General features: G+C 64.3%; 50 protein-coding genes, 1 tRNA gene and 3 rRNA genes (2 of these 54 cut by a window edge). 40 read left to right on the forward strand and 14 right to left on the reverse strand.

Annotation, left to right across the window (positions count from 1 at the left end; genetic code table 11):
• The 7 genes in view from JYG32_RS14325 to JYG32_RS14355 are tightly spaced (at most 35 nt apart) and all read left to right on the forward strand, a layout consistent with a single transcriptional unit that may run on beyond the window.
• Positions 1-421: the 3' portion of a GspH/FimT family pseudopilin gene (locus JYG32_RS14325; protein ID WP_174380311.1), read on the forward strand. 149 nt of this gene lie to the left of the window's left edge; only the last 421 of its 570 coding nucleotides appear in the window; its start codon lies beyond the left edge, outside the window; the stop codon is at positions 419-421.
• Positions 418-858, forward strand: coding sequence for a type II secretion system minor pseudopilin GspI (gene gspI / locus JYG32_RS14330; RefSeq protein WP_433960827.1), 441 nt, complete (start codon positions 418-420; stop codon positions 856-858). The genes JYG32_RS14325 and gspI overlap by 4 nt, the downstream gene beginning before the upstream one ends.
• A 7-nt stretch (positions 859-865) precedes the next feature.
• Positions 866-1,525, forward strand: coding sequence for a PulJ/GspJ family protein (locus tag JYG32_RS14335; RefSeq protein WP_407062098.1), 660 nt, complete (start codon positions 866-868; stop codon positions 1,523-1,525).
• A 2-nt stretch (positions 1,526-1,527) separates the two neighbouring features.
• A complete protein-coding gene (gene gspK / locus JYG32_RS14340) occupies positions 1,528-2,646 on the forward strand; it encodes a type II secretion system minor pseudopilin GspK (protein ID WP_213263888.1) in 1,119 nt (372 codons plus the stop codon).
• A gap of 26 nt (positions 2,647-2,672) precedes the next feature.
• Entirely contained in the window at positions 2,673-4,052 is a 1,380-nt protein-coding gene (gene gspL, locus JYG32_RS14345) for a type II secretion system protein GspL (protein WP_213263889.1), read from the forward strand.
• Positions 4,049-4,555: a type II secretion system protein GspM gene (gene gspM, locus JYG32_RS14350; RefSeq protein ID WP_213263890.1), complete on the forward strand. Its 507-nt coding sequence runs from the start codon at positions 4,049-4,051 to the stop codon at positions 4,553-4,555. Before gspL ends, gspM begins: the two co-directional genes overlap by 4 nt.
• A 35-nt stretch (positions 4,556-4,590) precedes the next feature.
• Entirely contained in the window at positions 4,591-5,379 is a 789-nt protein-coding gene (locus JYG32_RS14355; RefSeq protein WP_213263891.1) for a type II secretion system protein N, read from the forward strand.
• A 24-nt stretch (positions 5,380-5,403) separates the two neighbouring features.
• Here the strand turns inward: JYG32_RS14355 and JYG32_RS14360 are convergent, their stop codons facing one another.
• Both JYG32_RS14360 and JYG32_RS14365 read right to left on the reverse strand, forming a co-directional pair.
• Positions 5,404-6,960, reverse strand: coding sequence for an efflux transporter outer membrane subunit (locus JYG32_RS14360; protein ID WP_213263892.1), 1,557 nt, complete (start codon positions 6,958-6,960; stop codon positions 5,404-5,406).
• A gap of 264 nt (positions 6,961-7,224) precedes the next feature.
• The gene (locus JYG32_RS14365) at positions 7,225-7,509 is read right to left on the reverse strand and encodes a multidrug ABC transporter ATPase (protein ID WP_213263893.1); all 285 of its coding nucleotides are present in this window, start codon (positions 7,507-7,509) and stop codon (positions 7,225-7,227) included.
• A 174-nt stretch (positions 7,510-7,683) separates the two neighbouring features.
• Between JYG32_RS14365 and JYG32_RS14370 the strand changes: the two genes are divergently transcribed.
• Both JYG32_RS14370 and JYG32_RS14375 read left to right on the forward strand, forming a co-directional pair.
• A complete protein-coding gene (locus tag JYG32_RS14370; RefSeq protein ID WP_213263894.1) occupies positions 7,684-8,172 on the forward strand; it encodes a MarR family winged helix-turn-helix transcriptional regulator in 489 nt (162 codons plus the stop codon).
• 177 nt (positions 8,173-8,349) lie between these two features.
• The gene (locus JYG32_RS14375) at positions 8,350-9,909 is read left to right on the forward strand and encodes a DHA2 family efflux MFS transporter permease subunit (protein ID WP_174381633.1); all 1,560 of its coding nucleotides are present in this window, start codon (positions 8,350-8,352) and stop codon (positions 9,907-9,909) included.
• A 60-nt stretch (positions 9,910-9,969) separates the two neighbouring features.
• On the opposite strand, the gene JYG32_RS14380 is transcribed toward JYG32_RS14375, so the two are convergent.
• Positions 9,970-10,896, reverse strand: coding sequence for a LysR family transcriptional regulator (locus JYG32_RS14380; RefSeq protein WP_174381632.1), 927 nt, complete (start codon positions 10,894-10,896; stop codon positions 9,970-9,972).
• Positions 10,897-11,035: 139 nt separating this feature from the next.
• Here JYG32_RS14380 and JYG32_RS14385 point away from each other — a divergent pair, with 139 nt between their 5' ends.
• The 17 genes from JYG32_RS14385 (at position 11,036) to JYG32_RS14465 (ending at position 28,852) form a co-directional block, all read left to right on the forward strand.
• The gene (locus tag JYG32_RS14385; RefSeq protein WP_174381631.1) at positions 11,036-11,512 is read left to right on the forward strand and encodes a CidA/LrgA family protein; all 477 of its coding nucleotides are present in this window, start codon (positions 11,036-11,038) and stop codon (positions 11,510-11,512) included.
• 13 nt (positions 11,513-11,525) lie between these two features.
• Positions 11,526-12,248: an LrgB family protein gene (locus JYG32_RS14390; RefSeq protein WP_213263895.1), complete on the forward strand. Its 723-nt coding sequence runs from the start codon at positions 11,526-11,528 to the stop codon at positions 12,246-12,248.
• Positions 12,249-12,419: 171 nt separating this feature from the next.
• A complete protein-coding gene (gene fliL / locus JYG32_RS14395; protein ID WP_213263896.1) occupies positions 12,420-12,956 on the forward strand; it encodes a flagellar basal body-associated protein FliL in 537 nt (178 codons plus the stop codon).
• A 22-nt stretch (positions 12,957-12,978) separates the two neighbouring features.
• Positions 12,979-13,977, forward strand: coding sequence for a flagellar motor switch protein FliM (gene fliM, locus JYG32_RS14400; RefSeq protein WP_213263897.1), 999 nt, complete (start codon positions 12,979-12,981; stop codon positions 13,975-13,977).
• Positions 13,970-14,461, forward strand: a complete 492-nt coding sequence (fliN, locus tag JYG32_RS14405) for a flagellar motor switch protein FliN (RefSeq protein WP_174381628.1) — start codon at positions 13,970-13,972, stop codon at positions 14,459-14,461. The genes fliM and fliN overlap by 8 nt, the downstream gene beginning before the upstream one ends.
• Positions 14,458-15,042, forward strand: coding sequence for a flagellar biosynthetic protein FliO (fliO, locus tag JYG32_RS14410; RefSeq protein ID WP_213263898.1), 585 nt, complete (start codon positions 14,458-14,460; stop codon positions 15,040-15,042). Before fliN ends, fliO begins: the two co-directional genes overlap by 4 nt.
• Positions 15,043-15,078: 36 nt before the next feature.
• On the forward strand, positions 15,079-15,840 hold the full coding sequence (gene fliP / locus JYG32_RS14415; RefSeq protein ID WP_047899410.1) for a flagellar type III secretion system pore protein FliP: 762 nt from the start codon (positions 15,079-15,081) through the stop codon (positions 15,838-15,840).
• A gap of 20 nt (positions 15,841-15,860) precedes the next feature.
• A complete protein-coding gene (fliQ, locus tag JYG32_RS14420; RefSeq protein ID WP_047899409.1) occupies positions 15,861-16,133 on the forward strand; it encodes a flagellar biosynthesis protein FliQ in 273 nt (90 codons plus the stop codon).
• Between the two features lie 23 nt (positions 16,134-16,156).
• Positions 16,157-16,939, forward strand: coding sequence for a flagellar biosynthetic protein FliR (gene fliR / locus JYG32_RS14425; protein WP_213263899.1), 783 nt, complete (start codon positions 16,157-16,159; stop codon positions 16,937-16,939).
• A 162-nt stretch (positions 16,940-17,101) separates the two neighbouring features.
• Positions 17,102-18,106 (forward strand): ABC transporter substrate-binding protein, encoded by a 1,005-nt coding sequence (locus JYG32_RS14430; RefSeq protein WP_174381625.1) that lies wholly within the window; start codon positions 17,102-17,104, stop codon positions 18,104-18,106.
• 114 nt (positions 18,107-18,220) lie between these two features.
• Positions 18,221-19,018, forward strand: coding sequence for an ABC transporter ATP-binding protein (locus JYG32_RS14435; RefSeq protein ID WP_174381624.1), 798 nt, complete (start codon positions 18,221-18,223; stop codon positions 19,016-19,018).
• Between the two features lie 39 nt (positions 19,019-19,057).
• Positions 19,058-19,915: an ABC transporter permease gene (locus JYG32_RS14440; protein WP_152860449.1), complete on the forward strand. Its 858-nt coding sequence runs from the start codon at positions 19,058-19,060 to the stop codon at positions 19,913-19,915.
• Between the two features lie 88 nt (positions 19,916-20,003).
• A complete protein-coding gene (locus tag JYG32_RS14445) occupies positions 20,004-21,371 on the forward strand; it encodes a sensor histidine kinase (protein ID WP_213265437.1) in 1,368 nt (455 codons plus the stop codon).
• Between the two features lie 12 nt (positions 21,372-21,383).
• Positions 21,384-22,061: a response regulator gene (locus tag JYG32_RS14450; RefSeq protein WP_174381623.1), complete on the forward strand. Its 678-nt coding sequence runs from the start codon at positions 21,384-21,386 to the stop codon at positions 22,059-22,061.
• A 280-nt stretch (positions 22,062-22,341) separates the two neighbouring features.
• A complete protein-coding gene (locus tag JYG32_RS14455) occupies positions 22,342-23,472 on the forward strand; it encodes a porin (RefSeq protein WP_213263900.1) in 1,131 nt (376 codons plus the stop codon).
• Positions 23,473-23,819: 347 nt separating this feature from the next.
• Entirely contained in the window at positions 23,820-25,826 is a 2,007-nt protein-coding gene (locus tag JYG32_RS14460; protein WP_249744550.1) for a site-specific DNA-methyltransferase, read from the forward strand.
• A complete protein-coding gene (locus JYG32_RS14465) occupies positions 25,826-28,852 on the forward strand; it encodes a type III restriction-modification system endonuclease (RefSeq protein WP_213263902.1) in 3,027 nt (1,008 codons plus the stop codon). Before JYG32_RS14460 ends, JYG32_RS14465 begins: the two co-directional genes overlap by 1 nt.
• A gap of 253 nt (positions 28,853-29,105) precedes the next feature.
• On the opposite strand, the gene JYG32_RS14470 is transcribed toward JYG32_RS14465, so the two are convergent.
• From JYG32_RS14470 to egtB, 5 genes are all read right to left on the reverse strand, one after another.
• Complete coding sequence (locus JYG32_RS14470; RefSeq protein ID WP_213263903.1) at positions 29,106-29,480, reverse strand: hypothetical protein; 375 nt, start codon at positions 29,478-29,480, stop codon at positions 29,106-29,108.
• A gap of 182 nt (positions 29,481-29,662) precedes the next feature.
• Positions 29,663-29,917 carry a hypothetical protein gene (locus JYG32_RS14475; protein ID WP_174381617.1) on the reverse strand — a complete coding sequence of 85 codons (255 nt, stop codon included), beginning with the start codon at positions 29,915-29,917 and terminating at the stop codon, positions 29,663-29,665.
• Between the two features lie 41 nt (positions 29,918-29,958).
• Entirely contained in the window at positions 29,959-30,273 is a 315-nt protein-coding gene (locus JYG32_RS14480; RefSeq protein WP_213263904.1) for a hypothetical protein, read from the reverse strand.
• Between the two features lie 295 nt (positions 30,274-30,568).
• Positions 30,569-31,582: an L-histidine N(alpha)-methyltransferase gene (gene egtD / locus JYG32_RS14485; protein WP_213263905.1), complete on the reverse strand. Its 1,014-nt coding sequence runs from the start codon at positions 31,580-31,582 to the stop codon at positions 30,569-30,571.
• A complete protein-coding gene (egtB, locus tag JYG32_RS14490; RefSeq protein WP_213263906.1) occupies positions 31,566-32,789 on the reverse strand; it encodes an ergothioneine biosynthesis protein EgtB in 1,224 nt (407 codons plus the stop codon). Before egtB ends, egtD begins: the two co-directional genes overlap by 17 nt.
• Positions 32,790-33,360: 571 nt before the next feature.
• On the opposite strand from egtB, the gene JYG32_RS14495 reads away from it, so the two are divergent.
• Both JYG32_RS14495 and JYG32_RS14500 read left to right on the forward strand, forming a co-directional pair.
• Positions 33,361-33,837, forward strand: a complete 477-nt coding sequence (locus JYG32_RS14495) for a carboxymuconolactone decarboxylase family protein (RefSeq protein ID WP_047899397.1) — start codon at positions 33,361-33,363, stop codon at positions 33,835-33,837.
• Positions 33,837-34,718, forward strand: a complete 882-nt coding sequence (locus tag JYG32_RS14500; protein ID WP_213263907.1) for a sigma-70 family RNA polymerase sigma factor — start codon at positions 33,837-33,839, stop codon at positions 34,716-34,718. The genes JYG32_RS14495 and JYG32_RS14500 overlap by 1 nt, the downstream gene beginning before the upstream one ends.
• A gap of 97 nt (positions 34,719-34,815) precedes the next feature.
• On the opposite strand, the gene JYG32_RS14505 is transcribed toward JYG32_RS14500, so the two are convergent.
• Complete coding sequence (locus JYG32_RS14505) at positions 34,816-35,331, reverse strand: DUF2628 domain-containing protein (RefSeq protein ID WP_213263908.1); 516 nt, start codon at positions 35,329-35,331, stop codon at positions 34,816-34,818.
• Positions 35,332-35,657: 326 nt separating this feature from the next.
• Positions 35,658-35,734, reverse strand: a tRNA-Val gene (locus JYG32_RS14510).
• A 569-nt stretch (positions 35,735-36,303) separates the two neighbouring features.
• On the opposite strand from JYG32_RS14510, the gene JYG32_RS14515 reads away from it, so the two are divergent.
• From JYG32_RS14515 to JYG32_RS14525, 3 genes are all read left to right on the forward strand, one after another.
• A complete protein-coding gene (locus tag JYG32_RS14515; protein ID WP_213263909.1) occupies positions 36,304-36,744 on the forward strand; it encodes a hypothetical protein in 441 nt (146 codons plus the stop codon).
• 54 nt (positions 36,745-36,798) lie between these two features.
• Complete coding sequence (locus JYG32_RS14520) at positions 36,799-37,020, forward strand: Imm74 family immunity protein (RefSeq protein WP_249744551.1); 222 nt, start codon at positions 36,799-36,801, stop codon at positions 37,018-37,020.
• Positions 37,021-37,143: 123 nt separating this feature from the next.
• Entirely contained in the window at positions 37,144-37,818 is a 675-nt protein-coding gene (locus JYG32_RS14525) for a hypothetical protein (RefSeq protein ID WP_213263911.1), read from the forward strand.
• 930 nt (positions 37,819-38,748) lie between these two features.
• Here JYG32_RS14525 and JYG32_RS14530 read toward each other — a convergent pair.
• Together JYG32_RS14530 and JYG32_RS14535 are read right to left on the reverse strand one after the other, a co-directional pair.
• Positions 38,749-39,507 (reverse strand): anti-sigma factor family protein, encoded by a 759-nt coding sequence (locus JYG32_RS14530; RefSeq protein ID WP_213263912.1) that lies wholly within the window; start codon positions 39,505-39,507, stop codon positions 38,749-38,751.
• A complete protein-coding gene (locus tag JYG32_RS14535) occupies positions 39,504-40,025 on the reverse strand; it encodes a sigma-70 family RNA polymerase sigma factor (RefSeq protein ID WP_213263913.1) in 522 nt (173 codons plus the stop codon). Before JYG32_RS14535 ends, JYG32_RS14530 begins: the two co-directional genes overlap by 4 nt.
• 157 nt (positions 40,026-40,182) lie before the next feature.
• Between JYG32_RS14535 and JYG32_RS14540 the strand changes: the two genes are divergently transcribed.
• The 5 genes from JYG32_RS14540 to rrf all read left to right on the forward strand — a co-directional run bounded on the left by JYG32_RS14540 (position 40,183) and on the right by rrf (position 47,277).
• Positions 40,183-41,271 carry a catalase family peroxidase gene (locus JYG32_RS14540; protein ID WP_213263914.1) on the forward strand — a complete coding sequence of 363 codons (1,089 nt, stop codon included), beginning with the start codon at positions 40,183-40,185 and terminating at the stop codon, positions 41,269-41,271.
• Positions 41,271-41,801: a cytochrome b gene (locus JYG32_RS14545; RefSeq protein ID WP_213263915.1), complete on the forward strand. Its 531-nt coding sequence runs from the start codon at positions 41,271-41,273 to the stop codon at positions 41,799-41,801. The genes JYG32_RS14540 and JYG32_RS14545 overlap by 1 nt, the downstream gene beginning before the upstream one ends.
• A 412-nt stretch (positions 41,802-42,213) precedes the next feature.
• Positions 42,214-43,746 (forward strand): 16S ribosomal RNA (locus tag JYG32_RS14550).
• Between the two features lie 381 nt (positions 43,747-44,127).
• Positions 44,128-47,009 (forward strand): 23S ribosomal RNA (locus tag JYG32_RS14555).
• A 155-nt stretch (positions 47,010-47,164) separates the two neighbouring features.
• Positions 47,165-47,277: ribosomal RNA gene (gene rrf, locus JYG32_RS14560) — 5S ribosomal RNA — on the forward strand.
• Together the 16S, 23S and 5S rRNA genes form the textbook arrangement of a ribosomal RNA operon.
• Positions 47,278-47,527: 250 nt before the next feature.
• On the opposite strand, the gene JYG32_RS14565 is transcribed toward rrf, so the two are convergent.
• Positions 47,528-47,773 carry a SymE family type I addiction module toxin gene (locus JYG32_RS14565; protein ID WP_077189471.1) on the reverse strand — a complete coding sequence of 82 codons (246 nt, stop codon included), beginning with the start codon at positions 47,771-47,773 and terminating at the stop codon, positions 47,528-47,530.
• A gap of 929 nt (positions 47,774-48,702) precedes the next feature.
• On the opposite strand from JYG32_RS14565, the gene JYG32_RS14570 reads away from it, so the two are divergent.
• The 4 genes from JYG32_RS14570 to JYG32_RS14585 are packed head-to-tail and all read left to right on the forward strand — an operon-like array spanning position 48,703 to position 55,897.
• On the forward strand, positions 48,703-50,214 hold the full coding sequence (locus JYG32_RS14570; RefSeq protein ID WP_213263916.1) for an ATP-binding protein: 1,512 nt from the start codon (positions 48,703-48,705) through the stop codon (positions 50,212-50,214).
• Complete coding sequence (locus JYG32_RS14575) at positions 50,211-52,916, forward strand: Z1 domain-containing protein (RefSeq protein ID WP_213263917.1); 2,706 nt, start codon at positions 50,211-50,213, stop codon at positions 52,914-52,916. Before JYG32_RS14570 ends, JYG32_RS14575 begins: the two co-directional genes overlap by 4 nt.
• On the forward strand, positions 52,900-53,865 hold the full coding sequence (locus JYG32_RS14580; RefSeq protein WP_213263918.1) for a PD-(D/E)XK motif protein: 966 nt from the start codon (positions 52,900-52,902) through the stop codon (positions 53,863-53,865). The genes JYG32_RS14575 and JYG32_RS14580 overlap by 17 nt, the downstream gene beginning before the upstream one ends.
• The gene (locus tag JYG32_RS14585; protein WP_213263919.1) at positions 53,855-55,897 is read left to right on the forward strand and encodes an AIPR family protein; all 2,043 of its coding nucleotides are present in this window, start codon (positions 53,855-53,857) and stop codon (positions 55,895-55,897) included. Before JYG32_RS14580 ends, JYG32_RS14585 begins: the two co-directional genes overlap by 11 nt.
• Before the next feature lie 51 nt (positions 55,898-55,948).
• Here JYG32_RS14585 and JYG32_RS14590 read toward each other — a convergent pair whose 3' ends face one another.
• Positions 55,949-57,287: the 3' portion of a DNA cytosine methyltransferase gene (locus tag JYG32_RS14590; RefSeq protein WP_213263920.1), read on the reverse strand. 218 nt of this gene lie beyond the right edge of the window; the window shows 1,339 of its 1,557 coding nt (coding positions 219-1,557); the start codon falls outside the window, past its right edge — the gene reads right to left on this strand; its stop codon occupies positions 55,949-55,951.

Genomic DNA, 57,287 nt, shown 5'->3' on the forward strand with positions numbered 1-57,287 from the left:
GCTGGTCGTGCTCGTGATCGCGGGGCTGCTCGTGTCGCTTGCGTCGCTGTCGCTGACGCGCAATCCACGCACCGACCTGCGCGAGGAAGCGCAGCGCATCGCGCTGCTGTTCGAGACCGCCGGCGACGAAGCACAGGTGCGCGCGCGCCCGATCGCGTGGCAGCCGACCGCGCACGGCTTCCGTTTCGACGTGAGTTCGCCCGACGGCTGGCGCACGCTGCGCGACGACCTGCTGCGCCCGCGCGACTGGGACGGCGGTGTGACGGGTGCCGACATCGACTACCCGGGCTCCGATACGCATGCGAACCGCGTCGTGTTCGGCACCGAGAGCATCGACACGCCAGTGCGCGTGACGCTGCATTCGACCGTCGGCAGCGCGACGATCGTCGGCACCGGCAACGGCCGCTACGAGGTGCAATGACGATGCGTCGTCGCCTGCCCTTCCCCGTTGCTGCGTCGCACCCCAATCCCCCAAGTGGACTGCCTTCGGGGCGGGGCTTCACGATGATCGAGGTGCTGGTCGCGCTCGCGATCATCGCGGTTGCGCTCGCCGCGTCGATCCGCGCGGTCGGCACGATGGCGACCAACGCGTCCGAGCTCCATCGCCGGCTGCTGGCCGGCTGGAGCGCCGACAACGCGCTCGCGCAGTTGCGGCTCACGCATGCGTGGCCGCAGATCGGCGAGCAGAGTTTCGACTGTTCGCAAGGCAACGTGCAGCTCGTCTGCACGCAGAGCGTGAGCGCCACGCCGAACCCCGTGTTCCGGCGCGTCCGGGTTTCGGTGAGCACGCCCGGGCGCGCCGGCGTGCTCGCGCAGATGGTGACGGTGGTCGCGAATGAAACCAGCCGTCCGCTCTGACGCGCCGATGCGACGCCCGCACGCGCGCCCCGCCCGGGGCTTCACGCTGATCGAGCTGATGATCGCGATCGCGATCCTCGCGGTGGTCGCGATTCTTGCGTGGCGCGGGCTCGACCAGATCATGCGCGGCCGCGACAAGGTCGCTTCCGCGATGGAAGACGAGCGCGTCTTCGCGCAGATGTTCGACCAGATGCGCATCGACGCGCGGCTGGCCGCGACCGACGACGAGGCCGGCCAGCCGGCGATCGGCGTCGCCGGCAATACGCTGCAGATCGTCCGCGAATTCGAGGTGCCGGGCGCCGCGCCGCGGCTGCAGGTGGTCCGCTACCGGATCGCCGGCGGGCGTGTCGTGCGCTATGCGTCGCCGCCGATCGACGACGCGAACCGGCTGCAAGGCGTGCTGAAGGACAGCAGCGTCGAAGGCTGGAGCTGGGTTGCGCTGATGGGCGGCGTCGGCGCGATCGACGCGAAGCTGTACGTGCCGCGCGTGGGCTGGACCACCAACCTGCAGACGGCCGACGACGCGCTCGCGCAGAACAACGATGCGCTCAAGGTGCCGCAGATCGGCAACGCGCCGCCGCAGCGCGCGGTGACGGGGCTGCAGGTCAGCATCGGCGCGACGTCGCTGCGGGTGCCGGTCACGCGCGTGTTCCTCGTCGGGGAATGACGATGCGCGCGCGCCCTCACCGTCCGCTCTCCCCCCACCGCGTTGCCGCGCGCGGCCGCCAGCGCGGCGCGGCGATCATCACCGCGCTGCTCGTCGTCGCACTGTCGGCGATCCTCGTCTCGGGGATGCTGTGGCGCCAGCAGGTGCAGATCCGCCGCATCGAGAACCAGCGCGTGATCGCGCAGGCGCAGTGGGTCGCGCGCGGCGCGCTCGACTGGACGCGGATGATCCTGCGCTCCGAAGGCGACACGGCGCCCGGCATCACGTATCTCGGCGGAATCTGGGGCGTGCCGATCGCGAAGACGAAGCTGTCGGACTTCCTCGGCCGGATCGGCGCGCCCAACGACAACGGCGGCGAAGACACCTATATCTCCGGCTCGATCGAGGACGCGCAGGCGAAGTTCAACCTGCGCAACCTCGTGGCGGCGCCGGCGCCCGGCGTGCTGCAACTGAACGTCACGCAGCTCCAGGCGTTCCAGCGCCTGCTGACGACGCTCGGCTACGACGGCGCGTTCGCGAAACGGATCGCGCTGCAGGTGCGCGCGGGCCTCATGCATTCGGCGACGCGCTTCCAGATGCCGACGCTGCCGGGCGGCGGCGGCACGGCGCCGGCCACCGCGCCGGTGACCACCGACCAGCAGGGCGGCGGCGGCTTCACCGACGATCCCGGCATGTCCGGCGGCGACCGCGGGCCCGCGCCGCTGATGATGACGAGCGTCGACAGCCTGCTCGACGTCGACGGCGTGACGCCCGAGATGGTTGCGCGGCTGCGCCCGTTCGTCACCGTGCTGCCGACCACGACGCCCGTGAACATGAACACCGCGCCGGCCGAGGTGATCGCGGCGCTGGTGCCGGGGATGAGCGTGTCGTCCGCGCAGGCGCTCGTGTCGCGCCGCGAGACCGTGTTTTTCCGCAACGTCGGCGACGTGCAGCTCGCGCTGCGCGGCGCCGGTGCGCCGAACGTGACGATCGACTCGAGCCTCGTCGACGTCAATTCGAGCTATTTCATCGTGCATGGCCGGATCCAGCACGAACGCGCGGAGGTTGATCGCACCTCGCTCGTGTATCGTGATCCGACCACGCACTCGACGCGGGTCGTGCGTATCCGCGACCAGCTATAACGACGCCAATCGGGAGAGGAGCTCTTGTGAGCACGTTGATTGTTTCTTTGCCGCCGCGCGAGCCTGCCGTGCCGTTGCAGGAATGGCAGTGGCCCGAGCTGCCGTTCACGCTCGTCGACAAGGCCGGCCAGGTGCAGCGCGCGGGCCGCGCCGCGCTCGCGCTGCTGCCGCGCGCGAATGCGACGGTGCTGATCGTCGCCGCGCGCGACGTGCTGCTGCTGGCCGCGACGGTGCCGCCGCTCAAGGGGCCGAAGCTGCGCCAGGCGCTGCCCAACATCGTCGAGGATCAGTTGATCCAGGATCCGCTCGGCTGCCACATCGCGCTCGATCCGGCCGCGCTGCCCGACGGGCGACGCGTGCTGGCCGTCGTCGATCGCGCGTGGTTCCGCACGATCTGCGACGCGTTCGCGGCGGCCGGCCACCGGCACCTGAGCGCGGTGCCCGCGACCCGCTGCCTGCCGGTGCCGCGCGCGCCGGCCGAAACGGCATCGGCCACGCCGGCCGAAGCTGAAGCAGTCAATGCCGCTGCTGCCGCACTTGCCGCGCACGCGGTCGAGCCGCCCGCCCGCCCGACGACGGTCGCCGCGGTGCTCGGGCTCGCGGCGTCGGTCGAACCGGCGCTCGTCGAAGCCGGTGCGCAGCCGGTCGCGGCTGGCGCGCCGCGCCTCGAACTCGCGGTCGCACGCGGCGCGCTCGGCGAAGGTTTCGCGGCGCCCGCGTCGCGCGCGGCCGGCACGCTGGCCGCGCTCGCGGGCGGCGGCGACGTCGAACTGTACGAACTCGGCGAACCGGGCGCGGAGCCGCGGCTCGCATCGGTCGGTCGCACGGACGGCCCGCTGCTGCCGGGCGCCGCGCCGCTGTCATTCGACGCGTTCGCGCGGCGCGCGCTGGCCGAGCGTTTCGACCTGTGTCAATTCGAATTCGAGTCGCAGCCGTGGCGCTTCGACCGCGCGACGGTGAAGCGCCTGCGCGTGCCGCTCGCACTCGTCGCGGCGACGCTCGGCGTCGCGGTGATCGGGATGAACCTGCACTGGTGGAAGCTGTCGCGCGAACGCGATGCGCTGTCCGCGCAGATCACCGAAACGCTGCTGTCCGCGTTCCCGAAGACGACGACGGTGCTCGATCCGCCCGCACAGATGCAGCGCCAGCTCGATCAGTTGCGCCTGGCGGCCGGCGAGCTGTCGCCGAACGATTTCCTCGCGCTGTCGAGCGGGCTGACGCGCTCGATGGGCGCGTTGCCGCTGAACGGCATCGCGTCGCTCGATTATCACGACCGGCGGCTCGACGTCGGCTTCAAGCCGCAGGTCAAGGTCGATCCCGATTTCACGCAGCGCCTCGCGCGCAACGGACTGTCCGGCGAAGTCGACAGCAACACGGGCAAATGGACGATCCGGAGCCGATCATGAAAACGGAACAACTGAACCAGACGCTGACCCAGTTCTGGGGTGAGCGCTCGCAGCGCGAGAAGATGCTGCTCGGCTGGGGCAGCGCCGTGCTGGCGGTCGTGATCGCGTATTCGGTGCTGTGGTCGCCCGCGCAGGAAGGCCGCGCACGGATCCAGCGCGAGCTGCCGACGATGCGCCGCGAACTCGCGCAGATGACCGCGCAGGCGAACGAGGCGAAGTCGCTGACGGCCGCCGCGCAGGGTGTTGCGCCGACTGGCCTGGCGTTGAAGGACGCGCTGACCGCGTCGCTGTCCGATCACGGGCTGCAGGGTGCGCAGGTGCAGATCGTCGGCAACGGCGTGCAGGTCCAGATGAAGAACGTGTCGTTCCCGGCGTGGACGCAGTGGCTCGACGACGCGCGCCGGCAGTTCAAGGTGCAGGTCGGCGAGGCGCACGCGACCGCGCTGAAGGACGACGGCCAGGTCGACCTGACGGCCTTGATGCAACCTTCCGTACAGAAATAGATGACGCAGTGGATGATGCAAGCGGCGGTCGGTCGATGAGGCCATGGACGAAGCGGCTCGCCACCGCATTGCCGTGGGTACTGGCAGGCGGGCTCGCAACGGCGGTGACGCTCGTCGCGCTCGCGCCGGCCGCGTGGATCGCGCCGCAGTTCGCGCGCGCGACCGGCGGGCACGTGAATCTCGTCGATCCGGACGGGTCGCTGTGGCATGGCTCGGGCACGCTGATGCTCGCGCCGGGCGCCGACCAGAGCGCGGCGACGCTGCTGCCGGGCCGGGTCGAATGGACCACGCGCTTCTGGCCGCTGCTGACCGGGCGCGTGCAGATGCGTATGCGCCAGACCGAGGCGATGCCCGATGCCGTCACGCTCGATGCGACGTGGCGCGGCGCGGTGCTGTCGGCGGGCACGATGGCCGTGCCCGCGTCGCTGCTCGCGGGGCTCGGCACGCCGTTCAACACGCTCGACCTGCAGGGCGACGTGCGGGTCGGCTGGACCGACTGGCGCCTGTTCGGCAACAACGCGTTCGGCCAGTTGACGGTGACGATCGACTCGATGAGTTCGCGCGTGTCGCGCGTGAAGCCGCTCGGTTCGTACCGCGCGGTGCTGCAGGCGAAGGGAGCGGGCGCCGATCTCGACCTGTCGACGACGCAGGGCCCGCTGTTCCTGGACGGGCACGGCAGCTTCGGTGCCGGCCAGGGATCGTTCCGCGGCACCGCGCATGCGGCGCCCGAGCAGCAGGCGAATCTCGCGGGGCTGCTGAACCTGCTCGGCCACCCGACCGGGAACAACGAGGTGTCGCTGATCTTCGGCGACGCGATGCGCTGACGCGCGCGTCGCCCTCTTCTCTTCTTACTGCTGCGCGAGCGGTGCGGTTGCCGCGGGCGCGGCTGCACCGGACGCCGGCACGGGCGCCGGCGCAGCCATGTCGCCGGTCTCGCGCGCCATGTTCGACGCATCCCAGCCGCCGCCGAGCGCCTTCACGAGCCCGACCGACGACACCATCCGCTGCCCGGCGATCGTCGAGAGCTTCTGCTGCGCGGTGAATGCGGTGGTCTGCGCGGTCAGCACGTTCAGGTACGCGACCGTGCCGGCCTTGTACTGGTTCGTGACGATCGCGAGCGCGTGCTCGGCGCTGTCGACGGCCTGCCGCTGCACGTCGATTTCCTGCGCGAGGATGCGTTGCGACGCGAGGTTGTCCTCGACGTCCTGGAACGCGGTGAGCACCGCGAGGCGATACGCGGCGACGTCCTGGTCGTAGGTCGCGCGCGCGGCGTCGGTCTGCGCGGCGCGCAGACCCGCATCGAACAGCGTCGCCGCAAGCTGCGGACCGACCGTCCAGAAACGCGCCGGCAGCGTGAACAACTGCGACCACACCGAACTCTGGACGCCGCCGGTGGCCGACAGCGTGAGCGTCGGGAAGAACGCGGCGATCGCGACGCCGATCTGCTCGTTCGCGGCTGCGGCGCGGCGCTCGGCCGCGGCGATGTCGGGCCGGCGCTCGAGCAGCGCGGACGGCACGTCGACGGGGGTGATCGGCGGCTCGGCCGCGAGCGGGTTCGGCGGCAGCGAGAAGGTCGACGCCGGTTCGCCGATCAGCGTCGCGATCGCATGCTCGAACTGCGCGCGCGTGACGCCGTTGTCGATCGACGCCGCCTGCGCGCTCTGCAGTTGCGTCTGCGCCTGGATCACGTCCGCGCGCGCGGCGACGCCCTGCGCATACTGGTTCTGCGTGAGTTTCAGCGACTGCGCGTACGACTTCACGGTGTCGTCGAGCAGCTTCTGCAGCCCATCGGACGTGCGCAACTGGAAATAGGTTTGCGCGAGCAGCGCCTGCTGCGACAGCCGCGCATTCGCGAGATCGGCCGCGGCGGCGGCTTCGCCGGCGCGCTGCGCGCTGACGGAGCGGCTCACCTTGCCCCACAGGTCGGGTTCCCAGCTCGCGTCGAGGCCGACGCTGTAGCTGTTGTTGATCGATCCGGACGAACCGCTGCCGAAACTCGACGACGAGCCCGACGACAGCGACGTGCGCGGCGTGCGGGCGCGCGAGCCCGACGCGGTCAGCCCGACGGTCGGGAAATACGCGGCGCGTGCCTCGGTGACAAGCGCGCGCGCCTGCCGGTAGGCGGCCGCCGATTGCGCGATGGTCTGGTTCGACGCGTTGAGCTTGCCGATCAGCGCGTCGAGCTGCGGATCGTTGTAGACCGCCCACCACGGGCCGCGGTCGGCGCGGTCGGCGGGTTGCGCGACTTTCCAGCCGGCCGGCGCTTCCTTGAATGCGGCGGGGATCGACGTGTCGGGCCGGTGATAGTCGGGCCCGACGGCGCAGCCGGCGAGCAGCACGGCCGTCGCAACGGCGACGGCGGCGCTCAGCGGGCGAAGGGCGCGCGGGAGGGAGGCGTACGGCATCGTGGTTTTCCTGTCTGGGCGCGACGGCCGGCGAGCGGCGTCGCGCGATGCGGTCGTCATGCCGCTGGCGGACAAATGGTAACTGACGGCGGGAAAGCTGCGCAGCCCTAAGGGTACGGTGCGCGGCGGCGGGAATGTGTTACCGGCGCGAGCGGCCGGTTTACCGGCCATTACGGATCGCTTGCGGCGAGACAGGCGCGCGACGGCGGCCGCGGGAGGCGCGGCCGGCGATCGGTCGGGACAGTCGGGAGGACGGGAGCGGCGTCAGTGGCAGCGCACGGGCAGCGGGACGGGTTCGGCGGCGGGCCGCCATGACGACGGCTCCGTCGCGGCCGGCTGGCTCGTGCCGCGTGCGCCGCCCTTCGCGTTGCGTTGCCGGCGATGATCGAACCATGCGAACCCGAGCGCCGCGAGCGAGCCGCCCGGCACGACCAGCATCGTCACGTACAGCGCGATCTTCCAGCCGCGGTGCGGCCCGGAAAACACATGATGAGCGGTATCGGTCAGGTTGCGGCGCAGCGCGCCGGCGGCATTTTTCAGGGACAGCATCGCGAACATCCTCGGGTGCCCGACAGCGCGGGCGAATCGGTCAGAACATCGTCTCCGGCAGTGCAACATGCACGTCGTAACTGGTTGCCTAAAATAATATTGACTAAGCAATCATTTTTCAAGATACTGGGCGCGTTTTAACCTGAAACGCACTGTTGCTGTGTGCGCAATCGCATGACCGGCGGCCTCTACGATCCCGAGAACATCGCGCTGGAAACGAGCCTCGGCTATTACCTGTCGAAGGCGAAGCAGGCGCTCGTCGAGCGGATGGACCGCGCGCTCGAGCCGCTCGACCTCACCGCGCAGCAGATCGGCGTGATCCTGCTGCTGTCGCGCGGCTACGCGCGCACGCCGTTCGAGCTGTCTCGCAAGATGTCGTACGACAGCGGTTCGATGACGCGCATGCTCGATCGGCTCGAACGCAAGGGGCTGGTCGCACGCTCGCGCAGCGAGCAGGACCGCCGGATGATCGAGCTGACGCTGACCGAACGCGGCGCCGACGCGGCCCGCGCGCTGCCGTCGCTGATCGCGACCGCGCTCAACGCGCAGCTCGACGGTTTCTCGGCCGACGAACTCGCGACGCTCACCGGCCTGCTGCAGCGCTTCATCGCCAACGGGCCCGGCACGACCGGTTGCCCGAAGCCGGACGAAGCGGACTGCTGATGTGCGCGGAGGCCTCATGTCTAGGTTAAGCATTCGCTTATTTCTCTGTCTGGGCAGAAGATGACAGGACACGTGCTCCACTCTTTCCTTTATCCGTTCCACCTGGCCGGGTCGTGCTGCGTCGCGCACCCGTGCGTTGCGCCGGCGCGTCGCGCGCGCCGCGTCTAGGAGATTCCGATGTCCGCCACCACGGCATCCGCGGCCCCGGCCGCCGCACCCGCGCCGCTGACCGGCGGTGCGCTCGCGCTGCTCACCGTCGGGCTCGCGCTCGGCACCTTCATGGAAGTGCTCGACACGTCGATCGCGAACGTCGCGGTGCCGACCATCTCGGGCAGCCTCGGCGTCGCGACGAGCGAAGGCACGTGGGTGATCTCGTCGTACTCGGTCGCGTCCGCGATCGCGGTGCCGCTGACCGGCTGGCTCGCGCGGCGGGTCGGCGAGGTGCGGCTGTTCACGCTGTCGGTGCTCGCGTTCACGGTCGCGTCCGCGCTGTGCGGCCTCGCGACCAACTTCGAGACGCTGATCGCGTTCCGGCTGCTGCAGGGGCTCGTGTCGGGGCCGATGGTGCCGCTGTCGCAGACGATCCTGATGCGCAGCTACCCGCCCGCGAAGCGCGGGCTCGCGCTCGGGCTATGGGCGATGACGGTGATCGTAGCGCCTATCTTCGGCCCGCTGCTGGGCGGCTGGATCAGCGACAACTACACGTGGCCGTGGATCTTCTACATCAACCTGCCGATCGGCATCTTTTCGGCGGCCTGCGCGTACCTGCTGCTGCGCGGCCGCGAAACGAAGACGTCGAAGCAGCGGATCGACGCGATCGGCCTGGCGCTGCTCGTGATCGGCGTGTCGTGCCTGCAGATGATGCTCGACCTCGGCAAGGACCGCGACTGGTTCAACTCGTCGTTCATCGTCGCGCTCGCCATGATCGCGGTCGTGTCGCTCGCGTTCATGCTGGTGTGGGAGGCGACCGAGAAGGAGCCGGTGGTCGACCTGTCGCTGTTCAAGGACCGCAACTTCGCGCTCGGCGCGCTGATCATCTCGTTCGGCTTCATGGCGTTCTTCGGCTCGGTCGTGATCTTCCCGCTGTGGCTGCAGACGGTGATGGGCTACACGGCCGGCAAGGCCGGCCTCGCGACCGCGCCGGTCGGGCTGCTCGCGCTCGTGCTGTCGCCGCTGATCGGCCGCAACATGCACCGGCTCGACCTGCGGATGGTCGCGAGCTTCGCGTTCATCGTGTTCGCGGGCGTGTCGCTGTGGAACGCGACGTTTACGCTCGACGTGCCGTTCAACCACGTGATCCTGCCGCGGCTCGTGCAGGGGATCGGTGTCGCGTGCTTCTTCGTGCCGATGACGACGATCACGCTGTCGAGCATCTCCGACGAGCGGCTCGCGAGCGCGTCTGGGCTGTCGAACTTCCTGCGCACGCTGTCGGGCGCGATCGGCACCGCGGCCAGCTCGACGTTCTGGGAGAACGACGCGATCTACCACCATGCGCGGCTCTCGGAATCGGTGAGCGTCTACGCGCAGAACACGACCGACTACCAGGGCGCGCTCGCGCAGCTCGGCATCGTCGGGCAGACGGCCAATGCGCAGCTCAACCAGCTCGTCACGCAGCAGGGCTTCATGATGGCGACCAACGACTTCTTCCACCTGTCGGCGATGATGTTCATCGCGCTCGCGGCGCTCGTGTGGATCACGAAGCCGAAGAAGGGCGCGGGGCCGGCGATGGGGCACTGAACGCGCGGCGGGCGGTCATTGCGCCTGCCGTTTTCGCCTCACCCCCCGGCGTCGAGGCCGTTACTCCCTCGCCCGCAACCCGCCGAACGCGAGATCGTCGACCGGCGCGACCGGCAGCGTCGCCCGTGCCACTTCCAGCCACGCGCGCGCCGCGTGCGACAGATACCCCTTCTTCAGCCAGCCCAGCGCGATCGCCCACGTGATCTCCGGCTCGACGATCGGCCGGCAGGTGAACTGCCCGACGTCGAGCCGCCGGCAATACGGTTCGGGCAGCAGCGCGATGCCGACGCCCGCATGCACGAGCGCGGCCATGAAATCCCAGTGGCCGCTGCGGCTCACGATCGACGGCGTGAAGCCGACCTGCCGGCACGCATCGAGCACCGCGTCGTGCAGCGCGAGGCTTTCCGCATAGAACACGAACGATTCGCGCGCGAGATCCGCGAGCGGCACGGCTGCGTGATCCTCCCAGCGCGACTCGCGCGGCGCGACCAGCCACAGCGGCGCGCGCACCATCGGCAGCCGCTCGAACACGGCCGGGTCGACCGGCTCCAGCAGGCCGCCGAGTTCGAGTTCGCCCGACATCAGCGCGGCCTCGATCATCCGCGCGCCCTGCTCGAACAGCTTCAGCTCGATGTTCGGATAGCGCTGCTTGTACGCGGCGATGATCGGCGTGAACAGCGAGCCGCCGAGCGGCGGGACCCCGATCGTCAGCTCGCCGCGCCCGAGCGTGCCGAGATCGTTCAGCTCCGACTGCAACTGCGCCTGAGCGGCAAGTACGTCCTGGCCGCGCTGGAACACGATCCGCCCCGCGTCGGTCAGCACCATCTGCCGGCCGTCGCGCAGCAGCAACGGCGAACCGATCTCGTCCTCGAGCGCCTTCACCATCTTGCTGATGGTCGGCTGGGTCACGAACAGCTTGTCGGCCGCCGCGGTGAAGCTCTGCTGGCGGACCACCTCGACGAAGTACCGCAGCGCGCGCAATTCCATCGATGTCTCCCCAAGTTGGTGCGGCAATCAAAAACGAATTCCGAATTGGAATGATAAGGATAGAGACAAGTCATTTTATTTATGGTTAGGGGAAACCCTATACTCGCACCATCAACGGAATATCTGGATGGAGCCCGCCATGAACAAGCCGATCGCTGTTGCCGCCACCCGCCCTGCCGCTTCGGGCAGCATGACGCGCACGGGCCGGATCGCGCTGCAGGCCGCCGCGCTCGGCGCACTGTGGCTGGCCGTCGACTGGGCCGTGCGGGCGGTCGGCCTGCCGATTCCGTCCGGCGTGATCGGCCTCGCGGTGCTCCTCGTGCTGCTGTTCTCGGGCCGCGTCGCGCCCGCGTGGGTGAAGGACGGCGCGAACTGGCTGCTGTCCGACATGCTGCTGTTCTTCGTGCCGGCCGCCGTCGCGGCCGTCCAGTACGGCGGGCTGTTCCGCGAGGACGGCTGGCGCATCGCGCTGGTCATGCTCGCGGGCACCGCGTTCGTGATGGTCGCGGTGGCCGTCGCGGTCGACCTCGCCGCGAAGCTCGAACGCCGGCTGGCCGCGCAGCGCGTGTTCGCCGAACGCCGCCGCGCGCGCCTGAGCGCCGTGTCCGCCCACTGAGCCGGAGCCGCGCATGCCTGCCTTGCTGTCGAACCTGTCCGCCGACCACGTGAATACCGCGATCTCGTTCGGCTGCTTCGTGCTGACGGTCGTGCTGTATTTCGCGTCGAAGCGGCTCTACGCGTACAGGAAGTCGCTGCTGTTCTCGCCGCTCGTGTTCGTGCCGGGCGTGCTGGTGCTGCTCGTCCTGCTGACCGGCATCCCGTATTCGGTCTACTTCCGCGACACGCGCTGGCTGATGTGGCTGCTCGGCCCGGCGACGATCGCGTTCGCGGTGCCGATCTATGAATATCGCGACCTGATCCGCCGGCACTGGCTGTCGCTGTCGGTCGGCGTCGCGGTCGGGATCGGCGCGGGCGTGTGCGGGTCGCTGCTGCTCGCGAAGCTGCTGCACCTGTCGCCGGAGCTGCAGCGCTCGCTGATGACGCGCTCGGTGTCGACGCCGTTCGCGCTCGCCGTGTCGGACAAGATCCACGCGCCGAAGGATCTCACGGCCCTCTTCGTGATCGCGACCGGCATCTGCGGGATGCTGCTCGGCGAGATCGTGCTCGCGCTCGTGCCGATGCGCACGCGGCTCGCGCGCGGCGCGCTGTTCGGCGCGGCCGCCCATGGCGTGGGCACCGCGAAGGCGCGCGAGATCGGCAGCGAGGAAGGCGTCGTGTCGAGCCTGACGATGATGATCGCCGGCGTCGCGATGGTGCTGATCGCGCCGCTGCTGACGCTGCTGCCGATCTGACGGCCCGCGCCGGGCGGGCCGCCGCCCGCCGGGCATGCCGGGCCGCGCCCGGAATGACCGCCTTGCGCCGCTGCCCCACCCTGCAGCGAGCCGCGCCGGCCGACAATCGGCTGAGATAGCCGCAAATCCCCCCTCTTTTCCGCCCATCGGGCTCGGCCCGGATGCCGAACAATGCATGCTACGAGACATCACGCACGCATTCACATGGCCTCCACGACCGCAAACCCGACCGCCGACAAGCCGGCTTCGTCCGGCAAGTTCAAGCGCATCGCGCTTATAGCCGTCATCGCGCTGGGCGCGGCCGCCGCCGCAGCCGGCGGCATGTACGTGTTCCTGAGCAAGGAAGGCGTCGGCCATGCGAGCGCGCCCGCCGAGCCGGCGCCGCTTGCCGCGCCGGTGTTCTTCCCGCTCGACCCGCTGACCGTGAACCTGCAGTCGGACGACGGCGCGCAGCATTACCTGCGCGTCGGCCTGTCGCTGAAGCTCACCGACCCGAAGACGCAGGAGCAACTGACCGCGCGGATGCCGGAGATCCGCAGCCGGATCCTGCTCGCGCTGTCGAACAAGCATCCCGAGGATCTCGCGACGCCGGACGGCAAACGTTCGCTCGCGAAGGAGCTGCGGGAACTGATCGAGCAGCCGACGCAGCCGGGCAACCAGCGTGCGAAGGTCGACGACGTGTTGTTTACCGAATTCGTCGTCCAGTAACGCGGCCGCAAAAGGAGCGCGCATGGGCCACCAGGAGTTCATGTCCCAGGAGGAGGTCGATGCCCTCCTCAAGGGCGTCACGGGCGAAACCGATGCAGTCGACGAGCAGCGCGACACATCGGGCGTCCGCCCCTACAACATCGCGACGCAGGAGCGGATCGTCCGCGGCCGGATGCCCGGCCTCGAGATCATCAACGACCGCTTCGCGCGCCTGCTGCGGATCGGCATCTTCAACTTCATGCGGCGCACGGCGGAAATCTCCGTCAGCCAGGTGAAGGTGCAGAAGTACAGCGAGTTCACCCGCAACCTGCCGATCCCGACGAACCTGAACCTCGTGCACGTGAAGCCGCTGCGCGGCACGTCGCTGTTCGTGTTCGACCCGAACCTCGTGTTCTTCGTCGTCGACAACCTGTTCGGCGGCGACGGGCGCTTTCACACGCGCGTCGAAGGCCGCGATTTCACGGCCACCGAGCAGCGCATCATCGGCAAGCTGCTGAACCTCGTGTTCGAGCACTACATGACCGCATGGAAGAGCGTGCGGCCGCTGCAGTTCGAATTCGTGCGCTCGGAGATGCACACGCAGTTCGCGAACGTCGCGACGCCGAACGAGATCGTGATCGTCACGCAGTTCTCGATCGAGTTCGGGCCGACGGGCGGCACGCTGCACATCTGCATGCCGTACTCGATGATCGAGCCGATCCGCGACGTGCTCAGTTCGCCGATCCAGGGCGAGGCGCTCGAAGTCGACCGCCGCTGGGTGCGCGTGCTGTCGCAGCAGGTACAGGCCGCCGAGGTCGAGTTGAGCGCGAATCTCGCCGAGATCCCGTCGACGTTCGAGAAGATCCTGAACCTGCGCGCGGGCGACGTGCTGCCGCTGGAGATCGCCGACACGATCACCGCGAAGGTCGACGGCGTGCCGGTGATGGAATGCGGCTACGGAATTTTCAATGGTCAATATGCATTGCGCGTGCAGAAGATGATCAGCGCGGGCGATACGATGAAGGAAGGTGGATATGAGTGAGCTGAACCAGACGCCCGAGGACGACGTGCAAGCGATGGCCGATGCGGCCCTCGCGGCATCGGCCGCCGCTGCTCAGGCGGCGCCGGCCGCGGCGGAAGAAGATCCGGGCATGGACGACTGGGCCGCCGCGCTCGCCGAGCAGAACCATCAGCCGGTGCAGCCGGGCGCGACGGGCGCCGGCGTGTTCCAGCCGCTGTCGAAGGCCGCGGCGAACTCGACGCACAACGACATCGAGATGATCCTCGACATCCCGGTCAAGATGACCGTGGAGCTCGGCCGCACGAAGATCGCGATCCGCAACCTGCTGCAGCTCGCGCAGGGCTCGGTGGTCGAGCTGGACGGCATGGCCGGCGAGCCGATGGACGTGCTCGTGAACGGCTGCCTGATCGCGCAGGGCGAGGTCGTGGTCGTCAACGACAAGTTCGGCATCCGTCTCACCGACATCATCACCCCGGCCGAACGCATCCGGAAGCTGAATCGATGAACGTCGCGAAGCCCGGCCGCCGCGCACGCATCGCGATCGCGGCGGCGCTTGCCGTTGCCGTTTCGCTTTCCGTTTCGCTCGCCTGCGCGCCGGCCGGCGCCGCCGACATGAACGCGGTGAACCACGCCGGTTCGATCGCGTCGAGCGTGATGGTCGGCTCGGCCGCGCCGTCGCTCGGCATCGGCGCGGTGCTGCAGACGCTCGTCGGGCTCGCGGTCGTGATCGGTCTCGTGTTCGCGTGCGCGTGGCTCGCGCGCCGCTTCGGCTTCCAGCCCGCGCGGCGCGGCGGCCCGCTGAAGGTCGTGTCGAGCGTCGGGCTCGGCGCGAAGGAAAGCGCGACGATCGTCGAGATCGGCGACACCTGGCTCGTGCTCGGCGTCGCGCCGGGCAACGTGCGGCTGCTGCATACGCTGCCGGCTGGCCAGGCTGCGGCAACCATCACCGCGGCCTCGGATTCGGCCGACGCGCCAGCCGGCGCCGCCCCGTCCGACGGCGGCCTGCCCGGCACGTTCGGCTCGCGGTTTCGCGACGCGCTCGCGGGCGAAGCCGCGAAGCGGCTCGGTCGCGGCAAGGACCGCTGACATGGCGCCGCGCCCTCTTTCCGTTCCCGCATTTCGATGAAACACGAATTCCTGCGTCGCGCGGCGCGCTTCGCGCCCGTGCTGATCCTCTGCCTCGCCCCCGCGCTCGCGTGCGCGCAGGCGAACGGCCTGCCCGCGTTCAACGCGAGCCCGGGCCCGCACGGCGGCACCACCTATTCGCTGAGCGTGCAGACGATGCTGCTGCTCACGATGCTGTCGTTCCTGCCGGCAATGGTGTTGATGATGACGAGCTTCACGCGCATCATCATCGTGCTGTCGCTGCTGCGCCAGGCGCTCGGCACCGCGACGACGCCGCCGAACCAGGTGCTCGTCGGCCTCGCGATGTTCCTCACCTTCTTCGTGATGTCGCCGGTGCTCGACCGCGCGTACAACGACGGCTACAAGCCGTTCTCCGACGGCACGATGCCGATGGAGCAGGCCGTGCAGCGCGGCATCGCGCCCTTCAAGACCTTCATGCTGAAGCAGACCCGCGAGACCGATCTCGCGCTGTTCGCGAAGATCTCGAAGGCCGCGCCGATGCAGGGGCCCGAGGACGTGCCGCTGTCGCTGCTGGTGCCCGCGTTCGTCACGAGCGAGCTGAAGACGGGTTTCCAGATCGGCTTCACGGTCTTCATCCCGTTCCTGATCATCGACATGGTCGTCGCGAGCGTGCTGATGTCGATGGGGATGATGATGGTGTCGCCGTCCACCGTGTCGCTGCCGTTCAAGCTGATGCTGTTCGTGCTGGTCGACGGCTGGCAATTGCTGATCGGCTCGCTCGCGCAGAGCTTCACGTAAGCAGCGGAGGAACACGTGCGATGACGCCCGAACAAGTGATGACCCTCGCGCACCACGCGATGATGGTCGGCCTGCTGCTCGCCGCCCCGCTGCTGCTGGTCGCGCTCGCGGTCGGCCTGGTCGTGAGCCTGTTCCAGGCCGCGACGCAGATCAACGAGGCGACGCTGTCGTTCATCCCGAAACTGCTCGCGGTTGCCGCGACGCTCGTGATCGCCGGCCCGTGGATGCTGACGACGATGCTCGACTACCTGCGGCAGACGCTGCTGCACGTCGCGACGCTCGGCGTCGGCTGAGCCGCTTTCAACCGCCGGCGGCGATGTTCTCGGTTACCTACGCGCAGCTCAACGGCTGGCTCACCGCCTTCCTGTGGCCGTTCGTGCGGATGCTCGCGCTTGTCGCGACGGCGCCCGTCGTGGGCCACGCGGCGGTGCCCGTGCGCGTGAAGATCGGCGTCGCCGCGTTCATGGCGCTGGTCGTCGCGCCGACGCTCGGCGCGATGCCGGACGTCACCGTGTTTTCCGCGCAGGGCATCTGGATCGTCGTCACGCAGTTCCTGATCGGCGTCGCGATGGGCTTCACGATGCAGCTCGTGTTCGCGGCCGTCGAGGCGGCCGGCGACTTCATCGGGCTGTCGATGGGCCTCGGTTTCGCCACCTTCTTCGATCCGCACACGAGCGGCGCGACGCCCGTGATGGGCCGCTTCCTGAACGCGGTCGCGATGCTCGCGTTCCTCGCGGTGGACGGCCACCTGCAGGTGTTCGCCGCGCTCGCCGCGTCGTTCCAGTCGCTGCCGGTGTCGGCCGACCTGCTGCACGCGCCCGGCTGGCGCACGCTCGTCGCGTTCGGCGCGACCGTGTTCGAGATGGGGCTGCTGCTCGCGCTGCCGGTGGTCGCGGCGCTGCTGATCGCGAACCTCGCGCTCGGCATCCTGAACCGCGCGGCGCCGCAGATCGGCGTGTTCCAGGTCGGCTTTCCCGTGACGATGCTGGTCGGGCTGCTGCTCGTGCAACTGATGGTGCCGAACCTCGTGCCGTTCGTGTCGCACCTGTTCGACATGGGGCTCGACGCGACGGGGCGGGTGCTGATCGGGTGGCGTTGACGCCCCCGGCCCCGTTTCCCGCCTGTTCCGGCCCCCCGTTGCTGGAAAACCCCTAAACGAACCGCCACCCCGCGAAAGGTTGCAGAAGGTTTCGCATCCCTATACTCGTCGTGACGATGCAGCAAGCATCGCGCCACGAATACAACGAACGGAGACGACTCGATGCGACCCACCCTGCGCACCCTCGCCGTTGCAGCCAGCCTGAGCTGCGCGCTTGCCGCTGCCCCCGCTTTTGCCGACGATGGCGGCAAGATCACGATCATGGTCGGCGGGATCGCGAAGCTGATCTACCTGCCCGCGCGGCTCACGCAGGAGCTCGGCTACTTCAAGGCCGAAGGGCTCGACGTCGAGCTGCTGTCGCAGCCGGCCGGCGTCGACGCCGAGAACGAGCTGCTGGCGGGCGCCGTGCAGGGCGTCGTCGGCTTCTACGACCACACGATCGACCTGCAGAGCAAGGGCAAGGACGTGAAGGCGATCGCCGTGTTCGGCCAGGTGCCGGGCGAAGTCGAGCTGGTGTCGACCAAGGCCGCGCCGACCTTCAAGTCGATGGCCGACGCGAAGGGCAAGACGCTCGGCGTGACGGGCCTCGGCTCGTCGACGAGCTTCCTCACGCAATACCTCGCGCTCGCGCACGGCGTGCCGTCGACGCAGTACACGATGCTGCCGGTCGGCGCCGACGCGAGCTTCATCGCCGCGATCAAGCAGGGCCGCATCGACGCCGGGATGACGACCGAGCCGACGGTGTCCGCGCTCGAGAAGATGGGCGACGCGAAGGTGCTGGTCGACCTGCGCACGCTGGAAGGCACGCGCGCGGCGCTCGGCGGCACCTACCCGGCCGCGAGCCTGTACGTGCAGTCGGCGTGGGCCGATTCGCACAAGGAGCAGGCGACCAAGCTCGCGCACGCGTTCGCGAAGACGATGCAGTTCATCCACACGCACAGCGCCGAGGACATCGCCGCGAAGATGCCGGCCGACTACCAGAAGGACAAGGCGCTGTACGTGAGCGCGCTGAAGGCGTCGCTGCCGATGTACACCGCCGACGCGAAGATGCCGGCCGATGGCCCGGCGACCGTGCTGAAGGTGCTGTCGGCGTTCAACCCGTCGGTGAAGGGCAAGCACATCGACCTGACGCGTACCTACACCAACGATTTCGTGAACGCGAAGTAGGCAGCGGCGCCGACGGCGGCGATCCCGCCGCCGTGCGTTCCCCGTTCCGGCCCGGTTGACCGGCCCGGCGTTGCGTCACGATGCGACGCCCTCTTCACCCGCAGGACGAATGCGATGACCCAGGCAGTCTCCCCGAGCACACCGGCGATCGAGTTTCGCAATGTGTCGTGCCGCTTCATTTCGCCGGAAGGCAAGGCCACCGTCGCGCTGCGCGACTTCAGCATGAGCGTCGCGCGCGGCGAGTTCATCGCGATCGTCGGGCCGACCGGCTGCGGCAAGTCGACGACGCTCAACCTGATCACCGGGCTGCTCAAGCCCGTGTCGGGCGAAGTGCGCGTGATGGGCCGCCCGGTCGACGGGATCGATCCGCGCATCGGCTTCGTGTTCCAGGCCGACGCCGTGTTCCCGTGGCGCAACGTGATCGACAACGTCGCGGCGGGCCCGCTGTTCCGCGGCCGCTCGAAGGACGTCGCGTACACGCAGGCCGAGGAATGGATCCGCAAGGTCGGCCTCGACAAGTTCACGAAGCACTACCCGCACCAGCTCTCCGGCGGGATGAGGAAGCGCGTCGCGCTCGCGCAGACCTTCATCAACCAGCCGGAAATCCTGCTGATGGACGAGCCGTTCTCCGCGCTCGACATGCAGACGCGCACGCTGATGCAGGACGAGCTGCTGCAGCTCTGGTCAGCGAACAAGGGCTCGGTCGTGTTCGTCACGCACGACCTCGAAGAAGCGATCGCGCTCGCCGACCGCGTGTTCGTGCTGACCGCGCGCCCGGCGACGCTCAAGCGCGTGTACGAGATCGACCTGCCGCGCCCGCGCGTCACGTCGGAGATTCGCTACGACGCGCGCTTCATCGAAATTTCCAAGGACATCTGGCACGACCTGCGCGAAGAAGTGCAGATCGGCTGACGCATACGCAGCCCAGCAAAAGACAGCAAGGACAGGAGCATGACCGACATGACGCTTCCCCCCACCGCCCTTCCGGCGACGACGCTCGAGGACGACGAGCGCGCCGCGCAACGCCGGCTGCGCCGCCGGCGCAACCTGATCGTCACGCTGCGGATCGCCGTGCTCGTGCTCGTGCTCGGCGGCTGGGAGCTCGCCGCACGGCTCAAGTGGATCGATCCGTTCTTCTTCTCGATGCCGTCGCTGATCTTCGCGCAGCTTCAGGACTGGTTCGCGAACGGCACGTCGCAGGGCCCGCTGCTCACGCAGGTGTGGGTCACGCTGGAAGAGACCGGGATCGGCTTCGTGATCGGCTCGGTCGCCGGCGTGATCTGCGGGATCGTGCTCGGCCGCAACAAGCTGATGGCCGACGTGTTCGGCCTCTACATCCAGATCGCGAACTCGATTCCGCGCGTCGTGCTCGGCTCGATCTTCGTGATCGCGCTCGGCCTCGGGATGGCGTCGAAGATCGCGCTGGCCGTCGTGATGGTGTTCTTCGTCGTGTTCGGCAACGCGTTCCAGGGCGTGCGCGAAGCCGACCGCTACCTGATCGCGAACGCGCAGATCCTCGGCGCGTCGCGCCGGCAGATCACCACGGCGGTCGTGATCCCGTCCGCGCTGAGCTGGATTCTCGCGAGCCTGCATGTGAGCTTCGGTTTCGCGCTGGTCGGTGCGGTCGTCGGCGAATTCCTGGGTTCCAAGCAAGGCATCGGCCTGCTAATCTCCACCGCCCAGGGCGCGTTCAACGCGAGCGGCGTGTTCGCGGCGATGATCGTGCTGGCCGTGGTCGCGCTGGCCGCCGACTACCTGCTGACCTGGCTCGAGAAGCGGCTGCTGAAGTGGCGCCCCGCCGCGTTCTGAACGCAGCGTCAGGACGCCTGACATGACACTCCCGACCGCGCCGGCAACCCCGGCGCGGTTCGGCATTTCGGAGAAGGAGCGCAACGGGATGGCGCACAGCCTGCGCGGGCGGCTGCTGTGGTGGCTGCTGCTGCCGCTCGCGGTGTTCGTGCTGATCGCGGGCGCGATGTCGTACGACACCGCGCGGACCACGGCCGGGCTCGTGCAGGACAGCGCGCTCGTCGCGTCCGCGCGCACGATCGGCGAGGACATCGAATGGCGCAACGGGCTGCCGGTCGCCGACGTGCCGCCGGCCGCGCTGGAGATCTTCGAATCGCCGTCGCGCGATTCGGTGTTCTACAAGGTGATCGACGGCCACGACCGCCTGCTCGCCGGCACTCCGGCGCTCGACATGCCCGCGCGGCACGGCGTCGAGCCGACGCTGTACGACACGGCGCTCGACGGCGTGCCGCTGCGCGCGGCGGCCTACGATCGCCAGCTTTACAACGAGGGGCAGATCGAGACGGTCACGGTCGTCGTCGCGAAGACGGTGCGTTCGCGCAACGCGATGATCGACACGATCTGGCGCCCGCAGCTCGTGCGCCTGTCGCTGATGCTGATGCTCGCGGTCGTGCTCGTCTACCTCGGCCTCACGCTGGAGCTGCGCCCGCTGATGAAGCTGAAGGACGATGTCGCCGACCGCGGGCCGATGGAGCTGGAGCCGATCCGCCCCGAGCGGCTGCAGCACGAACTGCGGCCGATCGTCGACGCGATCAACCAGTGCATCGCGCGGCTCAACACGCATACGGCCACGCAGCGCCGCTTCATCGCGGATGCCGCGCACCAGCTGCGCACGCCGATCGCGGTGCTCGACACGCAGATCCAGTACGCGCAGCGGCGCGGGCACGGCGATGCGGAACTCACGTCGGTGCTCGACAGCATGCAGCGCAGCAGCCGCAAGATGGCCGACGTGACGGACAAGCTGCTGCTGCTCGCGCATGCGGAAGCGACGCCGTCGACGCTGCTGACCCATCGCGTCGATCTCGCGGCCGTGGTGTCGAGCGTGCTGGAGGAGACGATCGTACTCGCGCAGCGGCGCGACATCGACCTCGGCGCCGATCTCGGCGAGCGGCTCGACGTCGCGGGCAGCGACAGCCTGCTGACCGCGCTGGTGATGAACCTCGTCGACAACGCGGTACGCTACACGCAGCCGGGCGGCTGCGTGACGGTCGCCGCGCGGCGCGACGGCGACGCGATCGTGCTCGACGTGGTCGACAACGGCCCCGGCATTCCGGCCGAAGCGCGGCCGCACGTGTTCAAGCGGTTCTACCGCGTGTCGGCCGACACCGAGGGTTCGGGCCTCGGGCTGGCGATCGTCCGCGAGATCGCGCAGGCGCACGGCGGCAGCGTGTCGCTCGCGCCGGGGCCCGGCAATCGCGGTATTGTCGTAACCGTGCGGCTGCCCGCGTACGATTGAAGAGATGTCCCCATGAAACTCCTGCTGGTCGAAGACAACGCCGAACTCGCGCACTGGGTCGTGAACCTGTTGCGCGGCGAGGATTTCGCGGTCGACTGCGTCGGCGACGGCGAACGCGCCGACACGGTGCTGAAGACCGAACGCTACGACGCGGTGCTGCTCGACATGCGGCTGCCCGGCATCAGCGGCAAGGAAGTGCTCGCGCGGCTGCGGCGCCGTAACGACAACGTGCCGGTGCTGATGCTGACCGCGCACGGCTCGGTCGACGACAAGGTCGACTGCTTCGGCGCGGGCGCCGACGATTACGTCGTGAAGCCGTTCGAATCGCGCGAGCTGGTCGCGCGGATTCGTGCGCTGATCCGCCGCCAGGCCGGCGTCGGCACGACCCAGCTCGTGTGCGGCGATCTCGTCTATGCGTTCGGCACGCGCGAATTCCGCTGCGGCGAAGCGGTGCTCGCGCTGCGCCGCCGCGAGCATGCGATCCTCGAAACGCTGATGCTGCAACAAAACAAGACGGTGTCGAAGGCGCGGCTGATGGACAGCGTATTCGCGCTCGACGACGAGCCGAGCGCCGACGCGATCGACATCTACATCCATCGGCTGCGCAAGCATCTCGCGGGCAGCACGGCCGAGATCATCACGCTGCGCGGGCTCGGTTACATCCTGCGCATGAAGAGCGCGCAGGACTGACGGGCGTCCTTCCGTCACCCGAGCCTCGATTCGTAGCACGAAACGTCGTTCCAGCCTGCCGGCCGCCCGGCGGGCGCGCACCCGCGCGCCTGCCCGATTCGCGATTGTTGCGCGTTCGGTGTTTTCACCGATCCGATTCTTGCGTCCGGGAAAGCGTCGTGAAGGATTGCACCCTCTACGATGCTACGCGTCGGTCCTCTCGCTGAGGCCGGCAAGAGTCGGCATACATTGCGTACTGCCAACGACCAGATTTCAATGCGGCAGCTCGGAGGAGACGATCTTGAAACGAAAAACCCTTGCCCTTTCCATCGCGGCGGCAGGCCTGTGCGCCGGCACCCAGGCGCATGCGCAGTCGAGCGTGCAGCTCTATGGCCTGATGGACCTGAGCTTTCCGACCTACCGGACCCACGCCGACGCGAACGGCAATCACGTGATCGGCATGGGCAACGAAGGCGAGCCGTGGTTCAGCGGCAGCCGCTGGGGCCTGCGAGGCGCCGAAGACATCGGCGGCGGCACGAAGATCATCTTCCGCCTCGAAAGCGAATTCGTGGTCGCGAACGGCCAGATGGAAGACAGCGGCCAGATCTTCGACCGCGATGCATGGGTCGGCGTCGAGGACGAGCGCTTCGGCAAGCTGACGGCCGGCTTCCAGAACACCATCGCGCGCGACGCGTCGGCGATCTACGGCGATGCGTACGGCTCCGCGAAGCTCACGACCGAGGAAGGCGGCTGGACCAACTCGAACAACTTCAAGCAGATGATCTTCTACGCGGCCGGCCCGACCGGCACGCGCTACAACAACGGCATCGCGTGGAAGAAGCTGTTCAGCAACGGCATCTTCGCGAGCGCCGGCTACCAGTTCAGCAACTCGACGCAGTTCGCGACCGGCTCCGCGTACCAGGTCGCGCTCGGCTACAACGGCGGGCCGTTCAACGTGTCGGGCTTCTACAACCACGTGAACCACGACGGCTTCAGGAACCAGACGTTCTCGGTCGGCGGCAACTACACGTTCAGCATCGTGCGCCTGAATGCCGGCTACTTCCGCTACAACGGCGACCAGGGCTCGCTCGGCCAGCGCCACGACGATTCGTGGACGGTGTCGATGAAGATCGCGCCGAAGGGCGCGCTCGACTACGAGCTCGGCTACCAGCAGATGCGCGTCAAGAACGCCGCGAACAACGCGGACGGCTTCACGCCGAACGCGAACCTCGGCGCGTTCAGCCTGACCAACGGCGTCGCCAACGGCTTCAAGGAGACGATCTACGGGTCGGTGTTCTATCACCTGAGCAAGCGCACCGAGGTGTACCTGGCCGGCGACTACATGAAGCTGCATGGCGGCTACACGGCGGCGTCGACGTTCGGCGCGAAGAACCAGCTCGAACTGACTTCGGGCATCCGTACGCGTTTTTGACCTCATGCGGGGCCCATCGGGCCCCGCCGTACCCTCCGTCCGGGATTCTCCATGCGGGCACGCCGGCGCTTTGCGCCGACCGTGCCCTTTTTTTCGTCCTTTCCGCGGCGCCGCGGGACGCCCGGGCAGCGGCCGCCGGCCGGCCGTGCGACAACCGGCCCGAAACCGCTTGCGGCCCGTGGGGCGGGCGATCGCGGCCGATGCGTGCACGCTCGGCCCACATCGGCGCTTGACCTGCGTCGACCGACTCGCTAGCGTTTCGGGTTTGCCCGGGCGGCCATTGCCGCCGGTGCCGTGAGCGCGCCCGACGTCCTGGCGCGCGCGGCCGGGCTCCGATGGAAAAGACGATGCAGAAACTCGATGCGGCGAACCCGCAGGCGATGTCGACGGATTTCACCGCCGACAACGTCGCGCGCCTGAAGGCGCTGTTCCCCGAACTCGTGACCGAAGGCCCCGACGGCGCGTCGGTCGACGTCGACGTGCTGAAGGCGCTGGTCGGCGAGCGCACGGTCGGCGACGCCGACGAGCGCTACGGCTTTCACTGGCACGGCAAGCGCAGCGCGCGCCAGGCCGCGCTCACGCCGTCGACGGGCACGCTGCGGCCCTGCCCCGACGACAGCGTCGCATGGGACGACACGCGCCATCTCGTGATCGAGGGCGACAACCTCGACGTGATGAAGCTGCTGCACAAGAGCTACGCGGGCAAGGTCAAGCTCGTCTATATCGACCCGCCGTACAACACCGGTAGCGATTTCGTCTATCCCGACGACTTCAGCGACAGCATCCGCCACTACCTGGCGATGACCGGGCAGACCCAGGGCGGCGTGAAGCGCAGCACCAACACCGAGGCGAACGGCCGGTTCCATACCGACTGGCTGAACATGATGTACCCGCGCCTGAAGCTCGCGCACGCGCTCTTGTCCGACGAAGGGCTGATCGCCGTGCACATCGACGAGCACGAAGTGCATGCGCTGGTGCTGATGTTGCGCGAGATCTTCGGCGAGGAGAACGAGCTCGGCGTCGCCGTGTGGGACAAGCGCAACCCGAAGGGCGACGCGCGCGGCGTCGCGTACCAGCACGAATCGCTGGTGCTGTTCGCGCGCAATGCCGAGACGCTGCTCGAACAGGCGCCGCTCAAGCGCCCGAAGCGCAACGCGCAGCGCATGCTCGACGCCGCGCATGACGCGGTGTACCGCAGCGGCAACGCGAAGGACGCGCAGAAGGCGTATCGCGCGTGGATGAAGGCGCAGACCAACCTTTCGGGCGGCGAAGTGATGTACGACCGGCTGTCGGAAGACGGCCGCGTGTACCGCCTCGTGTCGATGGCATGGCCGAACAAGAAGAAGGCGCCGGAAGAGTATTTCACGCCGCTGATCCACCCGGTCACCGGCAAGCCGTGCGCGATGCCGGCGCGCGGCTGGCGCAACCCGCCCGCGACGATGCAGGCGCTGATCGAGCGCGGCCAGATCGAATTCGGCGCGGATGAAAGCACGCAGCCGCAGCGGATCTACTACCTCGACGAGAACATGTACGAGAACGTGCCGTCGGTGCTGCCGTTCGCCGGCTCCGACGACGCGCTGCTGAAGGCGCTCGGCATTCCGTTCGATCTGCCGAAGCCGGTCGATTTCGCGGCGGCCGTGATCGGCTGGTGCACGCGCGGCGACGACATCGTGCTCGACTGCTTCGCGGGTTCCGGCTCGACCGGCCACGCGGTGATGCAGGTCAATGCGACCGACGGCGGCGCGCGCCGCTACGTGCTCGTGCAGCTGCCCGAAGCGCTCGACCGCCGCGACAAGACGCAGCAGAGCGCGGCCGATTTCTGCACGAAGCTGAAGAAACCCGCGACGCTCGCCGAAATCACCAAGGAACGCCTGCGCCGCGCCGCGCAGCAGGTCGCGCGCGACTATCCGGAAAGCTATGGCGACCTCGGCTTCCGCGTGTACCGGCTCGACACGACCAACGTGATCGAGTGGGATCCGCGCCGCGACGATTTCGACCACGCCCTCTTCGCGTCCGTCGAGCACGTGAAGACCGGCCGCAGCGAGGACGACCTGCTCGCCGAGCTGACGCTGAAGCTCGGCCTCGACCTGTGCACGCCGGTCGAGCATCACCCGGTGGCCGGCAAGACCGTACACCTGATCGGCCGATCGATCGTCGCATGCTTCGACGCGCGTATCTCGCGCGACGACGCGGGCCCGCTCGCCGACGGCATCGTCGCGTTGCTCGACGCGACCGGCGCGACGCGCGACGTCACGTGCCTGTTCCGCGACAGCGGCTTCGTCGACGACGTCGCGAAGCTCAATCTCGCCGCGCTGCTCGAACAGCACGGCGTGAAGCGCGTGCGGAGCCTGTGATGCGGCTGCATTTCGAAGCGGATCTCGACTACCAGCGCGACGCGATCGACGCCGTCTGCGACCTGTTTCGCGGCCAGGAATCGTATCGCGGCGACTTCAGCGTGCTCGCGAACGCCGCGCCGGGCACCACGGCCGCCGCGCAGGGCTCGCTCGGCTTCGCGGTATCGGAACAGGGCGTCGGCAACCGGCTGTCGCTGACCGACGACGCGCTCGCGCGCAATCTCGCCGACGTGCAGTTGCGCGGCGGGCTGCCGCCGTCCGGCCTGCCCGGCTCGCGCGACTTCACCGTCGAGATGGAGACCGGCACCGGCAAGACCTACGTGTACCTGCGCACGATCTTCGAGCTGAATCGCCGCTACGGCTTCACGAAGTTCGTGATCGTCGTGCCGTCGATCGCGATCAAGGAAGGCGTGCACAAGACGCTCTCGATCACCGAGGATCACTTCCGTGCGCTGTACGCGGGCGTGCCGTACGACTACTTCCTGTACGACTCCGCGAAGCTCGGCCAGGTGCGCCACTTCGCGGCGAGCGCGGCGATCCAGATCATGGTGATGACGGTGGCCGCGATCAACAAGAAGGAAATCAACAACCTCTACAAGGACAGCGAGAAGACCGGCGGCGAGAAGCCGATCGACCTGATCCGCGCGACGCGGCCGATCGTGATCGTCGACGAGCCGCAGAGCGTCGACGGCGGGCTCGAAGGGCGCGGGCGCGAAGCGCTGGCCGCGATGGCGCCGCTCTGCACGCTGCGCTATTCGGCGACGCACGTCGACCGTCACCACATGGTGTACCGGCTCGACGCGGTCGACGCGTACGAGCGCAAGCTCGTCAAGCAGATCGAGATCGCGTCGGCGATCGTCGAGGACGCGCACAACAAGCCGTACCTGCGGCTCGTCGGCGTGTCGAACCGGCGCGGCGCGATCAGCGCGCGCGTCGAACTCGACGTCGCGACGGCGGCCGGCGTGAAGCGCCAGATCGTGTCGGCCACCGACGGCGACGATCTCGAACGCCTGACCAAACGCGCGCTGTACGCGGGGCTGCGGATCGGTGAAGTGCATGCGCTGAAGGGCGCCGAATACGTCGAGCTGCGCCATCCGGAAGGCGAGGCGTTCCTGTCGCTCGGCGAGGCGTTCGGCGACATCGACACGCTCGCCGTGCAACGCGAGATGATCCGCCGCACGATCCGCGAGCATCTCGACAAGGAGCTGCGCCTCGCGGAGCGCGGCGTGAAGGTGCTGTCGCTGTTCTTCGTCGATTCGGTCGAGCGCTATCGCCGCTACGACGAGAACGGGATGCCCGTGAAGGGCGACTACGCGCTGATCTTCGAAGAGGAATATGCGCGTGCGGCGCGCGTGCCGGCCTACCGTGCGCTGTTCGACGGTGTCGACGTCGCGCTCGAAGTCGGGCGCGCGCACAACGGCTACTTCTCGATCGACCGCAAGGGCGGCTGGACCGACACGAGCGAGAGCAGCGCCGCGGCCCGCGAGAATGCGGAGCGCGCGTACGGCCTCATCATGCGCGAGAAGGAGGCGCTGCTGTCGTTCGACACGCCGCTGAAGTTCATCTTCTCGCATTCGGCGCTGAAGGAGGGCTGGGACAACCCGAACGTGTTCCAGATCTGCACGCTGCGCGACATCCAGACCGAACGCGAGCGGCGCCAGACGCTCGGCCGTGGGCTGCGCCTCGCTGTCGACCAGGACGGCGAACGCGTGCGCGATGCGGGCGTGAACACGCTCACCGTGATCGCGACCGAGCGCTACGAATCGTTCGCGGAGAACCTGCAGAAGGAAATCGAAGCCGATACGGGCATTCGTTTCGGGATCGTCGAGGAACACCAGTTCGCGGCGCTGCCCGTGCAGGAAGGCGACGGGCCCGCGCATGCGCTCGGCACCGAGCTGTCGCGCGTGCTGTGGACCCATCTGCACGAACAGGGTTATGTCGACGCGCAGGGCAAGGTGCTCGATCGGCTGAAGGATGCGCTGCGCCAGAGCGCGCTCGTGCTGCCGGACGCGTTCGAGATGCTGCGCGCGCCGATCGTCGCGACGCTGCGCAAGCTGTCGGGCCGCTTCGCGGTGCGTAACGCGGACGAGCGCCGCGCGATCGCGTTGCGGCGCGATGCGTCGGGCAAGGCCGTCGTGTTCGGCGAGGATTTCCGCGCGCTGTGGGATCGCATCCGCCATCGCACCGTGTACCGCGTCGAGTTCGACAACGCGAAGCTCGTGCGCGATTGCGCGGCCGCGTTGCACGATGCGCCGGACATCGCACGGGCGCGGCTGCAGTGGCGCAAGGCCGAGATCGACATCGGCAAGGCCGGCATCGAGGCGATCGAGGTGGCCGGCGCCGGCACGGTGCTGATCGACGAAGGCGAGCTGCCGCTGCCCGACCTGCTCACCGAGCTGCAGGACCGCACGCAGCTCACGCGCCGCTCGCTCGCGACGATCCTGGCCGACAGCGGCCGGCTCGACGATTTCCGCGTGAATCCGCAGCAGTTCATCGCGGTCGCGGCCGACGCGATCAACCGCTGCAAGCGGCTCGCGCTCGTCGCGGGCATCGCGTACCGCAAGCTCGGCGAACGCCACGTGCATGCGCTCGAATCGTTCGAGAGCGAGACGCTGACCGGCTATCTGCGCAACCTGCGGCCCGATGCGCGGAAGTCGATCCACGAAGCGGTCGTGTGCGAGACGGACGCGGAGCGCGCGTTCGCCGATGCGCTCGAAGCGCACGACGGCGTGAAGCTGTACGCGAAGCTGCCCGCGTGGTTCCGCGTGCCGACGCCGCTCGGCAGCTATCACCCGGACTGGGCCGTGCTCGCGGAACAGGACGGCGGCGAGCGGCTGTATTTCGTCGTCGATACGCCGAATGCGGACGGCAACGTGCCGAGCGAGCACGAGCGCGCGAAGCTCGCGTGCGGCGAAGCGCATTTCCGTGCGCTGGTGGACGGCGACGGCGCGGCGCGCTTCGTGCGCGTCAGGCAGGCGGACGCGTTGTTCGAGCCTGCGACGCCGCTGGCGGGCGCCGGGCGCTGAAACGAAGGGCGGCGACGAGCCGCCCTTTTTTATGGACCGGACCGCGCGCAAGCACCGTTGCGGCGCCCGCTCCGCGCGTCGATTCCCCGTCCGTTATTCGCGTGAAAGGGATTCGTATTCTTGTGCGTTTGCGGCGCGGTTACGGCTGGTTGCAAATCGGGTCGGCACGATGTTTTCGCGCGACAGCGGCGTTGTGCTGCCACCATGAAAAAAGGGCGCCGAAGCGCCCTTCCATCGCATTTGCGTGCTGTGCTTACAGCGTGCGGCCGAATGCGTTGTGACGCGAACGATGCGTGGACGTCGACGCATGCGTGGTATGGCCATGCGTATGCCCGTGCGTGTGACCGTGGCCGGGCTGCATGCCGGCGCGATCGGCGATCGTGTCGGAGCGGTCGGCCGCGCGCGACAGACCCTTGTCGCGGTCGCCCGCATGCACGCTGTTCGAGTTGCTGAGCGCCGAGCCGCTCATGTGGCCGCCGGACATGCCGCCCGCGTTGCCGCCGGAGCCGCCTGCGCCATGACCGCCACCGTTGCCACCGCCATTGCCGCCGGCAGCCGCATACGCGGAAACCGTGCCGAGCGCGAGCAGCGCTGCCGTCAGTACGGACAGATATCGTTGATGCTTCATTTTGGGCTCCCTGGAGCGCGTTTGTATGATTGCATTCTAAGAACGCGCACGATTCGCGCCACACGACGTTGTAAATGATCGTAACGATGCGTGCGGCATGCATTCATCGGATCAATCCGGATGGCGCCGCCACCCGGTCATGCGTGAACGGGGAAACGAAGCCGGCGCGGCACCGCTTGCACTTACTGTGCCGGCTGCATGCCCTGCACGGCGGCCTTGTGTTGCGCGGCCTGCTCTTCCGCGTGCTTCTTCGCCATGTGGTGGCCGACGATACAGCCGCCGACCGCGCCGACGACGGCGTGGTGCCCGGCGTAGTGGCCGGCAACCCCGCCGACCACCGCGCCCTTCATGCAGCCCGCCGCGTGCGCGCTGCCGATCGTTGCGAGCGCAACGACGGCGGCGGTGGCGCACAGCCTGATGTGTCGAATGGGCATCATGTTTTCACTCTCCTCTTGTTGTCATGAACCGGTCGCCGGGCTCAGTCCCCGCGGCCGCGCCAGCCGCCGTCATGCCAGCCGCGATCGTGCCACTCGTGATCGCGCCATTCACGGCGGCGCCATTCGTGTTCGCGCCATTCGCGCTGACGCCAGCCATCGCCGCGCCAACCGTCGTCGCGATAGCCGACCGGCGCATACATGACCGGCGGAGGCGGAGCCACGTAGACGGGCGCCGGCGCCGCGTAGACGCCCGGCACACCGATGCCGACCGACAGGTCGACGTGGGCCGATGCGACGCCCGAGGCTGCCAGCGCCGCTACACCGAGAACTGCACCGAGAATAAGTTTCTTGCTCATCTCGCGACTCCCTGCACGTGTCGTGCTTCATGTGAATACGGTTCGGAGTCTAGGCACGGGGCGCCGACACAGGTGAAACGGGTATGCGAGACCGGTAACGGACGTTTACGGCCATCCGGAAAGCCTTGCTGGAAAAGGGAGAGACGGCATTCCACGCGCCGTTGCAACGGCGCATCGAGCCGGTAAAAAGGGGATTCTCGGCACGAAACCGGGCTGTTGGAACGCGCCGGAGTGCGCGAGTGTGCCCGGAGTGCGAACCGCCGCACCGTGCGCGAGCGGTTCGCCGGAGCGCGCGTTACGCGCGGATATCGTCGACGCTGCGCAGCCAGTGCACGCTGAACAGGTTGTCCGCGTCGGTCCACACGGTATCGGGCTCGAATCCTGCGCGGCGTGCGATCGCATGGAAACCGTCGATCGTGAACTTGTGCGAGTTCTCCGTGTGGATGCGCTGGCCGGCTTCGAAGCGAAACGCGTGGCCGCGCACGTGCACCGTCTGCGCGAGATCGCTGACGAGATGCATCTCGATGCGCTGCCGCTCGCGGTCGTAGAACGCGCAATGCGAGAACGCGTCGAGATCGAAGTCCGCGCCGAGCTCGGTGTTCGCGCGCACGAGCAGGTTCAGGTTGAACTGCGCGGTCACGCCCTGCGCGTCGTTGTACGCGTGATGCAGCGTGCGCTCGTCCTTCACGAGATCGGCGCCGACCAGCAAGCCGCCGCCGCGCAGCAGCCGCGCGGCATCGCGCAGGAACGCGTCGGCCTCTTCCGGCGAGAAGTTGCCGATCGTCGAGCCGGGAAAGAAGCCGATGCGCCGCCGCGGCGTCGCGGTCAGTTCGGCCAGTTGCTCGGCCTTCGTGTAGTCGGCCGCGAGCGGCGCGACGTCGAGCCACGGATAGGCCGAACGCAGCCGCGCGGCCGCGCCGTGCAGGTAGTCGGCCGAGATGTCGACCGGCACGTAGCGCGCCGGCGCGTTCGCGTAGTTGCCCGCGAACGCGTCGAGCAGCACGCGGATCTTCTCGAGCGAGCCCGCGCCGAATTCGACGATGTCCGCATGCGGGCCGACGCGCCGCACGATCTCCGCCGCGCGATCGCGCAGGATGCCGAGCTCGGTGCGTGTCGGGTAGTACTCGGGCAGGTCGCAGATGCGGTCGAACAGCGCGGAGCCGGCCGCATCGTAGAAGTATTTCGGCGGAATGCTGCGCGGCGTGCGCGACAGCCCGTCGATCAGGTCGCGCTCGAACGCGCTCGGCCGCGAATCGCGGGCGGGTTGCTGGCCACCGCTCGTGGCCGCCAGGTCAGACGTCTCGCGCAAGTCGCACCCCCGTGAATTGCCAGCGCGCGGCCGGCGGAAAGAAATTGCGGTACGTCGGCCGTTCGTGCCCGGGCGGCGTCGCGATGCTGCTGCCGCGCAGGACCTGCTGGCCGACCATGAACTTGCCGTTGTATTCGGCCGCGACACCCGCGAGCGGCCGAAAGCCCGGATACGGCTCGTAGGACGAGCGCGTCCATTGCCACACGTGCCCGAGCATCTGCTCGATACCGTCAGCAGCGAACGCGGCTTCCCATTCGAACTCGGTCGGCAGCCGCGCGCCGGCCCACTCCGCATACGCGGCCGCTTCGTAGAAGCTCACGTGGCACACCGGTGCGTCGGGCGCGAGCGGTTCGACGCCGTGCAGGCCGAACGTGCGCCGTACGCGCGTGGCGGCCGCATCGTCGTCGTCGGGCATCCAGTACGCGGGCCCTTGCCACCCGTCCCGCTGCACCGTGGCCCAGCCGTCGGACAGCCAGTATTCGGGGCGCGTGTAGCCGCCGTCGGCGATGAAGGCCGCGAATTCCGCATTCGTCACGAGGCGGTTCGCGATCTCGTACGGCCGCACGAGCGCCGTGTGGCGCGGCCGTTCGTTGTCGAACGAGAACGTATCGCCGTCGTGGCCGATCTCGACGAGCCCGCCCGGCTGGTACAGCCAGTGCTGCGCGCCGGCATCGCCCGCGGCCATCGCGTCGCCGTCGATCCCGTTGCGCGGCCGGAACGCCGGCTTCAGCGGGTTGCACGAGAACGCGTGCAGCATGTCCGTGACGATCAGTTCTTGGTGCTGCTGCTCGTGATGCAGGCCGAGCTCGATCTCGGGCGCGATCGCATCGAGCAGCGCCGGATCGGCGCTGGCCAGCGCGCGCAGCATCGCTGCGTCGACGTGCTGCCGGTACGCGTGCACCTCGTCGAGCGACGGACGCGTGAGCAGCCCGCGCTGCGGCCGCGGATGGCGCGGGCCAAGCGCTTCGTAATAGGAATTGAAGAGGAACTGGAAGGCGTCGTCGAACGGCGCGTAGCCGGGCACGCGGCGCATCAGCACGACGGTCTCGAAGAACCAGGTCGTATGCGCGAGATGCCATTTCGTCGGGCTCGCGTCGGGCATCGACTGCACGGCCTGGTCTTCGGCGGACAGCGTCGCGGTCAATGCGACGCTATGGGCGCGCACGTCCCGGAAACGGCGCTGAAGCTGTGATGCAAGGAGGCTCATCGGTTTACCGTCCACGTCGCGATTCGCTGCGTTGCGTTGCCGGAAAAGGGAAAGCCTTGCGCGTGATGCGCGCGGCTGACGTGCGACCTGCTGCTGCGTCGTCGGGCAGCCGGCGCGCGCGCCGGGCCGCAGATGCGGCGTCACTTCATCTGCCCGTGCAGAACAGTATGGTCCAGAAATGTGAATGCTGCGAATCGGGATGCCGATAAAGCGCGTAACGAAAGAAAAATGAAAGTGTTGGCCGTGCGCGTGTCGTATGCGTGACAAGCCATCGATGTCTGTCGGGGCGCTGCATTGCGGGGGCGCGCAATGCGCATGCCGGCTGCTGCGGCTACTGACGACCCATGACATCCGCGCGGCGATCGTGATGGCACCGCTGATGCATGGGTTCTCGTCTGACAAACGCCGTCTCGTCGGTCGATCGTGGGCGTGGGCGCCCTGCTGACTCGCCCCGTGGTGCATCCGCGCCACGTCTCCCCGCCCGCTTCGAAAAAATTTTTTGCACCGATGTCACACCCGCGGGGGGCTCGCTCGTCATATCACCGGAACCCACACGAAAGGAGAAGGAACCATGACTGCGAAACTCAATCCGTTTGCCGCCGCGCCCGCGCTGATGAAGAACTGGATGACCGTGTCGGTCGCCGCCGCCGGGAGCCTCGAGCCGACGTTGATCGAGCTGGTCAAGATCCGCGCATCGCAGATCAACGCGTGCGCGAACTGCATTAACATGCACACCGCCGAGGCGCGCGAGCAAGGCGAGACCGAGCAGCGCATCTACCTGCTGTCCGCGTGGCGCGAAGCGCCCTGCTACACCGACCGCGAACGCGCGGCGCTCGGCTGGACCGACGCGCTCACGCGGCTGTCGGAGGGCCACGCCGCGCACGAAGCGGCCTATGCGGCGCTGAACGACCACTTCAGCCAGGAGGAACAGGTGAAACTCACGCTGATGATCAACGTGATCAACGGCTGGAACCGGCTCGCCGTCGGCTTCGGGCTGTGGATCGATCCGGCCGACGCGAAGGCCGCTGCCGCGAAGATGGTGGCCTGATGACGAACCTCGATCCGGCCAAGGGCAGCGCCGAAGAACGGGCCGACGCGGCCGCGAGCTTCGACCCGCTGCGCCGCACGCTGATCCGCGTCGCGTACCGGATGCTCGGTTCCGTCGCGGATGCCGAGGACATGGTGCAGGAGGCGTTCATCCGCTGGATGGACGTCGACCGTACCGAGGTGCGCGTGCCCGAGGCGTTCCTGCGCCGCATGGTGATGCGCATGTGCCTCGACCAGCTGAAGTCCGCGCGGCACCAGCGCGAGACCTATATCGGCCCGTGGCTGCCCGAGCCGGTCGTCGAGGAAGACGAACAGGATGACGTCACGCTGCCGCTGCTGCTCGCGCTCGAACGGCTCTCGCCGCTGGAGCGCGCGGCGTTCCTGCTGCACGACGTGTTCGGCCTCGAGTTCGACGAAGTCGCCACGACGATCCAGCGCGACCCGGCCGCGTGCCGGCAGCTCGCCGCGCGGGCCCGCACGCATGTGCGCGAGGCGCGGCCGCGTTTTCATGTCGAGAAGCAGCGCGGGATCGAGCTGGCCGAGGCGTTCTTCGCGGCATCACGCAGCGGCGACATGCGGGCGCTCGGCGCGATGCTCGCCGAGGACGTGAGCCTGCATTCGGACGGCGGCGGCAAGCGCACGGCCGCGGGCAAGCCGGTGTTCGGCTTCGAGCGCGTGATGAAAGTGCACGAGTATCTGGCCGAACTGTTCGCGACGCACGCGTCGAAGCTCGTGCGGGCCGGGTTCATCAACGGGCTGCCGGGTTTCGTTACGCTGGAATCGGATGGCGAGCTGCAGACGACGGCGCTCGAGATCGAGGACGGGAAGATCGTCGCGATCTATGTCGTACGCAATCCTGACAAGTTGAAGCATTTGCATTGAGTGCCGCGGGATGTGCGTCGGGTGCCGTGCACGTGCACGGCGGCGACGCCCTCCGCCTGCTTCTCCGCCCTGCTTTTCCGGTCGCCGGTTCCCGCGATCAATACGTCACGGCCACGACGTTGCGGATCATGATCATCAGGAAACCGAGCAGCGGTGTTGCGACGGCGAAGCCGGCCGCTGCAAGCCAGTTCGTGCCGCCTTGCGCCTCCAGCAGCGCGAGAAACGATTCGTTGGACGTCGCGTTCGGGCGCAGCTTTTCGATCTTGCGTTCGACGTGCGCCTTGTAGATGCCGTTCCCGCACCAGCCGAGCGCAACTGCGATCCCGATGGTGACCGGGTCGAGCGTGCTCGATTCGAAGTATTTCGGGAAGTACAGCAGTTCGACCAGCGTGATGCCGAGCGTTACGCCCAGCACGGCGGCCGCTTGCCAGTACATGCAGCGATACGCCATCCAGACCGGGCCCAGGAAGCAGGCCGCCCAGTTCCAGGACTGCCGGTTCTTGCGCGAAGCGGCGATCGTCCATTTCTTCTCGAACCAGTCGGCCTTCTTGCCGACGTAAGCGGCGATTTCGTCGTTGCTCGCGGACGATGTGGTGATCGTGACCTCGGACATGGTCGTTTGCTCTCAGTCGCGCGGATCGCGCGTTGTTGTTCTGATGCGGTTTGGGTGCGCCGGGAATCGGGCGGCGTGCGTAGCGGCCGCTTCGACTGGCACATGATTCTACTCGCCGTGCAGTGGCCGTTGTATGGCAGGTCGGGATGTCGGTGGGAATGCGAGGCCGTGGATCGCGCGATGCATCGAGGCAACATGCGCTGTTTCGCGTTGTTTCGACCGGAAAAAGAAAAACGCCACGCGAAGTTGCCGCGTGGCGTTTGTATGTTGGCGAGCCGCATTGCCTGTAGGCAATTTGTGCTGCCAGACCCCTTCATTTTGTTCGTTGGTAGGCTCGATTGGATTCGAACCAACGACCCCCACCATGTCAAGGTGGTGCTCTAACCAACTGAGCTACGAGCCTAAGAAGCCGCGAATTATAGAGAGGGTTTTTGCAGAGCACAAGCCCCTTTGTGAAAATTTTTTGAATCGGAGGCGTGTGGGTGGGTGGGTGGGTGGGCGTTCTCGTTGGTTGCTGCACGTGCGTGATGCGTGGTGTCACAGCGAAACGCGTCGGCGCCACGATGTTATCCACATTCCCCTCTGGATAACCATCCGGCAAGCCTCTGGATTCACAGTGGAGCGATTGAGGATATGTCGTCGCGGCTGTGAATCAGCGAAAAGTTGTTCTGTGCTGCGCGGAGCTGTGCACGTGACGCACCCATGGTTATGCATTCTGCTTCGTGTTGATAATTCAGTGCGTTAGGGAGGTTATCCACTGTGAGGCACAGGGCTTGTTAACTATCACTACGTATGTATACGAACCCTGTTAACACCTTTGGATAAGCACAGTCCGGCGACTGTGATTCGCGCAGGATATGCACTGCGTGCGTGAACAGAAGAACGAAGCGACAGGGTGTGGGCCATGCGGACGAGGTGCGAACCGCAGTGTCTGTAGAATCGCCGGCATTCAGGATGCGAAGTTCTTGCGACATGGCACTTGCGATTCGGGTTGACTGGCAAAGCGGCGCGGTTCATGCGGACCGTGCTCGCATCGAAGTCGGAAGCGATGGGCAGTTGGGTGAGGACATTCATCGCTTGTGCTCATCGGCGCAGCCGTTGAAGAACGGTGCGGTGCGTTATCGCCTGTCGCAGAAAGTCACCTTCGGCGGTCATCCGGCTGAATGCGTAATCGACATGACCGAAGGGCGGCTGGCGAGCGTGACAATCCTGTTCGACTCGATCCGCTTCCTCGACGCGAGCATCACCGAATCGAAGATCGTTCGGTCAATTGCGAGGTCATCTGGATTGACGGTGGTGAGCGAGCACCCTGCGGTCGCCAGGCTCGAACCGTGTGCGTGGGGAGTCGCCGAGTTTCGCTACGATCCGAGGCAAGGGGATTTGAGTTTCGAGATGCGATGTCGTGACGGCTGAATCACGCGAGGCAAAACGATGACGTACAAGGTCCTGACGGTGTCGCGCGGTGCAATGGTGCTGTCCGATGGCGAGCACACTGTCCGGGTGCTTGGCGAAGCGCTGCTGCCGGCCGCGGACGACGGTCCCGCATTCGTCGTCTACATCGATTCAATGAAGTACGTGGAGCCGATACACGACAGCGAGACAATCGATGTCGTCACGCGGCAGGCCGTGATTTCGGCGATTGCCGCACATTTCTCGTCGCGACGGACGACGGTCGACTTTGAATCCTGATCCAGCGACGATGAAAACCGACACGATGAAACCGAAAAAAGAGCAGGGCGATGCGAGCCGCGCTCGCAACGGGAGCCGGTGATGGGACCGATCGTTTGCCATCGGCACGGATACGATCACGTGATGACGACTTCGACGGGCCTTGCCGCGCGCATTCGGTCGCGTGGGCAGTTCATTCCCGGCGAACTCGTGAAGGTCTCGCTCGATCGTCGGAAGGGCAGCCGAGCATTGTGGATGCTGCGTGCCGAGCTCGACACGCACGAGGTCGATGCGATCTTTGTCGATAACGTCGCGCATGTGAAAGCGTTTCCGAAGATCGCGGCGCTCGAGCGTTTGCGCGCGTATGTGTGTTCGACATGCCTGGACGAGCTGCTCGTGCGCTCAGGCGAGGAGCCGTATAAACCGACTGCGAAGGAGCAGGCCTTCGATACGTCCGTCGTTGCGGCGAATGCGAAATGGCCGCGCGGTTTCGCGCGATGCGAGCTTCACGGGTTGATTCTGCCGACGCGCACGTCGCCGGATATCGAAGCAGCGATCCTGTCGATCGACGTGATTCGCGATTGCCATGTCGTGCAGGTGATTGATGGCACCGTGAAGCACGATTCCCGATACTGGTTCAGCGAAGCGTTTCTGCGCAAGGTGCTCGGGCCCGATGTCGGGATCGAGCGATCGATGCTCAGGCTCGATGACGAGGCGGTGTTCCAGAAGCTGAGGCACGCGGGTGAACTGGTTTGTCGAACCTGCCTGCGCGATGTGTTGAAGCGCAGTGGCTTGAGCGACGACGGCACGCCGGCGTGAACGCAGCGGAGCGATCATGACGTTCATGCAGCCGGCGCCGGTGGGCGAGGATTCCTTCGGGACGTCGATTCAGTACGTCGTCTCTCCGGAAAACGGCGAGATTTTCAGGATTTATCGGGCCAAGTGACTTGGGTGGCGGTGAAAGTGTCCTGCGTTCGTGTGTGGATAACCGGCACGCAAAACGATTCGTAACGCTGTGCATTTTGTTGGTGAGCGTGCGTTCGGATTGCAGGCAGGGCGCGGATTCCAGCAAATTCCGATCGGGACAAACCAATCCGAATACGTGCACGCACGACTGGATGGAAGGCTGTCGATCGCGTGCGGAAAATCCATCGCGTGTCTTGCCGCTGTCGACAGGCGGGATGTGGACAACCCGCATGCGGAATCAGTCAAATCCCTGTGCATCGGATGGGTGAGCATCTTGCCTTCGACAAGATGCATCAGCCCGAGGGCCTTGCCTGTCCGGGCTTTGCAGGATTTGACCAGATGATGTGGATAATTCTCGAGCAACGCTCCGTGGTTGAATGTCTTGTGGATATCGAGAATTCAAGGAACTCGAAACCCTGTGCATTCAACCGGTGAGCGTAATCGAACCCGGTGCAGGCATTCGTTTTACCGCAAGGGTTGTGGATATCGCAGCTCCAAAACAACCCGAAACGCTGTGCTCGCCAGAGGTGAGCAAGCCGACCGACGACAGCCCGCGGCATCACCATGATCGATGTGGATATCCTGTTCCGCGGCGACTCGAAACCCTGTGATTTTAAAGGTGAGGGTGCCGAGCGCGTTTCGATGTGGACAACCGACCAGCAAAGTCAGTCCAAACGCTGTGCATTCGAGCGGTGAGCGTGAGCACGCTCAAGCCAGCCAAGCCTCACCGTTTGGGCCGCCGGTGGCCACCGACGACCACCAGCGCGGCGCGCATTGTACTGCTCAAGTCTGCTGATCGAGCGCCTGCACGACCGCCTTTTCCCCAAGACTGCCGGCCGGCCCGACCACCGCATAGTTGAGCCCGTTCACCGACCCATACCGCGCGAGCAACGCGCCATCCGCGCGTTGCCCGGCCGGCAGCAGCCGATGTGCCGATTCCGCTGGACGGAGATAGAAGCTCAGCGTTCGCCCGGCACCGTCCTCGTAGAGCACCATCGCAGCCGTGCCCCCACTGTCCGTCGTGAACAACCGTCCGCCGACCGGCCTGAACCCCGCCGCGCTCAAATCCGGCAGCCGTGCGGAAGCCCCGACACGCTTGGTGAGCCACCCCTGCAAATCCCTCGCACCCGTCGGCCGATAATCCACCTTCGCCGTTTGATCGACCACCATCATCTTGTAGGCCTCGACCGCATCGCTCATCGGCGCGACAGCCGGCGCCGCGTTCCACCCGCGCGCCTGCCACCCGCCAAACGTCCCCAGCCCGACGCAGAACACGAACGAAGCCGCCATCGCAAACCGCATCCGCGAGCGCTCCGCCCGCCGTGCGCGAATCGCCGCCGGATCGAGCGCGGGGTTATCCGCCGGCATTCGCACGATCTCGAGCGCAGCCCTCAACCGCTGCGCATCCTGCTGCCATTGCTTCACCTGTTCCGCGCGCTCCGGATGCAGCGCGAGATAACGCTCGACCGCGGCGCGCGCATCGTCGTCGAGCTGGCCGTCGACATAGGCCTGAAGGTCGTGTTCGTTCGGAGGGGTATTCATTTCTTCATCAATCGCAAAGAAGGAGCGGGAAGCTCGCCGTCGCTGAGCTGGCGCAGCGCCTGGCGCGCGCGGGAGAGCCGCGACATCACGGTGCCGATCGGCACGTCGAGCAGGTCGGCGACTTCCTGATAGGTGAAGCCCTCGACCGCGACGAGCAGCAGCAGGCTGCGCTGCTCGTCGGAGAGGCGGCCGAACGCTTCGAGCGTCGCGCGCGCCGCGAATTCGCGTTCGGCGGACGGCCAGTGCGCTTCGTCGTCGCTCCGGATGCGGCCGAGCAGCCATGCGTAGCGCTTCGCGTTGCGTTTGCCGTCGAGAAACTGCCGGTAAAGGATCGTGAAGAGCCAGCTGCGCAGCGACGCGTCGTCGCGGCGGCTCGTCCAGCGCGACAGCGCGCGCTCGAGCGTCGACTGAACGAGATCGTCGGCCGCATGGACGTCGCGCGCCAGCCAGAGCGCGAAGCGTCGCAGCCTGGGGAGGAGTTCGCGCAACGCGTCGTCGTCGAGAGCGGTGGAGGGCATGGCCGGGCCGGTTGCCGAAAGGGTCGAGATGCCGCGTAGGACGCCGGTCGGCGTCGATTATTCCATCAAGCATAGGAAAAAATTTTTCGTGGAATAAAGCGGCGCGGGTGGCGTCCTACGCGGGTTCGACAATGATCTGACGATCGGGAGTGCATCCATGAAGCAATCTTCCTCTTCTTCGCCGCAGCGCGAGCCCGGGCGCGGGTGGTGGCGCTGGGCCGCGATCGGCGGCGCGGTGGCCGGCGTGGCCGTCGCGTTCGGGTATGCCGGCGGGTGGCTCGCGCCGGCCCGTCTGACCCCGCAGCGGCTCGTCGACGCGCTGCAGACCAACAGCGGCGTCCATCCAGGCTACCGGCGCAATCACGCGAAGGGCGTGTGCGTGACCGGTTACTTCGAAGGCAACGGGGCCGCGAGCGCGTATTCGGTCGCGCCGTTTTTCAAGGCAGTGCGCACGCCGGTGATCGGGCGGTTCGCGTTGCCGGGCGGAAATCCGTATGCGCCCGACAGCAGCGTGCCGATCCGCAGCCTCGCGCTGAAGCTCACCGCGCCGGACGGCGAGCAATGGCGGACCGGGATGAACGCGATGCCCGTGTTTCCGGTGGCGACGCCGCAGGCGTTCTACCAGCAGACAGTGGCGACCCGGCCCGATCCGAAGACGGGCAAGCCCGATCCGGCGAAGGTGAAGGCGTTTTTCGGCGCGCATCCGGAGACGTCCGCGTTCCTGCAGTGGGTGAAGGGTGCGAAACCGAGCGCGAGCTACGTCACCGAGAGTTATTACGGGTTGAACGCGTTCTACTTCGTCGATGCGGCGGGCAAGCGCCAGGCGGTGAGGTGGCGGGTCGTGCCGGAGCAGACGGCCGGCGCCGGGGACGTCGCGACGGCCGCGGATCCGAACGTGTTGCAACAGGACGTGACGCAGCGCATCGCGGCGGGTGCGCAGAAGTGGAAGCTGCTGGTCACCCTGGCGGAGCCCGGCGATCCGGTGGACGACGCGACGAAGGTCTGGCCCGCGCAGCGGACGACGATCGATGCGGGGACGCTCGTGCTCGACCGCGTGGAGGTGCAGGACAGCGGGCCGTGCCGGGATGTGAATTACGACCCGACGGTGCTGCCGCAGGGGATTCAGGTGTCGGGGGATCCGTTGCTGGCGGCGCGGTCGGCGGCATATGCGGATTCGTATCTGCGGCGGACCAGTGAAGAGGCTGGGGTGGCGGGAGTGGCCAAGTTGAGTTCGGAGGGGCGGTGATGAAGACTTCTACGACATTTAGTCTGCCGGCAAGGATGCTGCATTGGGTGATGGCCGCGATGATCGTCGCGATGCTGTTTATCGGAGTGGGGATGGTTTCGTCTGTCTCCGAGCGGCATGCGGTTTTGGTGGCGATTCATAAGCCGCTGGGTATCGCCGTGCTGGTGCTTGTTTGCGTGCGGATCGTGGTGCGGTTTTTATCGAAGCCGCCGGCGTTGCCTGAAGACTTGCCGTGGTGGCAGAAGGTTGCCGCGCATGGGTCGCATCTCGTGCTGTATGCGCTGATGGTCGCGATGCCGTTGATCGGGTGGGCGATGCTTTCGGCGGGCGGGTATCCGGTGACGCTGGGCGATGGCGTGCAGTTGCCGGCTCTGGTTTCGGCTGATCCCGTGACGTTTGCGTGGCTCAGGGTCGCGCACCGGGTGCTGGCTTACCTGTTCTTCGCCACGTTCCTCGCGCACTTTGCGGCGGCGCTGTATCACGGGTTGATTCGGAGGGATGGCGTGGTGAGGGCGATGGTGGGCCGGTGAGCGACGGAAGGTTGCGTTCGCTGCGGCGGGGCGGTTCGTGGGCTACCGGCGTACCCGCGTTGCCGCCTCTATGCCACCGGCTGCAACCCCGTCGATTCCCGGCTCCACCTCCTGCCAAAAAAATGTTTCAAGAATTTTTCAAAAAGTACTTGACGGCGAAGTCGGGGAAAACCATAATTCGGCCTCTCTTGATTGAGACGCGAAACAAACGAGACGTTTGAAACGCGACGTTCTTTAAAAATTAACAGCCGATAAGTGTGGGCGCTTGATGGAAGCGAGCTGATCCTCGGATCAGAAAGCGAAAGTATCAAGAGTCTCACACTAAAGTAAGTCAGGTTTATGAAGTGATTCATATACCTGTCAGCTTTGAGTGAGCGACCGGTTCGAAAGAACCGAAAACAGTAACAGGTTTAAACTGAAGAGTTTGATCCTGGCTCAGATTGAACGCTGGCGGCATGCCTTACACATGCAAGTCGAACGGCAGCACGGGTGCTTGCACCTGGTGGCGAGTGGCGAACGGGTGAGTAATACATCGGAACATGTCCTGTAGTGGGGGATAGCCCGGCGAAAGCCGGATTAATACCGCATACGATCTACGGATGAAAGCGGGGGACCTTCGGGCCTCGCGCTATAGGGTTGGCCGATGGCTGATTAGCTAGTTGGTGGGGTAAAGGCCTACCAAGGCGACGATCAGTAGCTGGTCTGAGAGGACGACCAGCCACACTGGGACTGAGACACGGCCCAGACTCCTACGGGAGGCAGCAGTGGGGAATTTTGGACAATGGGCGAAAGCCTGATCCAGCAATGCCGCGTGTGTGAAGAAGGCCTTCGGGTTGTAAAGCACTTTTGTCCGGAAAGAAATCCTTGGTTCTAATACAGCCGGGGGATGACGGTACCGGAAGAATAAGCACCGGCTAACTACGTGCCAGCAGCCGCGGTAATACGTAGGGTGCGAGCGTTAATCGGAATTACTGGGCGTAAAGCGTGCGCAGGCGGTTTGCTAAGACCGATGTGAAATCCCCGGGCTCAACCTGGGAACTGCATTGGTGACTGGCAGGCTAGAGTATGGCAGAGGGGGGTAGAATTCCACGTGTAGCAGTGAAATGCGTAGAGATGTGGAGGAATACCGATGGCGAAGGCAGCCCCCTGGGCCAATACTGACGCTCATGCACGAAAGCGTGGGGAGCAAACAGGATTAGATACCCTGGTAGTCCACGCCCTAAACGATGTCAACTAGTTGTTGGGGATTCATTTCCTTAGTAACGTAGCTAACGCGTGAAGTTGACCGCCTGGGGAGTACGGTCGCAAGATTAAAACTCAAAGGAATTGACGGGGACCCGCACAAGCGGTGGATGATGTGGATTAATTCGATGCAACGCGAAAAACCTTACCTACCCTTGACATGGTCGGAATCCTGCTGAGAGGCGGGAGTGCTCGAAAGAGAACCGATACACAGGTGCTGCATGGCTGTCGTCAGCTCGTGTCGTGAGATGTTGGGTTAAGTCCCGCAACGAGCGCAACCCTTGTCCTTAGTTGCTACGCAAGAGCACTCTAAGGAGACTGCCGGTGACAAACCGGAGGAAGGTGGGGATGACGTCAAGTCCTCATGGCCCTTATGGGTAGGGCTTCACACGTCATACAATGGTCGGAACAGAGGGTTGCCAACCCGCGAGGGGGAGCTAATCCCAGAAAACCGATCGTAGTCCGGATTGCACTCTGCAACTCGAGTGCATGAAGCTGGAATCGCTAGTAATCGCGGATCAGCATGCCGCGGTGAATACGTTCCCGGGTCTTGTACACACCGCCCGTCACACCATGGGAGTGGGTTTTACCAGAAGTGGCTAGTCTAACCGCAAGGAGGACGGTCACCACGGTAGGATTCATGACTGGGGTGAAGTCGTAACAAGGTAGCCGTATCGGAAGGTGCGGCTGGATCACCTCCTTTCCAGAGCTTCTCGCAAAGTTGAGCGCTCACGCTTATCGGCTGTTGGTTAAGACAGACTGTCTGTCTGCGGTTAAACCGGCTATAGTGCCGGCCGCATTTTCCAATCTTCAATGACAAATATTCGAATGCAGTTTGTTCGAGTCTTTCTCATTGGCGATTGAGCCAGTCAGAGTGATACGTCTTACGTATCGGCTGTCGTTCTTTAACAATCTGGAAGAAGCAAGTAATTTGGATAGCGGAAGCGTCTTGAGATGGACGTGAAAGTTATCCGGGTTGTGATTGTATCGATGTATCTCAAGATGATTCGAACTCTATGTTCGACTCGATTGGAATACGGCACAACGCGAGAACTCAACCTGTAACGAGACAGACTCGTTATAGGGTCAAGCGAACAAGTGCATGTGGTGGATGCCTTGGCGATCACAGGCGATGAAGGACGCGGTAGCCTGCGAAAAGCTACGGGGAGCTGGCAAACGAGCTTTGATCCGTAGATGTCCGAATGGGGAAACCCGGCCCTTTTGGGTCATCCTGGACTGAATACATAGGTCCAGTGAAGCGAACGCGGTGAACTGAAACATCTAAGTAACCGCAGGAAAAGAAATCAACCGAGATTCCCAAAGTAGTGGCGAGCGAAATGGGATGAGCCTTGTACTCTTTATTTGTATTGTTAGCCGAACGCTCTGGAAAGTGCGGCCATAGCAGGTGATAGCCCTGTAGGCGAAAACAGTATGAAAGAACTAGGTGTACGACAAGTAGGGCGGGACACGTGAAATCCTGTCTGAAGATGGGGGGACCATCCTCCAAGGCTAAATACTCGTGATCGACCGATAGTGAACCAGTACCGTGAGGGAAAGGCGAAAAGAACCCCGGGAGGGGAGTGAAATAGATCCTGAAACCGCATGCATACAAACAGTCGGAGCCTCGCAAGGGGTGACGGCGTACCTTTTGTATAATGGGTCAGCGACTTACGTTCAGTAGCAAGCTTAACCGTATAGGGCAGGCGTAGCGAAAGCGAGTCCGAATAGGGCGTTCAGTTGCTGGGCGTAGACCCGAAACCAAGTGATCTATCCATGGCCAGGATGAAGGTGCGGTAACACGTACTGGAGGTCCGAACCCACTAACGTTGAAAAGTTAGGGGATGAGCTGTGGATAGGGGTGAAAGGCTAAACAAACTTGGAAATAGCTGGTTCTCTCCGAAAACTATTTAGGTAGTGCCTCGTGTCTCACCTTCGGGGGTAGAGCACTGTCATGGTTGGGGGGTCTATTGCAGATTACCCCGCCATAGCAAACTCCGAATACCGAAGAGTGCAATCACGGGAGACAGACATCGGGTGCTAACGTCCGGTGTCAAGAGGGAAACAACCCAGACCGCCAGCTAAGGTCCCCAAATATAGCTAAGTGGGAAACGAAGTGGGAAGGCTAAAACAGTCAGGAGGTTGGCTTAGAAGCAGCCACCCTTTAAAGAAAGCGTAATAGCTCACTGATCGAGTCGTCCTGCGCGGAAGATGTAACGGGGCTAAGCTATATACCGAAGCTGCGGATGCGAGCTTTGCTCGCATGGTAGGAGAGCGTTCCGTAAGCCTGCGAAGGTGCGTTGAAAAGCGTGCTGGAGGTATCGGAAGTGCGAATGCTGACATGAGTAGCGATAAAGGGGGTGAAAGGCCCCCTCGCCGTAAGCCCAAGGTTTCCTACGCAACGTTCATCGGCGTAGGGTGAGTCGGCCCCTAAGGCGAGGCAGAAATGCGTAGCTGATGGGAAGCAGGTCAATATTCCTGCACCATTGTTAGATGCGATGGGGGGACGGATCGCGGAAGGTTGTCCGGGTGTTGGAAGTCCCGGTCGCTGCATTGGAGAAGGCGCTTAGGCAAATCCGGGCGCGGAATTCAAGGGTGTGGCGCGAGCTTCTTAGGAAGCGAAGCAATTGGAAGTGGTTCCAAGAAAAGCCTCTAAGCTTCAGTCTAACGATGACCGTACCGCAAACCGACACAGGTGGGCGAGATGAGTATTCTAAGGCGCTTGAGAGAACTCGGGAGAAGGAACTCGGCAAATTGGTACCGTAACTTCGGGATAAGGTACGCCCTTGTAGCTTGATGCCCCTGCGGGCAAAGGGTGAAGGGGTTGCAATAAACTGGTGGCTGCGACTGTTTAATAAAAACACAGCACTCTGCAAACACGAAAGTGGACGTATAGGGTGTGACGCCTGCCCGGTGCCGGAAGATTAAATGATGGGGTGCAAGCTCTTGATTGAAGTCCCGGTAAACGGCGGCCGTAACTATAACGGTCCTAAGGTAGCGAAATTCCTTGTCGGGTAAGTTCCGACCTGCACGAATGGCGTAACGATGGCCACACTGTCTCCTCCCGAGACTCAGCGAAGTTGAAGTGTTTGTGATGATGCAATCTACCCGCGGCTAGACGGAAAGACCCCATGAACCTTTACTGTAGCTTTGCATTGGACTTTGAACCGATCTGTGTAGGATAGGTGGGAGGCTATGAAACCGGAACGCTAGTTTCGGTGGAGCCGTCCTTGAAATACCACCCTGGTTTGTTTGAGGTTCTAACCTTGGCCCGTGATCCGGGTCGGGGACAGTGCATGGTAGGCAGTTTGACTGGGGCGGTCTCCTCCCAAAGCGTAACGGAGGAGTACGAAGGTACGCTAGGTACGGTCGGAAATCGTGCTGATAGTGCAATGGCATAAGCGTGCTTAACTGCGAGACCGACAAGTCGAGCAGGTGCGAAAGCAGGTCATAGTGATCCGGTGGTTCTGTATGGAAGGGCCATCGCTCAACGGATAAAAGGTACTCTGGGGATAACAGGCTGATACCGCCCAAGAGTTCATATCGACGGCGGTGTTTGGCACCTCGATGTCGGCTCATCTCATCCTGGGGCTGTAGCCGGTCCCAAGGGTATGGCTGTTCGCCATTTAAAGAGGTACGTGAGCTGGGTTTAAAACGTCGTGAGACAGTTTGGTCCCTATCTGCCGTGGGCGTTGGATATTTGAAGGGGGCTGCTCCTAGTACGAGAGGACCGGAGTGGACGAACCTCTGGTGTACCGGTTGTCACGCCAGTGGCATCGCCGGGTAGCTATGTTCGGAAGAGATAACCGCTGAAAGCATCTAAGCGGGAAACTCGCCTTAAGATGAGATATCCCTGGGGACTGGATCCCCTTGAAGGGTCGTTCGAGACCAGGACGTTGATAGGTCAGGTGTGTAAGCGCAGTAATGCGTTCAGCTAACTGATACTAATTGCCCGTAAGGCTTGATCCTATAACAAGTCTGCCTTGTAGATGAGCGCCGTGCGATGCACGCGCTGCCATCCGAGAGAGACAAGTTGGATTCTCGTGTGTGATACACACAACCCAAGATTACTGCTTCTTCCCAGATTGGTTCTGTTGGCCACGCCAGCAGAACAACCCTCTTTGCCTGATGACCATAGCGAGTCGGTCCCACCCCTTCCCATCCCGAACAGGATCGTGAAACGACTCTACGCCGATGATAGTGCGGATTCCCGTGTGAAAGTAGGTAATCGTCAGGCTCCCTAAGCCAAGAACCCCCGCCCGACCAGGCGGGGGTTTTTGCATTGGTGCGGCGGAAATGGGCGTGAGGTGGCCAAACGCAATGCAGCCGGAGCTCGTGCTGAAAGGCACTATGGCAGCGAACCGGAGTTACCTGCCCGCTGCGATGGCAGAACGTCGCTTGTCACAGTTACTAACGGTTCGGAGTATCGGGCACCGAGCTTCCTAGACGGTGGTGACTCGCGACGCCCACCATGGGTAATGCGCTGATCACATCGGCGTGATGATGAGCCGCTTGTCCTCGACAGTAATCCGAACGCGTTCTCCAGCCTCGAATCCCGCGTCTTCAAGCCATACTCCAGCCAATTTGATCCACGGGAAGTACGTCGTGTTCAGTTTCCGGTGCGCTCTGATGGCACGGAGGACCCTAGACAAGGAATGATGGCGCGCTGACTCTTGAACAGTGACGAAGCGTTCCGTTACGACGGGGCGTGACTTATGATTGGCGTTAGCCATTTCCGACTCCTACGGTGAGTTGGTTGTGGTCAGCGGGTCGTATGGGTGGCAGCCCATGCGGCCCGCGCTTTTTTGCGGTGCTGCTGGTTCAGTCTACGCGAAGAAGAACGCTTTATGAGGCAAATACACGTGAACTGGCCGAACTGCATAGGGACCATTAGTCGTTCGGAATTTCGCGTTATTGAGCGATAGAGAGCGGACGCTACTATTGGCGGTTGCCGGTTAAAGTAGGAGCCGGCGTACTGGAATCGTTGCCGCGAACGTAATCGTAGTAAATATTCGGCACATGATTTTCCGCTAATGCACGGTACAACACGCGCAGCGTCAACGTCTGATGCGCAATCGCTCTTTCTCGATCGATACTCGGATATCAAACGCGTGCTCCCCATCGGGATTGGGCACCGAGGAAAAGCCTTCGCCGGGGCCACTTGGGCCGGCAAACAAATCTACTATGGGAAGCGCCATATTCGTTGGTGAAAGAATGTTCTCAGGTTAAGGCGAGGTTTTACCAAGTCCATCACGCGTGGTGGCTGGATTGCACACCCACTTGCAGCGATACCATTGACAAAGAGAGGCCAACGACTCCTGCTAGCGTTCAACACAAAACTTTTAGTTCATCACCGATTTCCGAAGAAGGTAGCCACAGTCGACCAGAGGGGGCCGAAGTTTCGCGATGGGCATTCGATCGAGACCGGCCACGAGCGGAATTTCAACCATTACGATCCGTTAACCTCTTTGCCTTTCGGATGCGTGCCCTCAGTTTAAGCGGACAGCTATGTAAAAAAATGTTACTTTTAGTGCACGGGGCTCGGTTGTGCTTGTTGCAGCAGGCGCTGACGACGCCTTGGGTGTCCCGATGCCGGGCACTGCTGCGCCTCTGAGCCTTCGCTCGTGCCTGCAGGTCCGCCTTCGGCCTACTGCTTGGCCAAATGAACTCGCACAACAAAGAAAATCTGGAAGAAGATTTCGACATCGTCGAACCTGAGGCCTCGAATCTCGTCGAGGCGCTCCGTGACATCGGCTACTCGCTCAAGTCCGCGGCCGCTGACATCATCGACAACTCCATATCCGCTTCGGCCCGCCACATCGACATCCGGTTCGGGTGGAGCGATAACCATCAGCCGTGGATTGCCATCATCGATGATGGCGAGGGCATGAGTGAAACGGACCTGGTCGAAGCCATGCGCCCTGGCGGAAAGGATCCGCTCGGCAAGCGAAGGGTCGATGACCTTGGGCGATTCGGCCTCGGCCTGAAGACTGCTTCCTTTTCCCAGTGCCGGGAGCTGACCGTCATTAGCCGCCAAGACGGTCCTATTGCTTGCCGGCAGTGGAATCTGGATTTGGTCAGGAAGTGCAACCACTGGGTATTGCGCCGTCCGGGAGCGTCAGAGATTGCGGGGTTTCCGGTCGATATCGCCGAGCTCGGCTCCTCGGGTACGATCGTGCTCTGGCGTCAGCTCGACCGTCTGGATTTGGGTGCAGACCCGAAGCACCATCACCAAGTGATGAACGAGCGCATCGCGACCATCTGCGACCACGTGGCCCTCGTTTTCCACCGGTTCATTACCGGCGAGCCGGGCAAGCCGAAGATCGCCTTCCGTGTTAACGGCTCGGCCATTGAAGGCTACGATCCGTTCAATTCCCGCCACCCGGCGACCATGCATCTCGGGGAAGAGGTGCTGGAGATCGAAGGCAAGACTGTGACGCTGTGTCCGTACATCCTGCCGCACCACAGTAAGGTCAGTACATCCGAATACAAGGCGCTGGGCGGTAAGGAAGGCTACCTGCGCGGTCAAGGCTTCTACATATACCGCAACCGCCGTCTCATCATCCACGGCACTTGGTTCCGCATGGCACGGCAGGAGGAGATCACGAAACTGGCGCGGGTCCAGGTCGACATTCCGAACACGCTGGACCACCTCTGGACGATAGACGTTCGCAAGTCGCGGGCCCAGCCGCCCGAAGCGGTCCGTCGGCGCCTGCGCGGCATTCTGGACCGCATCCGGGACAGCGCGAAACGGCCCTACACGCACCGGGGTACGGCAGCGCTCAATTCAGCCAGACAGCCCGTCTGGCTCCGGAGGCACCACAACGACCGTATCTCCTATGTGCCGAACCTTGAGCACCCACTGGTCGACGAGTTCCGCTCGGACCTGCCGACGGCTATGCGGCCTCGCTTTGACGGGATCATGGCAGTCATCGGCGCAACCCTGCCCTTCGCAACCTTGTTTAACGACATGGCTTCTCGCCCCAATGAGACCGATACGTCAAGGGAGACCACGGAGGCACTGGAGGCCCTTGCAGAGCTGCTGTACGGCGAAGGCGGGACCGATCCGGCAGAGATCGAAAGGGTCATGAGGATTACCGAGCCTTTCTGCTCGGCGCCCGAATTCGTTGCCCAGTACATTAAACGTCTTCACGCAAAGGAGAAGGGAGAGTGAGTCCACAGGAGTTTGAGAACCAAGTCAGAAGCAACCTGAACAATCGCACGTCCGTGACGCCGGACCTAATTCGCAGCGTGGTCCGGCTCACCCTGCAGATTCAGGGGGACGACGCTCCGCAGTTCGAAAGCGAGGACTTGTTTGTCGAGCAGATATCGCGTTCCATCGAGGAAAAGCTCGACCTGTCGATGCCGGATGCTGCTGTGGTGAAGCTGCCATTCAAGGAATGGCTTCCGGAGCGTCGCGCCGACACTGACCTGTTCTACTGGAACCGCTATCGTGATTGGCTTCTGCAGTCCGGGTTTGCCAAGGAAGTGGTCGGCACCATCGGCCGCGATACCGACAAGATCGTAGGCCTGCTCGAAAATCCCGAGAAGAACGGGCCTTGGAAGAGGCGCGGCCTCGTCGTAGGCCATGTACAGTCCGGAAAGACTGCCAACTACAACGGCGTTGTTTGCAAGAGTGCGGATTATGGCTACAAGGTCATCATTCTTCTCGCCGGCGTGCACAATAACCTGCGCAGCCAGACCCAGCAGCGGGTGGAGGAAGCCTTCATTGGCGTCGATACCGACAAGAAGGACCGAAATCTGCCGCTCAAGGACATTAAGACTGGTGTCGGCCGCATTTCCGATGTCACCCGCCTGCCGTTCAGTCTGACGTCGCGCGAACACGACTTCCGGAAGGATTCTGCAAAGGCGGCCACGTTTTCACTCAATGCGATCAGCGAGCCCGTTGTATTCGTCATCAAGAAGCAGGCAACCGTCCTGCAGAATCTTCACGAGTGGTTTCTTAGCCTGAATGACATCAAGGGTGGGAAGATTCAGGGCATTCCGATGCTACTCATCGACGACGAGGCCGACAACGCGTCGGTGAACGTGGCCAAGGGCGAGGGCGACCCGACGAAGATCAACGGGTTGATTCGGAAGCTGCTCGCGCTGTTCGAGCAGAACAGTTATGTCGGCTATACGGCGACGCCATTCGCCAACATCTTCATCGACCCCGATTCCAGTCATGCGATGCTGGAAGATGACCTCTTTCCCAAGGATTTCATCGTCAACTTGGATGCGCCGGACAACTACGTGAGCGCTGCCCGCATCTTTGGCGAGAACGGCGATCTCGCACATCTGGTCGAGTCGGTCTCCGACCATGTCGCGTGCTTTCCGGAGAGGCACAAGATTGAACACAAGGTCGAGACTCTCCCTTCCAGTTTGCTTGAAGCGGTGCGCCGCTTCGTACTGGGCCGTGCAGTACGCATTCTTCGCGGGCGAGGACAGGACCATTCGTCGATGCTGGTGAACGTCTCGAGGTTCAATTCGGTGCAGCGACAGGTCACTGCGCTGCTCACGAATTATCTCGAAGAAGTGCTGAATGCGGTCAAGCTCCATGCGGCGTTACCCGACCAGATGGCTCTGCGCGATCCCACCATGCAGGCATTGAAGGAAACATGGGACCGGTATCCGCCGTCCCAAGGTGAGACTTGGGAAAAAGCCAAGCGCGTGCTCGCAAACGGCGCTGGCGCGGTGGTGGTCAGGACGATCAACAACTCGTCTCCTGACCGTCTCGATTACCGGAACTACCGCGAAAATGGCCTGCATGTGGTTGCAGTTGGTGGCCTCAGCCTCTCCCGTGGCTTCACCCTCGAAGGATTGACCACGAGCTATTTCATTCGCAACTCCATCATGTACGACACGCTGCTGCAGATGGGCCGTTGGTTCGGCTACAGGGACGGCTACCTCGACCTATGCAGCATCTATATGACCGACGAAGCGGTCGGCTGGTATTCGCACATCTCGATGGCAATCGACGAGCTCAGGGCCGAGTTCAGATTGATGGAACAGCAGGGACGCAAGCCGGAAGAATTCGGTTTGAAAGTCAGAACCCATCCAGATTCCCTGATCGTGACGGCACGCAACAAGATGCGGACGGGGCGCAAAGTCGTCCACTCCGTTTCGCTGGCCGGACGACTGGTCGAAACGGTCTTCCTGAAGTCGGCGCCGTCGGTGATTGATGGCAACTTCAGAAAACTGCGGGCATTTGTCGAAGCGCTGGAGGCTGAGAAGGCGGCGCAATACAACGTCGAATCGGACCTTGGGTACCTGTGGTCTCAGATCAAGGCGGATGATGTTTGCCAGTTCCTGCAATCCTTCGAAAACCATGACGATGCAAGCGCCATCACCCAGTCCCGTCCCATTATCGAGTTCATCAAGGCCGACCCCCCAAATCTCGGTGAGTGGGACGTCTGCCTGTACACGCTGAAGAAAGGCGAGAAGGAGCAGGTGGGTCCCTTGCGCATCGTGCCGCAGGAACGCGCATGTGCGGTGAAGGGCGGCTGCTACCAGATTGGTGGCGCCAAGATGAGAGTTGCCTCCCGTGGCTCAGAACGAGTCGGTCTGACACCGGACCAGATTGACGCGGTCGCGGACGAAGCAGGAAACGCAAATGTGCCGGACGCTGCCTATCGGAGCCGACGGACGAGGCCGCTCCTGATGCTGCACGTACTCAATCTGTTCCGCCAAGGCGACGAGAACAAGGCTTCCTTGGCGAGATTGGTCTGTGCTTGGGGCATCAGTTTCCCGGGAAGCAAGGAAAAGGGGCGCGGAGCGGAAGTGGAATACATGGTGAATACCGTCTGGTGGCAAGAGCAGTATCAGGAACAGATTGAAGACGAGGACGACGAGGTCGCCAATGCTGTCGTCAACTAACCCGTGGTCCGGTATCGAAGCGACGGCCAAGGTCGGGGAGCTCCGTGCACGCCGTGCCGATGCAACGCATCCGTATGACTTCTTCTGGGCGCTTGATGCCAACGGACGCAAGCTGTTTTTGTACCGCGGGGCAGAACTTGATACCGATTGCCCGACCCCCAATCTGAAGGGCGTTGCTGTGGAACAGACTTCCGACCGGCTGATATTGCGGCTGATTGACGGCAGTACGGAAGATATCTTCGCTGCGTTCTGTCACAGTTTGCTTGAGCGTACAAGACGCGTTCCGTCGGCCACGCTGGTACCGGATGCCGTGCTGTCCCACGTGGAAAAGTGGCAGCGCTTCTTCGGCAGGTCGAATGCTGGGATTCTTGGCGACCTAGAGCTCCGCGGACTCTTCGGCGAACTCTCCTTTCTACAGTCGGAGCTCATTGCGCGGTTCGGGCACTCGGCAGTGCTGTTCTGGAACGGGCCGTTCGGAGCTCCTCAGGACTTCACTGTCGGTACGGCAGCGTTCGAAGTGAAGACAAGGCTGATAGGCGGACCGGCTGCTGTCACAGTATCGTCGGCACCGCAGCTGTGGCCATTGGGGGGGGCGTTGCATCTCGTGTGCTATGGGATAGGCGACGCTGCCGCGCAGGGAAATGCTGCACGATCGCCAGCGGCCCTCGTCGATGACATACGGGCTTGCTTGGCCAACTCTGAAGCACGCGACGCATTTGAGGACCGCCTGCTTCAGGCGGGTTACGTGGACCGCCCCGAATATGCAAATCGATTCTTTGCCATTTCTCCGGCGAGGTTCTTTGAAGTGAGGGAAGGATTCCCTCGTATAGTTGCCGAGCATGTTCCGGTTGGGGTGCGAAGCGTGCAGTATGTCCTAGAGCTGCAAGCCTGTCTGCCGTTTGAGAGCGAGCCTGATTGGACAACCATGGGAGCAAGCAGTGGATCTTGACGCGTTCCGCGAAGAACTGGCCCAGGACGTCTTCGTCCGGGCCGATACGTCCGAAAATTTCACCGACGAGGCGTTTGCCGAGGTCGTGGCCGATTACCTTGCGGAGGCCGGTTCCATCGAGGAGTTCATGCCGTGCAAGTACATCCATCGCGGCGTGCGCGTTGACGGGTACTCGCTCAACTGGGAAGACGGTTTGCTGGAGCTCTACGTTGTCGACCACAGACCGGGCAACAAAGTCGAGCGGATGACGAAAGCGGAAATGACCCAAGGCTTCAAACGCGCCGAGACGTTCTTCGAAAAGGCTAGCACAGCGTCATTCGTCGAACAGATGGAAGCTGCGCACCCGGCGTACGGCCTTGCCAAGACAATACTCGAGCAGGGTGACCAGATTCAGCGCGTCAGGTTTTATCTCCTGACGAATGCGCAACTGACCGGAAGTGTGAAGGAGCTTCCGTCCCGCCAGGAGAGCAGCCGGGAATGGTCGTACCGCATTTGGGACTTGGAACGGCTCGCACGCACAATTGGCACTGGGAAGCCGGAAGAAATCGTCGTCGATTTCGAAGAACTTTTTGGACAGGCGCTGGTCTGCCTTCCCGCCGACGACGGCAACAGCGAAGTGCGGTGCTTCCTTGCGGTGATTCCTGCAGATTGGCTGGCACGCATCTACGACCACTACGGAAGCCGATTGCTCGAGCAGAACGTGCGAACCTTTCTGCAAGCACGCGGTAAGGTCAATAAGGGAATTCGAAAGACCATACTCGACGAGCCGACACGCTTTTTTCCCTACAATAATGGCATCTCGGCTACTGCGGAAGAAGTGTCCGAGGAGCGGCATGGCGGCGTGACCTATCTGAAGAAAGTGAAAAACCTTCAGATTGTCAACGGTGGGCAGACCACCGCCTCAATCTTCAATGCATTCAAGAAGGACAAGGGGGCACCGATCGAGCAGGTCAGCGTGCAGATGAAGCTGTCCGTTGTACCCCCCGATATCGCATCGGAGCTGGTACCCAAGATTTCCCGGTTTGCCAACAGCCAGAACCGGATAAGCGACTCGGACTTTTTCTCCAATCACCCTTTCCATGTCGTCATCGAGAACCTTTCCCGTCGCCTTTCTGCGCCGGCGAAGGACGGTTCCCAGATACTCACCCACTGGTTCTACGAGCGCGCGAAAGGCCAATACGTCAATGCCGTCTCATACTTATCGGAAGCGAAGAAGCGCGAATTCCTGACTCGGAACCCCAAGAGTCAGGTCATCGACAAGACCGACCTTGCAAAGTACGTGCAGACATTCCGCTGTCTGCCGCACGACGTTAGCTTGGGCGGGCAAAAGAACTTCGCCAAGTTCGCCGAGTACATTGGAGCGGCTTGGGAACATAGCCAGCATGACTTCAATGAACTCTGGTTCAAGCGTGCTGTGGCGGAAGCCATCATATTCAGGCGAGCAGAGTCACTGGTGCTGCGGGCTTCGTGGTATGCGCAAGGCTATCGTGCCCAGACCGTCACGTATGGAATCGCAATGCTCGTTCGGAAGGTGCAGGAGATGAAGCTGGAGCTGGACCTGCAGCGCATCTGGCGTGAGCAGGGGCTCAACGAAGCGTTCGAGGACCAGCTCTTGGAGTCTTGCCGATTAGCACAGCAAGAAATAATCGACGGAGCGGCACGAAACAACGTCATCAACGTTACGGAATGGTGCAAGCGGAAAGCGTGCTGGGATGCGGCGCAGGTGGTGCGGTTTTCTCTGTCCAGCGCATTCGTGCAGCAGCTCAAGGAGCGTGGCGGTGAGCTCGCAGACACGAAGGACGCGAGGATTGAGCAGAAAGGCCTCAGCGAGGCTGAAGCCTACATTAGCGTGGTGAATGCCGGTTCGGGTTACTGGAAAAACGTCCGCCGCTGGGCCGGGGAAAGCGTCGATCTGAGGCCGTCTGATCTGACGATTCTGGATATCGCCTGTGCCATGCCGAGAAAGATACCGACAGAAAAGCAGGCCCTCAGGCTTGTTGAGATCCGCGGCATCTTTGATGGTGCCAAGTGATAGCAACGCAGCGCAAGTCGGAGCCAATCAGTGCGATTGGTCGGCGCCCTTCTACGCCGCCGCCGACTTCACGTATTGTTCGTCAATTGCGGCGACAATCGCGTCTGCAATCTTCTTTGCCAAAAGAGGCGGGACCGCATTCCCCACTTGGTGGTACTGCTGCGTGCGATTCCCCTGAAAGAAGTAGTCATCCGGGAAGGTCTGCAGCCTTGCCGCTTCCCGGACCGTCAGACTGCGGCACTGCTTGGGGTCGTAGTGGATGAAGTAGTGACCGTCCTTTGCAATGTGGCTGGTCACGGTCGTTGCTGAGCCGCCTGCGATTTGGACGCGGAAGCGGTCCGCAAACTTGCCGGTCTCCCAGTTTTCATGGTTCGGTTTCAATCCCGGCAAGCTGAACTGCTCGTGGCCTTTCGGTGAGTGATCATACTTCTCCGCAAACGCGGCGGCATAGACGTACCGAAGAAGGTCCTCTCGCATGTGGCCTCGGGCCTCGTGATTCAGCCAGACCTTGAGCTGCTTACTGGCACCGTACCATTTCTGAAGTTCAGGAACCGTGCATGATGCGCACGTGTACTTACCCGTCCTCAGTCCACCGGTCGAAAGTTCTGCGATTAATGAACGTCCATGCTGGCCAAGCTCCCTTGACAGCGGACGCAGCTGGCCGTCCTTGGCGGCCTCTTTCGCCAAGTGCTTGAGATGGTCTGAGAGCAGAGCCAGCCAAGTCTCGTCATCGTCCTTTCCCTTGCTTATTCGACTGCGAAGTTTCGGCAGCATCCCGATCGCTTGTGAGACGGTCGATCGTCTTGACATCGGTACTTGGTCAAGGGGGCGGGGCCACACGTCAAGGTCGTCCCGGACGCCAACAAGGATCACGCGGTGCCGGGCCTGCGGAATACCATGTTCTTCGGCACGGACAATGAAATCGCGGGCATCGATCTCGTCTGGATTCATGTCACGGCTGTAATGGGTGTCGCTTGACATGGAGTGGATGCGATAGCCACCACGCGCCAAGTCGCTCAGAATGCTGTGAAATATCTTCTGTCCGTTTACGGACGACGAAAGGATGCCTTTCACGTTTTCCATTACAAATACCGATGGACGGTAACGCTGGATGATGCGCAGGTATTCACGGTAAAGGAAGTGGCGGTGATCATTCTCTGGCCGGTAGTCCTTCTTGCCTCGATTGCGCGCCCGCCCGACCAGTGAGTAGGCCTGACAGGGCGGGCCACCAATCAGCACCCAGAAGACGTCCGGTCCGATGCCGTTATGCCGGATGTTTTCGTCCAGAATTCTGTTGTCCTTCGACTCGCCGAGCGTGAGCTGCAGCGCTTCTCTGCCTGCCTCTTCCCACGCATCGAGAGTGGTAGCATCGTATGGCACTTCTGCTTCA

Origin of the sequence: Burkholderia pyrrocinia, from assembly GCF_018417535.1 — a bacterium.
In the GTDB taxonomy this organism is placed as follows: Bacteria; Pseudomonadota; Gammaproteobacteria; order Burkholderiales; family Burkholderiaceae; genus Burkholderia; species Burkholderia pyrrocinia_E.

Excerpts from the sequence above, each read along its gene's own strand:
- gspI (WP_433960827.1), top strand. The coding sequence starts at position 418 with ATGACGATGCGTCGTCGCCTGCCCTTCCCCGTTGCTGCGTCGCACCCC.
- JYG32_RS14335 (WP_407062098.1), top strand. The coding sequence starts at position 866 with ATGCGACGCCCGCACGCGCGCCCCGCCCGGGGCTTCACGCTGATCGAG.
- gspK (WP_213263888.1), top strand. The coding sequence starts at position 1,528 with ATGCGCGCGCGCCCTCACCGTCCGCTCTCCCCCCACCGCGTTGCCGCG.
- gspM (WP_213263890.1), top strand. The coding sequence starts at position 4,049 with ATGAAAACGGAACAACTGAACCAGACGCTGACCCAGTTCTGGGGTGAG.
- JYG32_RS14355 (WP_213263891.1), top strand. The coding sequence starts at position 4,591 with ATGAGGCCATGGACGAAGCGGCTCGCCACCGCATTGCCGTGGGTACTG.
- JYG32_RS14360 (WP_213263892.1), bottom strand. The coding sequence starts at position 6,960 with ATGCCGTACGCCTCCCTCCCGCGCGCCCTTCGCCCGCTGAGCGCCGCC.
- JYG32_RS14365 (WP_213263893.1), bottom strand. The coding sequence starts at position 7,509 with ATGCTGTCCCTGAAAAATGCCGCCGGCGCGCTGCGCCGCAACCTGACC.
- JYG32_RS14370 (WP_213263894.1), top strand. The coding sequence starts at position 7,684 with ATGACCGGCGGCCTCTACGATCCCGAGAACATCGCGCTGGAAACGAGC.
- JYG32_RS14375 (WP_174381633.1), top strand. The coding sequence starts at position 8,350 with ATGTCCGCCACCACGGCATCCGCGGCCCCGGCCGCCGCACCCGCGCCG.
- JYG32_RS14380 (WP_174381632.1), bottom strand. The coding sequence starts at position 10,896 with ATGGAATTGCGCGCGCTGCGGTACTTCGTCGAGGTGGTCCGCCAGCAG.
- JYG32_RS14385 (WP_174381631.1), top strand. The coding sequence starts at position 11,036 with ATGAACAAGCCGATCGCTGTTGCCGCCACCCGCCCTGCCGCTTCGGGC.
- JYG32_RS14390 (WP_213263895.1), top strand. The coding sequence starts at position 11,526 with ATGCCTGCCTTGCTGTCGAACCTGTCCGCCGACCACGTGAATACCGCG.
- fliL (WP_213263896.1), top strand. The coding sequence starts at position 12,420 with ATGCATGCTACGAGACATCACGCACGCATTCACATGGCCTCCACGACC.
- fliM (WP_213263897.1), top strand. The coding sequence starts at position 12,979 with ATGGGCCACCAGGAGTTCATGTCCCAGGAGGAGGTCGATGCCCTCCTC.
- fliN (WP_174381628.1), top strand. The coding sequence starts at position 13,970 with ATGAGTGAGCTGAACCAGACGCCCGAGGACGACGTGCAAGCGATGGCC.
- fliO (WP_213263898.1), top strand. The coding sequence starts at position 14,458 with ATGAACGTCGCGAAGCCCGGCCGCCGCGCACGCATCGCGATCGCGGCG.
- fliP (WP_047899410.1), top strand. The coding sequence starts at position 15,079 with ATGAAACACGAATTCCTGCGTCGCGCGGCGCGCTTCGCGCCCGTGCTG.
- fliQ (WP_047899409.1), top strand. The coding sequence starts at position 15,861 with ATGACGCCCGAACAAGTGATGACCCTCGCGCACCACGCGATGATGGTC.
- fliR (WP_213263899.1), top strand. The coding sequence starts at position 16,157 with ATGTTCTCGGTTACCTACGCGCAGCTCAACGGCTGGCTCACCGCCTTC.
- JYG32_RS14430 (WP_174381625.1), top strand. The coding sequence starts at position 17,102 with ATGCGACCCACCCTGCGCACCCTCGCCGTTGCAGCCAGCCTGAGCTGC.
- JYG32_RS14435 (WP_174381624.1), top strand. The coding sequence starts at position 18,221 with ATGACCCAGGCAGTCTCCCCGAGCACACCGGCGATCGAGTTTCGCAAT.
- JYG32_RS14440 (WP_152860449.1), top strand. The coding sequence starts at position 19,058 with ATGACCGACATGACGCTTCCCCCCACCGCCCTTCCGGCGACGACGCTC.
- JYG32_RS14445 (WP_213265437.1), top strand. The coding sequence starts at position 20,004 with ATGGCGCACAGCCTGCGCGGGCGGCTGCTGTGGTGGCTGCTGCTGCCG.
- JYG32_RS14450 (WP_174381623.1), top strand. The coding sequence starts at position 21,384 with ATGAAACTCCTGCTGGTCGAAGACAACGCCGAACTCGCGCACTGGGTC.
- JYG32_RS14460 (WP_249744550.1), top strand. The coding sequence starts at position 23,820 with ATGCAGAAACTCGATGCGGCGAACCCGCAGGCGATGTCGACGGATTTC.
- JYG32_RS14465 (WP_213263902.1), top strand. The coding sequence starts at position 25,826 with ATGCGGCTGCATTTCGAAGCGGATCTCGACTACCAGCGCGACGCGATC.
- JYG32_RS14470 (WP_213263903.1), bottom strand. The coding sequence starts at position 29,480 with ATGAAGCATCAACGATATCTGTCCGTACTGACGGCAGCGCTGCTCGCG.
- JYG32_RS14475 (WP_174381617.1), bottom strand. The coding sequence starts at position 29,917 with ATGATGCCCATTCGACACATCAGGCTGTGCGCCACCGCCGCCGTCGTT.
- JYG32_RS14480 (WP_213263904.1), bottom strand. The coding sequence starts at position 30,273 with ATGAGCAAGAAACTTATTCTCGGTGCAGTTCTCGGTGTAGCGGCGCTG.
- egtB (WP_213263906.1), bottom strand. The coding sequence starts at position 32,789 with ATGAGCCTCCTTGCATCACAGCTTCAGCGCCGTTTCCGGGACGTGCGC.
- JYG32_RS14495 (WP_047899397.1), top strand. The coding sequence starts at position 33,361 with ATGACTGCGAAACTCAATCCGTTTGCCGCCGCGCCCGCGCTGATGAAG.
- JYG32_RS14500 (WP_213263907.1), top strand. The coding sequence starts at position 33,837 with ATGACGAACCTCGATCCGGCCAAGGGCAGCGCCGAAGAACGGGCCGAC.
- JYG32_RS14505 (WP_213263908.1), bottom strand. The coding sequence starts at position 35,331 with ATGTCCGAGGTCACGATCACCACATCGTCCGCGAGCAACGACGAAATC.
- JYG32_RS14515 (WP_213263909.1), top strand. The coding sequence starts at position 36,304 with ATGGCACTTGCGATTCGGGTTGACTGGCAAAGCGGCGCGGTTCATGCG.
- JYG32_RS14520 (WP_249744551.1), top strand. The coding sequence starts at position 36,799 with ATGGTGCTGTCCGATGGCGAGCACACTGTCCGGGTGCTTGGCGAAGCG.
- JYG32_RS14525 (WP_213263911.1), top strand. The coding sequence starts at position 37,144 with ATGACGACTTCGACGGGCCTTGCCGCGCGCATTCGGTCGCGTGGGCAG.
- JYG32_RS14530 (WP_213263912.1), bottom strand. The coding sequence starts at position 39,507 with ATGAATACCCCTCCGAACGAACACGACCTTCAGGCCTATGTCGACGGC.
- JYG32_RS14535 (WP_213263913.1), bottom strand. The coding sequence starts at position 40,025 with ATGCCCTCCACCGCTCTCGACGACGACGCGTTGCGCGAACTCCTCCCC.
- JYG32_RS14540 (WP_213263914.1), top strand. The coding sequence starts at position 40,183 with ATGAAGCAATCTTCCTCTTCTTCGCCGCAGCGCGAGCCCGGGCGCGGG.
- JYG32_RS14545 (WP_213263915.1), top strand. The coding sequence starts at position 41,271 with ATGAAGACTTCTACGACATTTAGTCTGCCGGCAAGGATGCTGCATTGG.
- JYG32_RS14565 (WP_077189471.1), bottom strand. The coding sequence starts at position 47,773 with ATGGCTAACGCCAATCATAAGTCACGCCCCGTCGTAACGGAACGCTTC.
- JYG32_RS14570 (WP_213263916.1), top strand. The coding sequence starts at position 48,703 with ATGAACTCGCACAACAAAGAAAATCTGGAAGAAGATTTCGACATCGTC.
- JYG32_RS14580 (WP_213263918.1), top strand. The coding sequence starts at position 52,900 with ATGCTGTCGTCAACTAACCCGTGGTCCGGTATCGAAGCGACGGCCAAG.